The sequence below is a fragment of the Rhizobium sp. EC-SD404 genome (genome assembly GCF_902498825.1).
Taxonomy (GTDB): Bacteria; Pseudomonadota; Alphaproteobacteria; order Rhizobiales; family Rhizobiaceae; genus Georhizobium.
The window spans coordinates 750,001-807,671 of sequence record NZ_LR701459.1; the positions used below are offsets into that span (position 1 = coordinate 750,001).

Genomic DNA, 57,671 nt, shown 5'->3' on the forward strand with positions numbered 1-57,671 from the left:
CCTTATTGGATTGGATGGGCTGCTTAGCGGTTCCAGGAAATAGCTCCATCATTATAGACCGTACCCGAAACCGACACAGGTGGTCAGGTAGAGTATACCAAGGCGCTTGAGAGAACTGCGTTGAAGGAACTCGGCAAATTGCACGCGTAACTTCGGAAGAAGCGTGACCCTTTTTGACGCAAGTCAGATGGGGTGGCACAGACCAGGGGGTAGCGACTGTTTATCAAAAACACAGGGCTCTGCGAAGTCGCAAGACGACGTATAGGGTCTGACGCCTGCCCGGTGCTGGAAGGTTAAGAGGAGGGGTGCAAGCTCTGAATCGAAGCCCCAGTAAACGGCGGCCGTAACTATAACGGTCCTAAGGTAGCGAAATTCCTTGTCGGGTAAGTTCCGACCTGCACGAATGGCGTAACGACTTCCCCGCTGTCTCCAACGCAGACTCAGTGAAATTGAATTCCCCGTGAAGATGCGGGGTTCCTGCGGTCAGACGGAAAGACCCCGTGCACCTTTACTATAGCTTTACACTGGCATTCGTGTCGGCATGTGTAGGATAGGTGGTAGGCTTTGAAGCGTGGGCGCCAGCTCGCGTGGAGCCATCCTTGAAATACCACCCTTATCGTCATGGATGTCTAACCGCGGCCCGTCATCCGGGTCCGGGACAGTGTATGGTGGGTAGTTTGACTGGGGCGGTCGCCTCCTAAAGAGTAACGGAGGCGCGCGATGGTGGGCTCAGAACGGTCGGAAATCGTTCGTCGAGTGCAATGGCATAAGCCCGCCTGACTGCGAGACTGACAAGTCGAGCAGAGACGAAAGTCGGTCATAGTGATCCGGTGGTCCCGCGTGGAAGGGCCATCGCTCAACGGATAAAAGGTACGCCGGGGATAACAGGCTGATGACCCCCAAGAGTCCATATCGACGGGGTTGTTTGGCACCTCGATGTCGGCTCATCGCATCCTGGGGCTGGAGCAGGTCCCAAGGGTTTGGCTGTTCGCCAATTAAAGCGGTACGTGAGCTGGGTTCAGAACGTCGTGAGACAGTTCGGTCCCTATCTGCCGTGGGTGTAGGAATATTGAGAGGATCTGTCCCTAGTACGAGAGGACCGGGATGGACGTATCTCTGGTGGACCTGTTGTCGCGCCAGCGGCATAGCAGGGTAGCTATATACGGAAGGGATAACCGCTGAAGGCATCTAAGCGGGAAACCCACCTCGAAACGAGTGTTCCCTATCAGAGCCGTGGAAGACGACCACGTTGATAGGAGGCGTGTGGACGCGCAGCAATGCGTGAAGCTTAGCCTTACTAATAGCTCGATTGGCTTGATCGTTCTCATTGATCAATGATCATCATGTGCAGCAAAGCTGCACATGAAATTGTTCTGTCCTCACGCTGTCGCGTTCTTCGAACGCTTCGCTCCGGACGGGATGCGCCACAAGGCGCGACGGCCGCTTGGCCTTGCGGAAGCTTCGCTTCCGTCTGGTGCCAAACGGGTGTTCAAAGACGTGTTTTGAAAATTAAGAAGAGCCTCGGCTCGCCAGCTTCTCTGAACAACGCTTTTGCGCTTTGCCGACCTGGTGGTTCTGGCGGGGTGGCTGCACCCGGTCCCATTCCGAACCCGGCCGTGAAACGCCCCAGCGCCGATGGTACTTCGTCTTAAGACGCGGGAGAGTAGGTCGCCGCCAGGTCTGCAAATCGCAAAAGCTTCTTCTCATCACAAATATCGGCAAAAGCCGAAAACAAAGGCCGCAACACGCGGCCTTTTTTGCTTCCTAAAACCGGGAAACACCCCGGTAAACGCAAAAAAACAACCCGGGGTGGAGCAGCCCCCGCCGACCCGAACAAGGCATCCGCCTTCGAGGTACGACAAAAAACCGGCCAAGACCGGAAGGCTCAAAAATAACGCGGGGTGGAGCAGCCCGGTAGCTCGTCAGGCTCATAACCTGAAGGTCGTAGGTTCAAATCCTACCCCCGCAACCACTTTTACCGAACGCCCGATATCATCACTAAGCTCGCTCTCCTTCGACGGAAGAGCAATGAGCTTCAGGATGTCGCCGCTTAAGTCGGCCACGGGTTCTCCTCCTTCCCATCGCACATCGACACGCTCAATCAGGCTCCGCAGGATCTCGATCGCCTGCGGGCGTGCCTCGTCGTCATTGAGCGAGGTCTGCAAGGCGTCAACCTTCTGACGGTAAGCCTCTCCTAGGTTCGGATGAAACAGCGGCCGCGCGGCAGGTGCCGCAACGAGCTTTGCCTTCAGAGCCGCACGTTCTTCTTCCATGGCAACAAGCCGCGCCTTGAGGCCCTCGGTCCGCAGGCCGTCGGCGATTGCGTCGTAGAGCCCTTCGATCTTCTGCTCAATCTTGGTCAGCGCGCGGCGAACCTCGGCATCGATCGCGCCGCGGTCGCCTTCGATGCGGTTCATCTCTTGATGAAATGCACCGACAAACTCAGCCACCAGATCGGGCGCCATCAGTCGATCCTTGAGGCCGCTTAGGATAGCCGCTTCCAGCTTCTCTCGACGGATGCTTTGCTTGACGCTGCAGCCGGCCTCAAGCCGCGCGGAACGACAGGCGAGGTAGTCGCGGCCGACGGATGCCAGCGGACCGCCGCAGGCGTGGCAGAACGCAATGCCGGTCAGCAGATGGCGCGGGCGCCGTTGCTCCCAGAATGCATGTTTGCGGATGTTGACGGATAGCGGCGATTGCCGGACGCCTTCGAGACGGACCTGAACATCATTCCACAGATCCGGACCGACGATGCGCAGCTCGGGGACGTCCTGCCGGATCCACAAGGTCTCCGGGTTTGCCCGAGATACCCGATTGCCTGTTCGTGGGTCGCGGACATAGCGCTGCCGGTTCCAGACGAGAACACCCTGATAGAGGTCGTTGCGCAGGATCCCCGTACGCCGTGTGGCGTGGCCCCGGATGGTCGTGTCACGCCAAGCCTTCCCGTTCGGACCGGGGACGCCTTCCACATTCAAGGCCCGCGCGATCGCCTTTGGAGAATGGCCGCCCGTGAAGTCCCGGAAAATACGGCGCACGATTGCAGCCTCGCCTTCATTGATGGTGCGCAGACCGCGATCAGCTTCTCCGTCGTCCTTCAAAACGCGTTTGACGTCATAGCCATAGGCACGTCCACCACCTGAGCGCCCCTTGCGCACGCGACCTTCCAGGCCGCGATGCGTCTTGAGCGCAAGGTCCTTGAGGAAGAGCGCGTTCATCGTGCCCTTCAGCCCGACATGGATCTCGCTGACTTCCCCCTCGGCGCACGTGACGATCGCGATCCCCTGTCGCCAAGCTCAAGGACTGGCGGCGCATCGCAACCCGCTACGACCGATGTGCCCACACCTTCTTCTCGGCCATCTGCATCGCAGCCGCCGTCATCTTCTGGCTCTGATCAATGAGTCCTGAGCCTAGCTGCTTCTAACGGAAGCTCTTAACTTTGTTTCACCGGTTCGGTTGATGAGTGAGCGGACGAAACTAAGCTTGTTGAAGGCGAATCGCCTTGGAATCGCGAGGTCTTTGTTGCCTAGGGATTGAAAGGTTAAAAATGCGTTATACTAGACTAATCGTTGGCTTCGCTGTGATCTTGGGCGCGCTTTATATCATATTCGCGGAGCAACTGTCAGGAGCAAGCGCCGATGCCGTGGTCAATGCCCAGGTCACAACGGTGCGAGCGCCGATCGCAGGCACGTTGGAACTGCCCCAAAGAGCGCTTGGATCGGCAGTCGACGCTGGGGAAACTTTGGGATCCATCAGTGATCTGCTCGTCGACAATATCCGACTAAACGACCTTGTTCAGGAGCGGGCAGTTGTCGAAGCTCAAATTGCTCGACTAAACGATGCTATCGAGGCGAACAAAGCTTCGATCGAATTGTTGCGCGATCGCGCCGGTATCTATGGTGTCGAACGTGTCCGGCAGCTGGAAGCTCAGTTGCGCGCTGCCAACGCGCTGGTTGCCGTTGCAGAATCGCGTTTAGAAAGTTCCGAAACTGCGCTTGCCCGCTCCACTGAGCTGTCTACGCGTGGTTTGGAGTCGGCCGTCTCGTTCGAACGCGCCCAGTCGCTGGTTGAAACCTCTCGCGCAGAGATCGACAATGCACGTGAACAGGCAACGGCGATCGAAATCGCCCTTCAGTCTGCGCAGCGTGGCACCTTTCTGGGCGACGGCTACAATGATGCTCCTTATTCAGAGCAACGCATTTCGGAATTATCTCTGCGCGTCCAAGAACTCGATGCCGAGCTCGTCGCCCAGGAAAAATTGGGTGCTGCACTCGATCAGCGGATCGAAGCGGAGCGCCGTCGCGTCAATAGGCTGAACTCAAATGCCCTCGCAGCCAACGTCAACGGCCTGCTCTGGGATCGATCAGCCATCGATGGAGAGACGGTGCAACGGGGGGAAAGCGTGCTTCGCCTGGTCGATTGCGATAGTGCTTTCGTAACGCTGAGTGTCACTGAGAATGTTTATAACCGTCTCGCCGTCGGCACCCCGGCGCGGTTTGCGCTCGGCGGATCAAATATTGTGTTGGATGGCACCATCACCCGCCTTGCTGGATCGGGTGCACGAACTGTCTACGACAGTCTCGCAATAGCCCCCAGCGAGCGGCACCTAGAGCGGTTTGACGTCGCGCTCCTCGTTCCAGCTCTCCGATCTGATCCCGACCTACGCTGTTTGATCGGGCGCACGGGCAGGGCATATTTTGAGAGCAGGCCACTCGATTGGATACGTGGCTTCATGGGAGCCTAAGCCATGTTTCCTCCCGTCTACCTGTCGGAGCTGGCATCGAGCGTGGTGCAAATTGGGCTCGTCGCGGGGCTCTTAATGGTGCTGCCGCTTGTGATGAAAAGAGATCGTACGGTCGACCGGGTGATCCTATTCTCCGTCGCGATCGTCTTGTCGCTGCGCTACATTTGGTGGCGATTTTCAGAAACACTTGCACCCGTGGGCTTCAATTGGGACTTTCTGGCGAGCTGGTCCTTTTTTGCCATAGAAGCGGGAGCATTATTGTCGTCGCTTTCCGCCTTCACCATCCTGATGAGGCACAGGAACCGGTCACCTGAAGTCACGGCCGTCGGGGAGTGGTGGCAGCCGGATTGCGTGCCCAAGGTCGCGATGTTGATTGCCACGTACAACGAGGATCGTGAGGTGCTGGAACGAACCATCGTCGGCTGCCTGGGCATCGATCACTCAAGTGTGGAGACGGTGGTGCTCGATGACGGCCGGCGTGACTGGCTCAAGTTGTATTGTGACGACATGGGTGTGAGATACATCCGACGCGACGACAACAAGGGCTCAAAGGCTGGAAACATAAACAACGCCCTTGAGGTACTCGCCAATGATCCGGTTCCTCCCGGATTCATCGCCGTCTTGGATGCCGATTTTGTTCCGCATCGGAATTTCATCTCACGTACGCTGCCCCTGTTCCATGAGCCAGATGTTGGGCTTGTCCAGACGCCTCAACATTTCTTCAACACGGATCCTATCCAGCATAACCTCGGTCTTTCGCGTTCCTATCCGGACGAACAGCGCTTCTTCTTCGACCATCTGGAACCGGCTCGCGATGCATGGGGCATTGCATTCTGCTGTGGCACATCATCTGTGATCCGCTGGACGGCGGTGCGGGATATAGGCGGCTTTCCAACCGACAGCGTCACCGAAGATTTTATGCTGACTTTAGCTTTGCAGGATGCCGGCCACCGGACGGTGTACCTGAATGAGGCATTGACTGAAGGGCTGGCGCCTGAGGGATTGAAAGAATATGTCACCCAGCGCGCGCGATGGTGCCTTGGATTGATGCAGATTGCGCGGAGCAGGCTCCATCCCTTCGCTCGGTCGAACCTGCGGATCCGCGATCGCTGGAGCGTTCTAGATTCCGTGATCTTTTGGCTCACTGCATTCTCGTTCAAGCTCGCCACGATCGTCTATCCCTTGCTCTATTGGTATTTCGGGATCATCGTCGTCGATGCATCGATCGCTGATGTTGTCAGCTACTTCGGCGTTTATTTTTTATGGCTGCTTTTCGTGATGAACTTCATTTCACGCGGTCTCATCGTGCCGATCGTGAACGATGTGAGCCAGCTGCTCGGGGCGATCCCCATTACGCGCTCCGCACTAACCGGGCTGCTCAATCCGCACGGTCACGGATTCAAGGTGACGGCCAAAGGCGGAGACAGAAGCCGTATTGTGATCCAGTGGGCGATCATGCGTCCCTTCCTCATACTTTTCGCGTTAACTTGGATCGGTGTCACAATTGGCATAGTTTTTGATGGTCTTAATTATCGAGATGCGGGCGAAGGTAAGACCGTCATCTTGTTTTGGACGATCTACAATATGTTCGTTCTTGCGGTTACGATCATCGCATGTGTGGAGCTGCCACGCCGCGAACGCCATTTCGGAGACAAACCGGAACGAACGCTGATGCGATCTGAGGGTAAACTTTCACGCGTTTGGTTGACCAGCTTGACCCAGGAGGCCGCTAGGGTTCGTGGCATCTCTCTGACGAAAAGTGACGATGTTCTGATCTCAATCCGGGGCGTGGGCGACGTCACAGGTCGGGTAGAGAGTGTCACCGCTGATGGCGGGATGCTTTCTCTTTCGCCCGATTCACAAGCTCCAGGCGTTGCTAAGGCGGTTCTACGCCGATGGCGACGCGCCCAGCGTGTCATCGACGCGACTGTCCGCAATTATCGGAGATGCTGCTAGGCGCTTTTCCTTCTCGAACCGGCTGTAATCCGCAATGGTATCATGAGTTATGAGCGACCTTGGAGCCGTGCGAGAGCGGCGCTGAGGCGGGCTAGTTCCGCGGTTCGCCTGGACTCATAGGGATAAACATCTTCTCCATCAGCGACGCGGATGGCGTTCTTCGATATTTCGTCGAAGGGACGGATGAATATTTGAACGAAGAGCGCTGTCAGCAAAATGAGGAAAACACCAAACATCCCAGTCGAAAGCAAAACAGCTGTCGAAAATGCTTGGTTAGTAGTTTCGACAGCATCACCGTCGATCCGTGCGATCAGGCGCCACCCAAACGATGGCAGGTCTTCATATGCAACCTGCGGAACGACGTTTGTGAAATAGGTCTGCCCATCCGGCCATCGCTCAAGCCCGCCGCCTGCCATGCCTGCCGACGCCCGGCGAGTGCTCTGGAGGTTCAACGTTGCATAATCGCGGCCGTCGGTGGCGATAACGACGGACCCGTCCTGTGACATCAGGAAGGCATGAATGTCCAACGCGGCTGCCTGCTCGGTGATGAAATCCTGAGCCCAGGCAAAGTTAAGGTGAAAGCCAAGGACGCCGATCGCATCGCCATTTGCGTTTCGAACGGGAGTAGCCAGATCGAGGAATCGAAGCGGCTCGCCATCATTATCTGGCAACAATGATGCGAGCAGCACCGCCTCATGCACGTCGCCGGCAAAAGGGCCCTCCAGTCCGCGTTGAAACCATTCTCGTTGCCCTACATCGACGCCTTCGAGCAGGCCGTTTGACGCGGCGAGCACCGTGCCATCGATTGCAGCATAGCCAGCCCATGAAACTTTCTCACCGTCGCCGACCGCGAATGCGAGTTGAGATGGGAGATCTTCTCCACTGCCAGCGGCTAAAGTTTCGGCCAACTGACGAATGTTCTCCCACTCCTCATGCAAACCGCGAGCAAATGCGAGTTCCAAACCCGCAGCGCGTGTTGCAACCGCAGTTGCCAAGGCGTCTTCGTTAAAGGCTTCAACGCGATCGCGAACGAGCGTGGCGACCGCCAGCGTTGCGACAAACGCTCCGACAAGAACGAATCCGTAAATTGCGCGGGCGAGGGTAAGCGGAGTTCGCCCAGTCGTTTGATGGGGCTTGTTGACCATCTTTGGATTGCTAAATTTAGCCATCAGCCGAAGCTCCAGAATAAATGTTAACAAAGCTTTAGGGTGATGCTGAATGGCACTGGTTTTACAATCGCAGCGTAATGCCGCCGCGCGTCCGCTCTTCAGCACCGCTACATTGATACTAGGCGGTTAATATTTTCGAGCCCCATTCTGAGGGGAGCGTTCTGGCATCGTCATAAGGCGCGTCGTTTGATGGCGGTCGGTAACTTTATTTTGGGTCATGAATGTGAGATGCAACGGCGACGCAGCGGAAATTGGTTACGGAGCCGGGATATGAACGATAAAAGTACATCACGCAGCAGCGGGGTTGTTGTAGAAATAACAACCGATATCGTATCGGCCTATGTGAGTAACAATGTTGTTCCTGCAGCGGAATTGCCTGGTTTGATTGCAGCTGTTCATAGAGTTCTTGCAAACATGAATTCGGGCGGTTTCGAAGAAGATGTCGTCGCAGAAACGCAGCGACCAGCTGTGCCGATCAAGAAATCGGTGCAGGACGATGAAATTACCTGTCTTGAATGTGGTTTGAGCTTCAAGTCACTGAAGCGTCACTTGACGGCGAACCACAAGCTGAGCGCCAACGAATATCGCGAAAAATGGAAGCTAAACGCTGACTACCCAATTGTTGCACCGAAGTACGCAGAAGCGCGATCAAGGCTCGCGAAGTCAATGGGCCTTGGTCAAAAACGAAATCGTCGCACCAAAGCCGTATAGGCGGGTTTTTGAGGGCGTACTATATTTTTCGGACCCTTTAAAGATGCTGTTGTGTCCAGACAAGCTCGGAAACGAACCGTCTCATGCACGCACCGACGCAGGGCTACGATCTTGCGTGGTCCCTATTGCGCTGCCGCGATCTCAGCGTGAACGACAATACCGGGGCGATCTTCTACACCTAAATCGACAAACCCGAACAGGCTGGCTGACAGCAAGGTCAACACCATGATCTTGCTTGAAACGACCAGCAGGAACACAGGTTTCATGCGGCACGCTACGGCCGCTTCTTCTTTTTGGGTGTACATTGCAACTCTCCGGCAGTCCCTTGCATCTGGAACGGCTCGCAATCGCTCAGGTTCCGCAGCATTTTTGTGGGGCAAAGAAGCCTGTGTGCTCGTAGCCCACGATCGACCGCAAGCTAAGCGATCGAGCGTGGCGGCTAATAGTATCAAGAACTTCCAGCAAGCGGTTTTTAACGCCTTTCAGGCATCAATCAGACTGCAGCGGGGATTACAGTGATGCCAATTTCGGCCGACAAGGCGCGGGTAGCTACACGTTTTGTAGCCGTTCTCACGTTACTGAGCGTCAGTATCGTCGCTGGCTTGGTGGCGGGCCTTCTGATCTGGGCTGGCCAAGAAGCGGATGCGGTGTCTGCGGAGCGGCAACTCGCGCTTGCAACACTGACCATCAGCGATCTTCGCGAGAAGATCGCACACAATCAGGAAAGCGTCACTGTTTGGGACGATGCCGTCATTGCCGTTCGAAAATCGCAGAACGATGAATGGATTGATTACAATCTCGGAAGCTGGATGCATACCTACTTCGGCCATGACGGGGCCTACGTTCTCGATCCGACTGACCAGCCGATCTACCAGTTCTCGACGCACTCAAACGCGGAGCCCTATAACGACGTGGAAGGGGTGGCTGCCACCCTTGCAGCAGTTTTGCGTCAGCAAATGCGCGAGGGCGACGACAGCGATCTGACCGATCGTATTTTGAGCCAAGGCCAGGCTGACGTCGGTATCGTCGCCGGTCGTCCCGCCATTGTCAGTGTCAAACCAATCGTTTCCGACACGGGCGAGATCGAGCAGGAGCCCGGTAGAGAGTTTCTCCATGTAGCCGTGAGGTTTCTCGACACCGATTTTGTGGCATCGCTTTCTGAGGACTATCTCTTTGAAGACATGCACTTCAGTTGGACGAAGGCTTCCGGTGATACCAAAGCGAGCTTACCGCTCCTGGCGGCCTCCGGCGATCCGATCGGTTATCTTGTATGGGTACCGTATCAGCCTGGTACGCATGTGGTTCATCGTATCGCACCAATAGCGGTAGGGACGTTGTGTCTGCTCCTGGTCTTGGTTGCGGGTCTGCTCGCGCTCTTGGCTCGAAGGTCCCAAAAGCTGGCTGAGCGGGATGCGAAGATGAACCATCTCGCTCTTCACGACCCGCTCACCGACCTGCCCAACCGCGTTCTATTTCATAACCGCTTGGATATCGCTTTGTCTGATCGGGCAGAGGGAGCGTTCGTTGCAGTGCTTTATCTTGATCTAGACCACTTCAAACAAGTGAACGATACGTTGGGCCACCCCGCTGGCGATGCGGTCATTATCGAGTTCGCCAACCGGCTACGGACGCTTTTGCGATCGACCGACACCGTGGCGCGCATCGGTGGAGATGAGTTTACGATCGCTCTTCCAGGCTTGAGAAATGTCGGGGACGCGGAGCTGCTCTGCGATCGCATAATCGATACCGTTCGCAAGCCATTCGACATCGATGGTCATCAAGTATTTATCGGAGTGACTATTGGACTCGCTGTGTCGCCAAGTGACGGCGGTACCGGAACCGAGCTTTGTCGAAAGGCAGATATCGCACTCTACCATGCAAAGAGTTCGGGCCGCAGTCGCTATGCAATGTTCAGAACGGAAATGGACCGCATGCTGCAAACGCGCCGGGACATCGAACGGGATCTGCGCGTTGCACTGACCAAGCGTGACCAGCTCCAAGTCCATTACCAACCGCTGTTGAATGCACATACCGATGAAATCACGGGCGTCGAGGCTCTATTGCGATGGCACCATCCTACGAAAGGGTGGCTTTCGCCTGAGGTAATCATCCCGATTGCAGAAGAAACGGGATTAATCGAGGCAGTGGGCGAATATGTGCTGCGTGAGGCATGCGGCGCGGCCCTTCTGTGGCCTGCATTGTCAGTAGCTATCAATGTTTCGGCTATCGAGCTGCGCAATCCCGCGTTCTCCTCGAAGGTTGCCGCCTTGTTGCTGGAATTCGGCATTGAACCGCATAGGATCGAGCTTGAGTTAACAGAGTCCGCTCTAACCGATCCGAACGGCATTTGTGATCACAACGTGAAATCGCTGCGGCTCTTGGGCGTACGGATCGCTCTGGATGATTTCGGAACTGGATTTTCATCACTCGGCCGCCTTCAGAAACTGGCGGTTGATCGGATCAAGATCGACCGCAGCTTTGTAAGCGGGTTTGGTAGAGCGAATGGCGACGAGGCCATCGTTCAAGCGATCGTGGAATTGGCAAAAGCTCGGGGTCTTATGACGACAGCCGAGGGCGTCGAGACAGCTGAACAGCAATCACATTTAAAGCAGATGGGCTGCGACGACTTGCAAGGATTCCTGTTTTCGCGGCCGGTGACGGCACACGAAATCAGCCTCATCCTCACCGGCAGAAGCACGGCCAAGAGCGCCTGACTACTCCAGCCCAACAGGCCAATTTCTCACTCAACTACGGTTGAGACGATATTGGCTAATTTAGCGATTCTGACCTGCCACTGAGTTTTTCCTCCACTTGGAGTTAGAGTCCGGCCTCGATTGAAGGACGGACAGATGAAGCGGAAGCGGTTTACGGAAGAGCAGATCATCGGGGTTCTGCGCGAGCACGAAGCGGGTGCGAAGGCGGCTGATCTGGCCCGCAAGCACGGGGTGAGCGAGGCGACACTGTATAACTGGTGACCTGCCACTAAACCTTCATCCAGCGGCAATTAGAGCCTCGGCTGTTTGTGTTACGCCGTAGGGCGTGGGTTGAGCAACCGGCGGAGACGTGAAGCCCTTATCGTGCGCAGCGTCGGAGGCGGTTGCGGCGAGGGTTCCGGCGAAGGCCGCCGGGGTCTGGTAGCCGAGCGAGGAATGCGGCCTCGCGGTGTTGAAATCTTCCCTCCATTCGGCGATGGCGCTGCGCGCATGGTCGATGCCGAAGAACAGGCTTTCGTTTAGCAGCTCGTCACGCATGCGGCCGTTGAAGGATTCGACGTAGCCGTTTTGCATCGGCTTGCCCGGCGCGATGTAGTGCCAGTCGACGCGATGATCCTTCGACCAGGCGAGGATGGCGTTCGAGGTGAACTCCGTCCCGTGGTCGGAAACGATCATGTCTGGCTTGCCGCGACGCCTGATCAGATCAATCAGCTCACGAGCAACGCGGCGACCGGAGATCGATGTGTCCGGGATCGCGGCCAGGCATTCGCGCGTCACGTCATCGACAATATTGAGCACGCGGAAACGCCGACCGCAGGCGAACTGGTCGTGCACGAAGTCCAGTGACCAGCGTGCGTTCGGTCTCGCCTCGACAAGGATCGGCGCTCGTGTGCCCACCGCTCGTCGTCGCGCCCGGCGCTTGCGAACCGTCAGCCCTTCTTCCCGGTAGAGCCGGTATATGCGGTTGATGCCGGATGGCTCGCCTTCTCTCCGCAGCAGAATGAACAGGCGTCGATAGCCGAAACGCCGGCGCTCGTTGGCAAGATCGCGCAGCCGGCCGCGCAGTACGGTCTCCGGCGAACGGCACGACTGGTAGCGGATCATCTTGCGATCAGCACCGACAAAGGAACAGGCCCGACGCTCCGACAGGCCCATGGCGGCCTGCAGATGCGCGACGGCTTCGCGCTTGGCGGCGGGCCCTACCATTTTTTTGACAGAAGCTCGCGAAGGGCTGAGGCTTCCAGCATCTGGTCGGCGAGCAGCTTCTTCAGCTTCGCGTTCTCGTCCTCAAGAGCCTTCAGGCGCTTGGCGTCGGACACGTCCATGCCGCCATACTTCGCCTTCCAGTTATACAGTGTCGCCTCGCTCACCCCGTGCTTGCGGGCCAGATCAGCCGCCTTCGCACCCGCTTCGTGCTCGCGCAGAACCCCGATGATCTGCTCTTCCGTAAACCGCTTCCGCTTCATCTGTCCGTCCTTCAATCGAGGCCGGACTCTAACTCCAAGTGGAGGAAAAACTCAGTGGCAGGTCAATTCCCGATAGCTGTTGACCGTTCTGTTCAACTGTTGGGCAGGCAAGAGAGGCTCAACTCTCGGGGAAGACATCGATGCAAACTAAATTATGGGTCGCAGCCGCAATAGTCGCTATCTGTGCGACTTCTGCCGGTGCGCAAACTGCTGGGGATTGGATTTTGAGCAATTACCAGGGCGCCGGCTATTGGTTCCCTGGTGTCGTCGAGAGCGTCGGAAACGGCCAGGTCACGGTTCAGTATGACGATGGCGATCGAGAAACTGTCGCTCTCAACGCTGTTCGTCCTTATGATTGGATGATCGGAATGAGGGTCGAATGTAACTTTCAGGGTCAAGGGGAATGGTATCCAGGAACCATCTCCTCATTGGGTGGTGAAACGATCGGCATCGCGTATGACGATGGCGACACCGAGACGACAAGAAAAGGTCGTTGTCGTAGTCGGTAATCATGACGTTTCCGCTGTTCATCGCGCAGCGGCGTCTGCCAATCGTCCTTTGAGCCTTTGACCGTCGGGCCTGAACGAAGCTCACAGGTTCAGCCAGTGCGTTACCAAGCCTGCGATGTCCATCTGAAAAATTCACGCTGAAGCTGCGGCCGCAACAAGCAATGTCTAATGCGCTCACGAAAACTTTACCACATGTAACTTCAGCAGATAACAGCTCCTGAAGTTAAGCGATTGCACAGAATTTAAGCGCCAGAGTGCTGTTCTTATTCATGGGGGAACAGCAATGCTCAAGCAATTCCTGAACGATCAAAGCGGCAACTTTGCGATCTTTGCAGCATTTGCATTGCCAGTCACGCTCGCTGCCGCCGGTCTCGGCGTGGATGTTGTTCATCTGCGAACGGTGGTGTCAGAAGTCCAGCAGATCACGGATGCCGCGGTGTTAGCCGCGACACGCAAGGCCATGACCGATCGCGAGCGGCGAGAGGTTTTTGAAGATCACTTGCGGTCGCATGTGGCGAGTAGTGGCTATAAAGTGCTGAACGCCGAGTTGCGGACGGTGGAGGGCACCAACCACATCGAGGTGACGGGTGACGTCTGGCTCGATGTCGATACCTTCTTTCTGCACAACGCCAGGAAAGAGCCTGCACGCGTCGTCGCCGCGGCCTACCAGTCCACGAAGTCGGTCGAGATCGGGCTTGTCCTCGACAACACCGGGTCGATGGGACAGGAGGGCATCGACACGCTGAAGAGCGCAGCACTCGGGCTGCTGGATGTCGTGCAGAACGGAGCTTCCGCCGGCAAGGATATCGAGGTTGCCGTTGTCCCCTTCGTCACCGCCGTCAACATCAAGGGCGAGGGATTTGATCCCGCATGGATCGATGATGAAGGCGAAGCGCTCTACAATGGCTGGACGTTCCTCGACAACAACGAGCGCGAGCGCCGCGGTGAAGGACTTCCGACGCAATGGGACGAGGACGGCCGTGCCTGCAACAACCAGGGTCAGAGCGCGCAGGCACAGGCGCTTCGCGACGCGTGCAGTGGCTTGGCCGAAATTGAGTACCCTCACCAGAGCGTCCTGTTCAGTGCATCGGGAACGGAATGGAAAGGGTGCGTGGAAGCACGTCCCTATCCGCTCAATCTCGGGCTGGAGCCGCCGCGTGGCAGTGATCCTGACACGCTCTTCGTTCCTTACTTCGCACCCGACGAACCGGGTACGGCGACTCTGGGCGGGGGTAATAATTCCGGTGCGTTTAACAACTCTTGGCTGAACGATCTCGTCAGCGGCAGCCAGGCCGAGGTCCAGCGGTCGGTGTTGAAATACATCGACCCGGAGGTGCGGCGGGTTGAAGAAGCTAAGTCCCTTTCCCAAGGCCCGAACCGCGCTTGTCCAACCCCGATTGTGCCGCTCACGCAGGATCTGAGTAAGGCCCGTACCGGCATCAACGCCATGAAGTACTGGAATGGTTCCGGCACCAACATTGCTGAAGGTCTGGCTTGGGGCTGGCGCGTCATGACGCCGGAGGCGCCCTACACGGAAGCAGGCCCCGTTGATCCGACCACGACCTCCAAGTTCATCGTGTTGATGACGGATGGCCGCAATGTGTCCTTTGGCTCCAGCAACACGATGAACAAGTCCGACTACGGCTCCTACGGCTTCCTCTCAGACGGCCGGATCGCCGGCGCCAGCAGTCAGTCGAGTGCCGAGAAGCAGTTGAACGAATGGACACTGAAACTCTGCCAGGACATCAAGGCGCAGCACATCGAGATATTCACTGTGCTCTACAAGGAGACGGACAGCGGCGTTCAAAAGATGCTGCGCCAGTGCGCGAGCCAGCCGGCTAACTTTTACATGGCCGCCAACACTGAAGGGCTGAAAAGCGCGTTCTCCAACATCGGTCGCCAGATGTCACCGTTGCGGCTCATCAGGTAAAGCGGAGAGCAGGGTGGTGGGTAGTTGTACTGGCCTCTACGTGCCTTAGACGTCGAAACCGTTATCGAGGCTGGGAGGGCCGCCTCAGCCCGGCAAGAGTCTGGGTTGTAGGCTTCAAGATCCGGGGACCACATTTCAGGATGCTAGGATCAAAGTCGCGATTAAGAAAATTCGCTGGGTCACCAACCATCCGGCTGCTGCCTGGAACAATCCCCGATACCTAGTCTGCAAGGCGGTGTTGTCCCGTGTATGATAACCTGTTTCTGTGGGAATTACGCGTGAATTTCGATTAAGCCGTGCATCACCTTCTCGTTGCTGAACAGGCAAACGTCCGTTTGCCTCGTAGAGACGCTGAAGGGCGATGGCCCATTCACCGTGTTCGCTCCGACCGACGAAGCATTTGCTGCTTTGCCAGATGGCACGGTCGAAGATTTGCTTCTTGAAGAGAACCGCGATCAGCTGGTGTCCATTCTCACCTATCACGTCGTACCGGGGGCCGTTGCATCGTCTGATCTTACCGAAGGTTTGACCGCAGCCACAGTCGAAGGCAGTGAAGTGACGTTCACGCTCGAAGGCGGACCGAAGGTCAACGAAGCGAACATCACCCAGGCTGATATCACGGCAGACAATGGTGTGATCCACGTCATCGACGCCGTCATCATGCCTGGCATGTAATCATTTGCCCCCAGACAGATATGCGACCGAATCCGATTGTGGTTGGGTCCGGTAGCTTCTTTGAAATGTTGGTTTCGGAGTAACAGAGTACGTCGGCAGGAAACCGTTTCGGTTATCTCGCCGTTAAATCTCAGCCAAATGGTGTATTCAATCTCAACTGGTGGATTCTGGTAGGCGGTGATGCGAGCGTTCACTTTCCGAAGAGCCCGACGGTCGTTCGGTAAAGGTGGCTGCGAGCCCCCGCAACCAGCGTTATCGACAAGGCCTCAGTCGCAAGACTGGGGCCTTTTTGCATTCCAACAGCACCCAACGCCAGGATCGCAGCAAGCTCGCCGACCAACTCGATCTGCAACTGGCCGTCCTCCGGGATCAGCCGAATAGCAGACAGGAGAGAGCGCAGGCGCTCTGCAGCCTCTACCTTCAATGCGTCGTCGTTCAACGACGCTCTGAGATCAGAGACTTTGCGCCGGTAGAGTTCAGAAAGGCCAGGATGAAGACGAGGCGGCTCGGGCGCAGTCGGCTGCGTCTGCTTCAGCTGACGCTTGCGTTCTTCCAGGGAACGGAGCTCTTCTCCCATTGCTTCCGCATAGAGATCGTTCTTCACGGCCGTGACGATGTTGGCGATCTGGCGGTCGACCTTTTGAAGCTCTGCGTCCCGTCGCACCCGGATGGCATTCTCTTCGCCCCGGAGCCGGTTCCACTCGCGCTGATACTCGCCAACGAATTCCGCGACGAGGTCGGGATGCAGAAGGCTGTCGCGCAGGCCGTCGAGAACGGCATCATCGAGACGGTCCCGACGCATGGTCAGGCGGTTGTCGCAGGCGCCGCGGTTGCGGACATTGGCGCAGCCATATTGGTGTTTGTTGACGAGAATGAAGCCGCCGCCGCAGACCCCGCACCCAATGATCACTGGGGAAGGGTGCTGGCCCATGAAAGGCGCTTTGGTCCCTATCCCCGCTTGCGCCCGCCACAGAGAGAACGATCTTTAGTTCGGATGAGGCCGAGAACGATGTCGCTGGGATGCGGTTCTCGAAGACTGATCGAAGACCAGCGTATCGATTTCGAGATCGACAATCAGGCAGGATGATATCAGATGGCCGAAGCCGGCACGGGGAAGCCTTGGAAAGTTGGAGTTCTCTTTTCCTACACGGGCGTAACGTCGGTCATCGAACAGTCGCAGAGAAATGGCGCTTTGCTGGCGATCAGTGAGATCAACGCAGCCGGAGGCGTCGACGGCCGGATGATCGAGCCCGTCGTCTACGATCCCAAATCGGTCGTGTCGGAATATGGCCGGCTTGCCGAGCGCCTGATCGTTGAGGACAAGGCCAACGTGATTTTTGGTTGCTACATGTCGTCTGCTCGCAAGGAGGTTCTCCCTGTCATCGAGCGGCGCAATGCGCTCTTCTTTTATCCGACGCTGTACGAGGGGTTCGAGTACTCACCGAACGTGATTTATGGCGGAGCAACGCCGAACCAGAACAGTGTGCCTCTCGCGAGATACCTGATGGAAAATTACGGAGATCGGTTCTTCTTCGTCGGGTCGGACTACATCTATCCGCGCGAGTCCAATCGCGTCATGCGCAACGTCGTTCGCCAGGGCGGTGGAGATGTCATCGGCGAACGGTACGTGTCGCTCGATGCTTCAGAGGGCGACTTTGCCGAGATCATTGCCGAGATCAAAGCTGCCGAACCTGACGTCATCTTCTCGACCGTCGTCGGGCAGGGGACGGTGAACTTCTATCGCGCCTTTCATCAGGCGGGCTGCGATTCCAGCCGGATCCCGATCGGAAGCCTCACGACGAACGAAGCGGAGATTGCGGAAATGGGTGTCGACGCGGCCGTCGGGCACATCACGGCTGCTCCCTATTTTCGCAATATCGAAAGCGAGGCCAACACCGCCTTTTTGACGCGATACAAAGAGATGTTCGGATCGATCACGCATGTGACCAGCTGCTGCGAGGCGACCTATTTCCAAGTTCACCTTTTTGCACGCGCGCTTGCCAAGACCCGATCGGTCGACACCGATGCGCTTCGCGAAGCGCTCCTGGGTTCCGTGTTCGACGCACCTCAAGGGCAGGTGAAGATCGATCCCGACAATTCGCACACATATCTTCAGTCGCGGATCGGAAAAGTCGACGAACGCGGCGAATATGTCGTCGAACAGGAGGTGAAACGCTCGATCAAGCCGGATCCTTACCTGGTTAACCCCGGATTGGACGACTGGAGCTTGCGTTTGCATCGCCCAAAGCGCTCTTTACAGCGTTAGGTTTGTCTGAGGTGGGGGCGATTGGGCAATGACTGACCTCATCAACGAAGTGCGTGGCTTGAATGTCCTGGTCATTCATCCGCGGGACGGGGAGATCGAGGAACTTCTCAAGCAAATCAGCCGCATCGGATGCAATGTCGCCAATCTCTGGCCGATGCCGAATGAAGTCCCCGAGGGAACGGATGTCATCTTTCTGGAAATCACCGAGGCGGTCGCCGAGAAAACCGTCGCGCTTCTCGGCCGCGAGACGATCAATCGTCCGACGCTGATCGGCATCATTGGCTATGAAAACCCATCTGTGCTGCAAGGCCTCATTGATCTCAGCGTGCACACGGTGATTGCCAAGCCGCTGCGGCCGTTCGGTGTCATGAGCAACATCCTGATGGCGCGCCGCGTCTGGCACGTGAACAAGAGCTATGATGGCGAGATCCTCAAGCTCAAGGCAAAGATCGAGAATGTTCAGAAGATCGCGGACGCCAAATTTATCCTGATGCGGCACCACGGCGTCAACGAGAAAGAAGCCTACAAGATCATTCGAAATCAAGCGATGTCCAAGCGAACCTCGACGATCGAGATCGCCCAATCGATCATCAATGCAGATGGTATCCTGAACAGCTTGGTAGGCGAACGATAGGAGTGGTGGAGGGCAATCAGCGAAAGCTCCGTCGGCAAAGGCATTCTCAAGCACTTCGGCAATTCAGAAGCTGAGCTCGCTTGGGTGGCGCTCATGTCACTGAGCAAGAAGCCGGGTGCTGCGTCGGACACCGTGGTGATGGCTGGACGTACCATCGCAAATCTTGGGATGCTGTAGCGCGCGCTTGGATCAAACCCGCTCTAGGCTTCGTCGAATTCTCGGATGAAATCCATGTCCAGCTCAAGACCGTGGCCCGGGCCGGTCGGTATCTCGATGAAGCCTTTGTGCGGCAGCGGCGCGTTGCGCACGATCTTGTTTGAAACGTCTTCGAAGATCCGCAGGCGTTCCAGGAAGAGCGCGTTCGGCATCACGCTGACGATGTGCATGTGCATGTGCTCCATCGCGTGAGGCGCGAATTTCAGGTTCCATGCCTGCGTCAGCGCGCCGATCTTGAGCATTTCAGTCATGCCGCCAGCGCGCGCGCCATCAAGCTGGATGACGTCTGCCGCTTCGCCGAGGATGAGATCGCGCGCGCCGTATTTCGTGTATTCGTGCTCGCCGGTTGCGAGAGGAATGCTGGTGCCGCGCCGCACGCGGGCGAGGCCGGGAATGTCGTCTGCGAGAACCGGCTCCTCAAAGAGATAGATATCGAATTCCTTGGCGCGGTCGGCAAACTTGATCGCCGTTCCGGCGTCCCAGCAATTGTTGGCATCGATCAACAGCCGGATATCGGGTCCGACAGCCTCGCGGACTTTGCGCACGCGCGCGAGATCGCGGGTAAGGTTCTGGGCGTTGTCCACGCCCACCTTGAACTTGATGTGACTATAGCCTTCCTCGACCATGCCCACCATTTCGTCGACGAGCTGGTCGTCGTCGTATGACGTCCAGCCGCCACTGGCATAGACTGGCAGACGGGTCTTGCCGCCGCCGAGCAGCCGGTAGAGCGGCAGGCCGATGATCTTTCCCTTGAGGTCCCACAGCGCAAGGTCCACGGCGCTCAATGCGCAATAGGTGAGGCCCTTGCGGCCGACGCCTCTAAGATAGTGAAACAGCTCCTCCCACAGCACTTCCGTATCCAGCGGATCCCGGCCGACGATCCTTGGCGCGATGTTGTGCAGGATCAGGCTTCGCGTCGCTTCGCCGCCGACCTCGTGATAGGTGAGGCCGAAGCCCTCAAGCCCTTGATCGGTGGTGATCCTGACCACGGTAAAGCCGATCGTCTCGACAGTGCGCGTGGCATCGGCAAACCCTGCGGCGACGGGTGAGGACACCAGATGGACGTCGATCTTGGCGATGCGATGTTGGTGCGTGCTCATCCGGAGGCTCCGTCTCGAGTGGTGATGTCTATCAAGCCGAATAGGATATGTAAGCGGTTTAATCAATGGGCGAACGCTGCGCAAAGAAACCTTGCCCGAAAGACCTGAACGGGAGCAGAGTGCGCGCGGCGAGGCGGAGAATGGCGAATTCTCGGGGCCCTATATCGTCGATCGATTGCTGATAGAGCGGGTTTTTGGTGCGGTGCGTCGAAGGCTGTCGCATGCATCCCGACTTTTTTGACGGCGGACGAATTGACGGACCAGAAAAGCAGTGCAAATATGTAAGCGATTACACAGGTGCCGTAATCAGGGAGAGATGGTTGGGGGTTGTGCGGGCATTCCGCAAATTTGATGGCGCTGTCGCTGTCGACATCCCCGGCCGCATTGAAAAGGAGGAGTAAACGGTGAATTCGAAGCTTCTATTGACGACGGCAATCTCGCTCGTGCTGTCCGCAGGGCTTGCGGCTGCTGCTGATGTGACATTGCGCGTCGGAACGGTCTACCAGACGACCCATACGATCTCCCAGGGCAGCGCCGAGTTCGAGCGCCTCGTCGAAGAGAAGTCGGATGGCGCCATCGACGTTCAGGTCTTCTACGCGGAGGAACTCGGTTCCGAACGCGAGATGGCCGAGATGACGCGTGCCGGTGGTCTCGAGATGGTGCTGAGCGGTCTGCCGGGCACCGGTTCCTTCGTCCCCCAGCTTGAGGTGATGGAGGCCTTCTACACCTACACGGACGTAGAAGATCTCGCGAATGTCTTCAATGCGATCTCAGACGACCTGAACGCCTTCATGGAGCCGCAGGGCTTCCATCTCGTCGGCACCATGTACCAGGGCCCACGCAATCTTCTTTCGAAAACCCCGGTGCGCTCGCTTGAAGACATGGCCGGGCTGAAGCTGCGCATTCCGCAGACGCCTCTCTTCGTCGCGCTGGCCCAGACCTGGGGTGCGACGCCCACGGCCATCAGCCTTGGCGAAGTCTACACCTCGCTTGAATCGGGTGTAATCGACGCTGTCGACGGTACTTCGGAAACGATCGTGTCGAGCAAGTTCTTCGAACGGGCCGGCTATCTCACGCTGACCCGTCACAACTTCTATCCGCAGCCGATGGTGGCCAACAAGGCATGGTGGGATGGTCTCAGCGACGAGCACCGCCAGATCATCGAGGAAGCTGCGGCCGAAGCCGGCGAGTTCCAACTCGGACTTCACAAGGCGGCCGACGAAGCTGCCATGCAGGCCATGGTCGATGGCGGCGTCGAGATCATCGAAGTCGATATCGCACCGTTCCGCGAGCCTGTGCTGGCGGCGATGGACGAGTATGTGAAGAGCAAGGGTGACGACGTCTACGCCGTCTACCAGAAGATGCTCGAAGCATCGAGCGCCGAGTAATTTGAAGAGTGAGGCCGGGGATGACAAGCGCTTATATCAAAACTCTTGAAACGCTCATCATTCTCGGCCTTGTCGCCATGGTGAGCCTGACGCTGAGCTCGACGTTGATCCGGCTCATTCCGGGTCAGGGCGGCATTTATTGGGCTGAAGAAGTCAGCCGCTACATCAGCATCTGGGTCGTGTTCCTAGCCGGAGGTCTCGGCATCCGGTACTGGATCCACCTGAACGTCGATATCTTCGTGATCATGTTGCCGGGACGCGCTCAGAACTGGCTGATGATCTTCTGCCTCGGCTTGATGCTGCTGTTCGAAGGCGTTCTCCTTTGGTTCGGAGGAACGCTGACGATCTCGAACCACGCCCAGCAGTCCGCCTCTCTCCAGATGCCCATGAGCTATGCCTACGCCGCGATTCCGGTCGGCGCAGTCATCATGATCGGTGAGACGCTCCGCCTGATCTGGCGCGAGTACACGTCTCAGCCGCGAGAATTCTTCGAGGCGGACTGAGCGTTTCGTCTGCTGCTTGCCAAGGCTTGTCTCATGATTCCTGTTCTTTTCAGTTCGTTTCTCATTCTGCTTCTGATTGGCGTACCGATCGCTTTTTCCATCGGTCTTGCATCGCTGCTTCCCATTTATCTCGAAGGCAATCTGCCGCTGTCGCTCGTGATCAGCCGGATGTTCGGCGGGATCGATTCCTTCCCGCTGATGGCGATCCCGTTCTTCATCCTGACGGGCACCTTGGCGAACGCTTGCAAGATGACCGACAAGATCATGGATCTTGCCGCGTTCATGGTCGGTCGCATGCGCGCCGGCCTCGCGCACTGCGATATCATCGCGTCCATTCTATTCGGTGGCATCACAGGTTCCGCCGTTGCCGACGCTGCTTCGCAGGGTTCCGTTCTGATCCCGAGCATGAAGGCCCATGGCTATCCCGCCGGCTATGCGGCCGCGGTGACGAGCTCGTCATCGGTGATGGGGTCGATCATCCCGCCCAGCACGCTGATGATCATCTATGGCTATTTGACCGGCGTCTCGACCGGCAAGCTCTTTCTCGGCGGCGTCATTCCGGGGATCCTCGTCGGATTGACCCTGATGCTCGTCGCGCATCTCGAAGCGGTCCGTCTCGGCATCGGCGTCGACCATGACGCTCGCAAGCGCGACTGGGGCAATTTCCTGAAGGTGCTGCGCGGTTCGGGCCCCGCCATGCTGATTCCGATCATCATTCTCGGCGGCATCACGGGGGGCTTTTTCACGCCAACCGAAGCAGGCGTCATCGCCATCGGGACGATCCTTATCCTCGGTACGTTCGTCTATGGTGGTTTTACCTGGGAGAGACTGCGCAAGGCTTTGTTGAACGCCGGCTTCACCACCGCGATGGTGATGCTAATCCTGGCCACATCGACGGTCTTCGCGAACCTGATGACCCGGGCTCGCGTTCAGGCCGAGATGATCGAGTTCTTGCAAAGCGTCACGGTCGTTCCGGAACTGCAGATGGCGCTGGTGATCGTTGCGCTGCTCGGTCTCGGCCTGTTCATCGATGCGACTGCCGTTCTCATCATGTTTGCCGCACCTTTGGCGGCGGTCAGCGCTGGGCTTGGCTACGATCCGATCCACGCCGGCATCGTCTTCGTGATCGCATGCCTCATCGGCGGCCTCACGCCGCCCGTCGGGACGCTTCTCTTTATAGGCGCGGGGATAGCCAGGATCAGTATCGCGGAGGCGTCGAAGTCGATCCTGCCCTTCGTCGTCGCCCTGATCATCGCGACCTTCGTGTTCATGCTGGTTCCGCCGCTGGTCACCTGGCTGCCCAATCTCGCGTTCGACTGATACGCGATGGCGCGCCGCCCGAAGCGGCGCGCGTTTCGGATTGAAGTCTCGAAGGAATCCAAATGCTGAAATTCGGTGTGTGTGGCACGGCTTTCTGGGCCGACAATGTCCATGTTCCTGGCTTGCTTGCCAACGAGGATGTGGAACTGGTCGGGGTCTGGGGTCGCGATGCCGGCAAGCGGGATGATCTTGCGTCGAAACATGGGCTGCGCTCCTTCGCCAGCTTCGAGGCGCTGTGCGATGAGGTCGATGCGCTGTCCTTCGCCGTCCCGCCGACTGCCCAGGCAGAACTGGCGCCTCAGGCGATTGCGCGAGGTCTGCACGTCATTCTCGAAAAGCCGCTTGGCCCCAGCCTCGATGAGGCCAACGCGATCGTCGAAGGCATCCGCAGTCGCGGCACATCGGCTGTCTGTTTTCTGACACGCATGTTCGTCGACGAAGTGGTCGACTTCGTCTCCGAGGCCCGCAAACTGCAGCCCGTCAAAGGTGAGGCGAGCTTTCGCTCCAATGCCCTGCTGCAAGGACCATATGCGTCGTCCTCCTGGCGCCAGGAACGGCATGGTGCGTTGCTGGACGCGGCGCCCCACGGCATGTCGGTGCTCGTTGCTGCATTGGGTCCGATCACGGACGTGTCGGCGGAATGGGCGGGCGATGGCACCTACTCGCTGTTCTTCAAGCACGCCGGCGAGGTGACCTCGACGCTCGATCTGAATTTGCGCGATACCGAAGTTCAGTTCGCCGAGCGCTACGCGTTCGCCAATGACCGCAGCGTTTCACTGCCGAAGCTTGCCTATGATCGCAAAGCGACCTTCACCCGCGCCAGCGAAGTTCTGGTCGAGCAGGTCAAGCTTGGCAGCGAGCAAGCGCAGAGCCAGCTTGGCCTCGCTCTTCACCTCGTGGCGGTCGCAGCGGCGGCGCAGAAGAGTTTGGCGATCGGAGGCAACTTTCAGAAAGTCGCGCCAACCGACCATCGTCTTGAAGGAGCGGTGAATGGCTGAGGATCTCGCCTACGGCCGCTTGCTTGCCCAGTTCGCCACGCAGTGGCGCACGCGGGCCATGAGCGATGAGGTCGCTCTCAAGACGAGGCTCCACATCATCGACACGATCGCGGCGATCGTCTCCGGCTCTGCGCTGGAAGCTGGCCGGGCAGGGCGGCGATACGTGGAGTCTTTGGGTGGGCGGGAAGTCGCATCCGTGATCGGCACATCGATCAAGGCACCCATCATCGAGGCCGCGCTCGCCAACGGCATGGCTGCCCACGCGGACGAGTCCGACGACTCCCACGAGACGAGCCAGACCCATCCCGGCTGTGGTGTCTTGCCAGCCGTGCTCGCCGTTGCCGAAGAGGTCGGTTCGACGGGCCAGGAATTCATCGAGGCCGTCAATCTCGGCTATGAAATGACCATCCGGTTCGGCGAGGCGATGGCGCCGGCCATGAGCTTTGCGAAATCTTCGCTGTCCTGCCACGCATTCGGCCCGCTGTTCGGAGCGGGGTTTGCTGCTGGCTACCTGATGCGCTTCGATGAGGAGAAATACCTCATCCTGCTCAACTATCTTGCCCAGGAAGCATCCGGCCTGACGACATGGCGACTGGATGAAGCGCACACGCTGAAGAGTTACGTCTTCGCCGGCATGCCGGCCAGCAATGGCGTGAAGGCCGCGGCGTTCGTGCGGTCGGGCTTCACGGGCAGCGGCGATGTCCTCAACCCGGCAAACCGCAATTTCTTCGACGCTTTCTCCGACGCCATGAAGCCCGAGAAACTCTACGAAAATCTCGATGGCCCTTGCCGTATTCTGGAGACGGACTTCAAGAAATACAGCGTCGGGTTTCCAATCGCCGCGCCGATCTCGGCGCTCGAAAGCATCCTCGATCAGCATGCGGTCAAGCCTGGCGACATCCAGGCGATCCGGATTCGATATCTCGACGACTGGTACAAGGTGATCGGTGACGAGAACCGCATGCCGGATCTGAACCTGCGTTATTGCATGGCCGTCACGATCCTGGATGGCGCTTTGACATTTGCGGCCGCGCATGACGAACAGCGGATGCTGGACCCTGGCGTGCGCGCGCTTGGCGAAAGGATCAGTTTTCTGCCTGCGGAGCCCGGCCAGGATCGCTTCGAGGCACGTCTGGAAGTGGACGTTTCAACGGAAACACTGACCGCGTCCCAGGGCCTCTTCGTGCTCGGTCGGAAGGAAAATCCGATGAGCGTCGAGCAGGTGCACGAGAAGGCGCGCGAGCTGCTGGAAATGGTTCTGGACGCCGATGAGGCGCAATCCGTGATCGATCACGTCCATGCTCTGTCTGAGGCACCTGACATCTCCGCCCTCATCAGAACGATGACCGTCTGCCGTTAAGCGTTAGATGTCCGTCGTGCGGGGAGCCCCGGTCGAAGACCGGATGACCAATTGTGCGTTGACGCGGATCGGGAGCGCGATCTCTTCCCCGTCGAGCACGTTCATCACATAGTTCGCGATCACTTGCCCCATCTCACGGCTGGGAACGTCGACGGTGGTGAGCGGCGGATCCACATGGCGCGCAAGTTCGATATCGTCGAAACCGGATATCGAGATATCCGATGGCACCGACAGGCCCTGCGCCTTCGCCTCGATGACCGCGCCGGATGCGAGGTAGTCGTTGGTGCAGATCACGGCGGTCGGCCGCATCGGCTCTTCGATGATCGCGCGCATGCCTTCGCGACCGCAGCCGATCGTCCACTGCGGAACGATCTTGAAATGTTGCGGGCGAACGGCGATGCCTTCCTTGGCCAGCGTATCCTGAATGCCGTTGATGCGCAGACGGATGCGGTCGTTATGGGCGTAGTTGGCGGCGATCACGCCGAACGAGCGATGGCCGAGATCGATCAGATACCGCACCATGTTCGACATCTCGTCGTAATTGTCGATGCCGATGCAGTTCGTGCGTCCGAAAGCGCCGGTGGTGTAGACGATGACGTGCAGCACCTTGCGCTGTTCCAGCATCGTGAACAGTTCCTGGGGGTGGTCTTCGCCCATGATCACCAGGCACTCGACGCCGTTCTGGACCATCTTCGCCGCTTGATCGAGCGTTCTGGCCTCCGAAGCATCGGGACGGCCGAGCAGCAGCGTGTAGCCGCCTGAACCGAGCGCCTGCTGCAGGGATTCCAGCATCGTCGCGATGGTCTGGTGACCGAGCGTCGGGATGAGGGCGCCGATCGTGCGCGTCCGCTGGCTGGCGAGCGCCTGCGCCGCGCCATGGGGGATCCAGCCAAGCTCGGCGATGGCAGCTTCGACGCGGCGCCGCGTCTTCTCCGTCACGGTGCTTGGCGCGTTGATGACGCGAGAGGCTGTCGCGGTCGACACTTTCGCCAGGCGCGCCACATCCTCGAGCTTGACGCCGGCCTGCGTCGAGCGCCGCGAACGCGTCTTCCGGACTTGCTTGGCTTCTTCTGCCGTATCGCTCAAACGCTCGATCCCCTTTGCTCCGCCTGCGGCGGCACCGCCAAGTCGCGGTCATCTTTCACGTCGGCCTGTCGTTGCCCGATCAACAGCATTTTGCGCGCCGCAGCAGCGGCACCGAACCCGTTGTCTATATTGACCGTCACGATGCCTGGCGCACAAGATGCGAGCGCGGAAGTCAATGCGGCATGTCCGCCTGCCGACACGCCATAGCCGACGGAAGTGGGTACGGCGATGACCGGTGCTTGAACCAACCCGGCCAGAACGCTGAACAAGGCCCCCTCCATCCCAGCGACTGCAATGATCAGCCGGTACGATCGGATTTCATCGATGCGGTCGAGAAGCCGCCATAGGCCTGCGACGCCGACATCGGCAAAAAGCTTCGAGCGGTGGCCAAAAAACTCCAGCGATCGAAGCGCTTCCCACGCCACCGGCATGTCGGACGTCCCGGCTGCGACGACGGCGACGTCCAGGCTCTTGCTCAGCGTCGGTTCGCCGGAGCCGATCCGAGCGGTCGATGACGCGCGATCGTATCGCAGCCGGAGACCCAGCTTCGACAGTGCCTCGGCCTTGTCGGGGTCCAGCCGGGTGATCAGCGCGCTGTCGCGCCGCTCTTTGATCTCGCTCAGAATGTCCGCCAGTTGTTCGATGCTTTTGCCCGACGCGAAGATGGCTTCCGCAATGCCGGTTCTGGCCTCGCGATCGCGGTCGATCAGGTGTTCCGCCGGACGGTCGTTTGGCATCGGTTCGTTCGCGCGATTTTCCGTGATCGGCACTGCGGCTCCTTGCGGTTGACGATGGACAAGACGATTTCGATCCCCTATAGCAAACACAATTGTAAGCGCTTACGTTTCCGATGTCGACTGATCTCTTAATAGGGTGAGAACTGAAAAAGATGAGCAAAGCCAAGGGTATGCGCAAGGGGTTGGCCGGGTATGGCGATGCGGGCTTTTCCCTTTTCCTGCGAAAGGCTTTCATCAAGGCGATGGGCTATTCCGACGATGCCCTTGACCGTCCGATCATCGGTATCACCAACACCTATTCCGGCTTCAATGCGTGCCACCGCAATGTGCCCGACATGATCGAGGCGATCAAACGCGGCGTCATGCTGGCCGGCGGGCTCCCGGTCGATTTCCCCGTGATTTCGATGCACGAGGCGTTCACCAATCCGACCAGCATGTATGTGCGCAATCTCATGGCCATGGATGCCGAAGAGATGATCCGGGCGCAGCCGATGGATGCAGTCGTGCTGATCGGTGGGTGCGACAAGACCGTGCCGGCGCTGCTCATGGGCGCGGCGAGTGCGGATGTCCCCGCCATCATGACCGTGACCGGTCCGATGATCACCGGCAGCCACAAGGGCGAGCGGCTTGGCGCCTGCACCGACTGCAGGCGTCTTTGGGGCCAGCACCGCGCCGGCGAGATCGACGAGGCAGAGATCGAGGAAATCAGCGGCAAGCTGGCTCCCGGCGCCGGCACCTGCATGGTGATGGGCACGGCAAGCACGATGGCGCTGGTGACTGAAGCCATGGGCATGATGCTTCCCGGCGGTGCGTCGATCCCGGCGGTCCATGCCGATCGCATGCGCCATGCGGAAGCAACAGGCGCGCGCGCCGTGGAAATTGCAGCCGAGAACCTGCGTCCATCGGCGATCATGAACAAGGCGTCGATGCGCAATGCCATGCGCGTGCTCCAGGCGGTCGGCGGCTCGACCAACGGCGTGGTCCATCTCGCCGCCATCGCCGGTCGTCTTGGATTCGATTTCGATCTGGAAGACCTCGATCAACTGGGCGCCGAGACGCCGGTGCTGGTCGACCTCAAGCCTTCGGGTCAGCATTACATGGAGGATCTCTTCCGGGCGGGCGGGCTGACCACCGTTTTGCGCGAGATCCAGGATCTGCTCGATCAGGACTGCATGACCATTACCGGACGCACGCTTCGCGACAACATCGAAGCGCAGCCGCCGACCTGGAAGCAGGATGCCGTGCGTCCGATCTCGGACCCGATCCACCAGGGCGGCGGGATCCGCCTGCTGCGCGGAAATCTTGCGCCCAATGGCGCCATCATCAAGCAGGCGGCCGCGACGAAATCGCTCCTGAAGCACAAGGGCCGTGCGGTTGTCTTCACGTCGCTTGCAGACATGGCGGATCGCCTGGATTCACCGGATCTCGATGTTGCCGCCGACGATGTTCTCGTCTTACAAAATGCCGGCCCGAAAGGTGCGCCCGGCATGCCTGAAGCGGGCTATATCCCGATCCCGAAGAAGCTGGCAGCCCAAGGCGTCAAGGACATGGTGCGATTGTCCGATGCGCGCATGAGCGGCACTGCCTTCGGCGCAATCGTCTTGCACATCTCGCCTGAAGCAGCGGCAGGCGGCCCGCTTGCGCTGGTGCGGGATGGCGATGAAATCGAACTCGATGTGGAAGCCGGACGCCTGTCGCTGCACGTCACCGACGAAGAGCTTGAGCGCCGCAAGGCGGAATGGTCGCCGCCATCGCACGTGAAGGCCGAACGCGGCTACGCGAAACTCTACTACGACGAAGTGCTCCAGGCCGAGGACGGCTGCGACTTCAACTTCCTGCGCGCCAAGCCACGCAGTTTGCACGACTGAGGATACCGTCATGGCGAGCGCACAGTTTCCCGAGCTGAGGTTCAAGCATCTTGAGGACGTCGTCCTGCCGAAGGTTGCGCGCGTCCGTCTGCGTCATCCGGCCGGCGATCCGATAGCCGATGTGGCGGGTGCCGCAGCGAAGGCAATACGCTCCTCAGCTCGCCTGAACGCCATGCCGGCGGGAAGCGTGATCGCCGTCGCACTGGGCAGCCGTGGGATCAACAGCATCCCGACGGTCGCCCGCACTGTGATCGACACGCTGAAGGCGATGGGCCACGTACCTTTCGTCGTTCCGGCGATGGGGAGCCATGGGGGCGGCACGGCTGAAGGCCAGGTAAAGGTGCTCGCCAATCTCGGTTTGACGCCCGAAGCGCTTGGTTGCGAGATAAGGGCAACGATGGATGTCGTCGACTACGGCGAGACCGCAGACGGGGCGCGCTGCAAGTTCGACAAGAATGCAGCAGGCGCCGATGCGGTCGTGGTGATCAACCGCGTGAAATCCCATACGACCTTCGATCGGCCGATCGAAAGCGGGCTGGTCAAGATTACGGCCGTCGGCCTCGGTAAAGCGGACGGAGCGCGGGCCGTCCATCGCACCGGCCCGCCGGCCCTGAGTGAGACATTGCCGGCGCTCGCAAAGATCGCGCTGGAGCGCTCGCCCATCGCCTTCGGCATCGCGCTCGTCGAGAATGCGGCGAAGCAACTGGTCGTTCTGGAAGGCGTCGATCGGGACGATTTCTTCGAGGCGGACGAACGTCTTCTCAAGCTTGCAAAAACCCACACCGCGCGGCTGCCTTTCGACCACATCGATGCCTTGGTGGTCGAGCAGATCGGCAAGGATATTTCAGGCGCTGGCATGGACCATGCCGTGACGGGGAGGGCCGATCTTCGATCGATACCCAATCCGCCGCCTTTCGTTTCGCGGATCGCGGTGCTTGGCTTGTCCAAGGCGACCGGCGGCAACGGTCTCGGCATAGGTCTTGCGGATTTCACGACACTCGACGTCGCCGCCAAGGTCGACGTGCAGCAGATCTACATGAACTCGCTGACCTCCACGCTCGTCGAAAAGTCGCGCTTCCCCATCGTGCTTGCGGACGACCGCGATGCCTTGCGTGCGCTGGTCTCAACCTCCTGGTCGAAATCCGATCCGGAGACTGAGCTCTGCATCATCCGCTCCACGCTTCATCTCGACGAAGTCCTGCTGTCATCCGCCCTGCTGCCTGCAATGCGCGCCAGCGCCAACTATGTGGACGAGGGGCCCCTGGAAGATCTTCAGTTCGACGAGGCGGGCCGGCTCCTCACCCGCGCCTATGCAGCCGATATGGCGGCCTGACATGAGCGATCGGGACAGGAAGCGGCTCCGTGTCGCCATCATCGGCTGTGGATGGGTTGCCGGCAGCCAGATCGAGCGGGGCTTTGACGCCCTGAAGGATCGCTTCGACGTTGCGGCGTGCTGCGATCTCGACGACGCGAGGGCCAGGTCCTTTGCGGACAAACACGGCATCGAACGAGTCGCGGGTTACGAGGCCATTCTGGCGAGCGACGAGGTGGACGTCGTCAGCATCTGCACGCCGCCTTCCATGCATCATGCGATGGTGATGGCAGCGCTGGAGGCCGGCAAGGACGTCATATGCGAAAAGCCGTTCACCAGCTCGTTGCGGTTGATGGACGAGGTCATCGCAGCCGAAAAGCGATCCGGACGCCGGGTGATGCCGATTTTCCAGTACCGTTTTGCGCCGGGCATCGCGAAGATCAAGGCGCTGATCGCGTCGGGTCTGTGTGGTCGACCCTATGTGTCTGCCGTGGAAACGGCATGGCTGCGCGGGCCGGCCTACTACTCGGTGCCGTGGCGCGGAAAGTTCGCGACCGAACTGGGCGGCGTGCTGCTCACGCAGTCGATCCACATCCACGATCTTTTCGCCTGGTTGATGGGCCCGATCGCCGAGGTGCGCGGGTTCAAGACGACCAGGGTCAATCCGATCGAAGTGGAGGATTGCGCGGTGGCGAGCCTTCGCATGGCCGATGGTTCTCTCGCATCGCTGACCGCCACGCTCGGTTCGGTTCGCCGGAGCACCCGCATCCGGCTCTGCTTCGAGAATATGGTCATCGAGCGATACTGCCGTGACGAAAACGCGATCCGTCCCGGTTACGAGCCATGGGAAGTGACGGCCGCGACACCGGAACTCCAGCAACAGGCGGAAGCGATCCTGGCTGCTGCGCCGGTCGGGCGCGAGGGCTTCGCGGGCCAATTCGAGGATTTCGCGGACGCCCTCCACCAGTCTCGACCATTTGCAGTGACGCTGGAGGATGCGCGGCGATCGCTGGAACTCATCACGGCTCAGTTCCACGCGGCCGAAACGGGCGAAACGGTGGCCCTGCCAATCACGGAGGAACATCCGCGTTACGATGGTTGGGTGCATGTCTGAGAAGGCAACCGGCGAGATGGCCGACATTTACGACTTCATCATCGTCGGTGGCGGAAGCGCAGGATGCGTGCTCGCGAACCGGCTTTCGGCCGATCCATCGACGCGGGTGCTCCTGATCGAGGCAGGCGAGGACACGCCCCCCGGCCGCGTTCCCGCGCCGATCCTCGACAGCTTTGCCGGGCTCGCCTACCTCAACGCGCGCTTCCTCTGGAACGATTTGAAGGCGACGACCGAGGCCTCTTCCCCGGACAAGCGTGATGCATCGCGGCCTTTGCGCAAATACGAGCAGGCGAAGGTCCTGGGTGGCGGGTCTGCGGTCAATGGACAGCTCGCCAATCGCGGTGCGCCGCATGATTACGACGAGTGGGAAGCCAAGGGGGCATCCGGCTGGCGCTGGGAAACGGTGCTGCCGTATTTTCGCAAGCTCGAGCGCGACGTCGATTTCGATGGACCGCTGCATGGGCAGGATGGACCGATCGCGATCTCGCGCGTCGACGAAAGCCTTTGGCCCGAACATGCCCATGCCATGGCGCGCGCATTCAAAGGCGCCGGGTTCGACTATGTGCCGGATCAGAACGGCGAGTTCGTCGATGGCTACTACCCGGTGGCGATCAGCAACATCTATGACCGCCGCGTAACGACGGCGATCGGCTATCTCGGCTACCGTGTCCGCAGCCGCGATAACCTGACGCTGATGACAGACACGCAGGTTACGGGTCTGTCGTTTGAAGGCCTCACATGCACCGGTGTCTCGACAGTGACCGGCAGCGCGCCGGAACGGCAATACCGGGCGCGGGAAGTCATCCTGTCGGCGGGCGCACTCCATTCGCCAGCACTTCTCTTGCGCGCCGGGATCGGCCCGGCCGACGACCTCAAGCAACTGGGCATCGATGTCCTGGCGGATCGCCAAGGCGTCGGCCGCAGGCTCATGGACCATCCGTCGGTTGCCGTTGCGGCGTTCATCAAGCCGGACGCGCGGATCAACGGACGGACCCGACGCCACCTCATGCTCGGATTGCGCTTCTCGTCGGAACTTCATGGCGCGCCGCACGGCGATATGGCGGCATCGATCGCTTCGAAATCCGCCTGGCACGATGTGGGCAGCCAGCTTTCCACCGTAAACATGTGGGTCAACAAGACCTTCTCGGAGGATGGCTCGGTCACCCTGGTCAATCGTGATCGGCGCACCGAACCGAAGATCGACTTCAACCTCCTGTCGGACAGCCGCGATCTCGACCGTATGATGCTCGGCTACCGCAAGCTGGCGGCGATCGTGCTGAGCGACGAGCTTGCGGGCGTCGTCAGCGACGTGTTTCCCGCAAGCTACAGCGACAAGGTTCGCCAGGTCGGTGCACTCAATGCGCGAAACCGTCTGGCGACCGGCATGCTTGCGCGCCTGCTCGACGGTCCCGAAAAGCTGCGCAGCCTTCTGATCAACACCCTGATCGTCGAGGGCGACCCGATGTCGGTCCTGATGAAGGACGATCACGCGCTCGAAGCATTCATTCGTCGCGCTGCCGTCGGCGTGTGGCACGCGTCCTGTTCCTGCCGGATGGGCACGCATGACGACCCCAAGGCCGTGACCGACTTCGATGGGCGGGTACATGGCGTCAAAGGCCTGCGCGTCGTAGACGCCTCCATCTTTCCCGGAATTCCGAGCGGGAACACCAATTTGCCAACGATCATGGTCGCCGAGCGCATCTCGGACATCATCCTCGAGCAGAGGCGCCGCCAGGTAGCGGCCTGATCGACATCAGGAGAGAACCATTGCAGCATTCCACCGGACCCGGCCCGCTGAAACTTCCCGAAAAGCCACGCGACTATTCGGCCCTGATCGACGGACGCTTCGTGCCTGCAAGTCAGCGCGACGTCATTGAGCGGGAAAACCCTGCCCACGGCACGGTGGTCAGCCGATATCCCAAGGCGACGGCCGAGGATCTGCGCGAAGCCCTGAAGGCCGCCCGGCGCAGCTTCGATAGTGCGGTCTGGTCCGGACTGTCCGCCGCCGACCGCAGCCGTATCCTGCTCAAGGTCGCTGCGTTGATCGATCAGCATCGCGTCGAGCTCCGCGAGATCGAGTGTCTGGAGGTCGGCAAGCCGATCGGCCTGGTCGACCGGGAAATCGGCGGAACGATCGCCCATTGGGAATATGCCGCAACGCTCGCGCGCCACAGCTATGGCGACACCTATGACACGTTCGGAAACGGCGCACTCGGGCTGATCCTGCGCAATCCGGTCGGCGTGGTCAGCATGATCACGCCCTGGAACTATCCGTTGCTGATCAACAGCCAGAAGCTTCCCTTCGCGTTGGCCGTTGGCTGCTCCGCCGTTGTGAAGCCGAGCGAGCTGACCTCCGGCTCGGCGCTCCGCCTCGGCGAACTTCTGATGGAAGCCGGCATCCCGGCAGGCGTCGTCAACATCATCGCCGGCACGGGTCTCGATCTCGGTGAGGAGCTTTGCTGCGCCGAGGAGGTCGACATGATCTCGTTCACCGGTTCAACGGCTGTTGGTCGCAAGATCGGTGCGCTTGCCGGAGAGCGGCTGAAGCGCGTGTCACTCGAGCTGGGTGGAAAGAGCGCACATATCGTGTGTGCGGACGCCGATCTCGATCTTGCGGCCGAAAAGGTGGCGCTGGGAGCCACGCGCAATGCCGGCCAGGCATGCGTTGGCGGAACGCGGCTCGTCGTTGAACGATCCATCGCCGAAAAGTTCTGCGAGGCCGTCCAGGCCGAAATTTCCAAGTTGAAGGTCGGCGATCCGCTCGATCCGGAGACGACGCTCGGACCTCTCGTGAGCGGCCTTCAGAAGCAGCGTGTCGAGGGCTATATCGCCGACGGTGAGCGAGCGGGTGCGCAGCGCTGGTCGCTCGAAGCCGATCGTGCGATTGCGGCATTGCCTGGCCACTTCGTCCAGCCGACTGTCTTCACGGGCGTCGACCCTGCCATGAAGATCGCGCAGGAAGAAATCTTCGGCCCGGTCCTTTCCGTGCTGACATTTGACGATTTCGGCGAGGCGGTTTCCATCGCCAACAGCACGTCGTACGGACTGGCAGCGGGTGTCTGGACCAATGATCTGAACACCGCGATCCAGTTTTCGCGCAAGCTTGTCGCAGGATCGATCGAGGTGAACACGTTCCTCGCCGGCGTGCCGGAACTGCCGATCGTCGGCCATCGTGACAGTGGCGTCGGACATGAGCGCGGCCGCTTCGCCATTGACGAATTCACCGAGCTGAAGACCGTCCAGCTGCAGACGCGGCCCATCTGACGCATCGACGAAAGAGCCCCATGGTCCAGGAAACATCAACGAAGACCATGCTCAATCTGCATCTCGATGCGGTGGGCGGAATGGCGGGCGACATGTTCGTCGCTGCGGTGCTCGACGCATTTCCCGCGCTGCGACCGGTGATGCTGGCCGATGTGGGCGCGGTTCTTCCGGCTCACATCGGCAAACCGGTCCTCGAGGCCGGCCAGTCATCCGGCCTCCGCGCACTGCGTTTTCGGTTGGAATGGGCGGAAGCGGCGCATGAGAGCCATGATGACCATGGGCACAGCCATGGTCATCATTCACACGATCATCACAGCGTGCCGCAGGGGAAGGACGAAGTTGCCTCGGACTATCGATCGCTTCGCGCACGGCTCGAGACAGCGGCACTGTCTGAAGGGACGGCGGCCCATGCCGGCGCCATCCTGCGTATTCTTGCGGAAGCCGAGGCGTACATTCACGGGACGTCGCTCGACGACGTTCATTTCCATGAAATCGGCGATTGGGATTCGCTGATGGACGTCGTAGCCGCCGGGAGCCTTATCGCGGCGCTCTCGCCGGCGCAGTGGAGCGTCTCGGATCTACCGAGGGGCTCCGGGCTGGTTTCGACGCAGCATGGCCTGCTGCCGGTGCCTGCGCCCGCCACCGCTGCAATTCTCGAAGGCTTTCGCTGGCGCGACGACGGCGTGGCGGGAGAGCGGGTTACCCCCACGGGCGCGGCGATCCTCAACCATCTTTGCCCATCCGATCCGCCACGCCGAACCGCGCTCGGTCGACTGATTGCGACCGGCACAGGCGCGGGAACGCGCGAACTGAAGGCTCTTCCGAACATCGTTCGGCTCTCTGCATTCGATCCGGGCAGGGCATCCGAACAGGAAGAGATCGAGGTCATGTGCTTCGATATCGACGACATGACCGGCGAAGAGATCGCGATCTCGGCCGATCGCCTGCGCACCGCCGATGGCGTCATCGATTTGAGTCTTATGACTATTCAGGGAAAGAAAGGGCGTCCCGCCACGCAGTTTCAGCTCCTCGTTCGCCCCGACGCTTCGGAGCAGGTGAGCGATCTCGTTTTTCTGGAAACCTCGACGCTCGGCGTGCGGATCAGTCTCCAGCAGCGCCGCGTGTTGAAGCGTGCGAATGCGCTGCGTGGGGGCCGCCGCGTCAAGACGGCGGAGCGTCCCGGTGGCGGCGTCAGCACCAAGATTGAAGCGGACGAACTTGTCGATATTGCGGGGCTTGAGGCTCGCCGCGACCTGGCGCGTCGGACTGAGCGGGATGATGCCGATGACGATTGAGCGTCCGATCGACCGGCTCAGAAAAGTGCTCGGCAGATACGACGGCCTCACGGTTGCCGTCTCCGGTGGCGTCGACAGTATGACGCTCGCGCATGTCGCGCATGGCATCACGCAATTGACTGTCTTCCACGCCGTCTCGCCGGCAGTCCCGGTGGATGCGACAACAAGGGTGAAGCACCATGCGGCTGCGCAGGGCTGGCGGCTGACGGTGGCGGAAGCGGGGGAAATGGCGGATGCGCGTTATCTCGCCAACCCGCAGAACCGTTGCTACTTCTGCAAGACGAACCTTTACGACCGCATTCGCGCGAATATCGGCAACGCAATCGTCGCCTCAGGCTCCAATCTCGATGATCTCGGCGACTATCGCCCAGGTCTACTCGCCGCCAAGGAGCGCGACGTCGTCCACCCTCTGATCGAAGCGCAACTGACGAAGCGCGACGTGAGGGATGTCGCGGCGGAACTCGGTTTGACGGATCTTGCCGAGCTGCCGGCCCAACCCTGTCTGTCGAGCAGGATCGAGACGGGCATTTCGATCAATGCCGGTGATCTGGCATTCGTCGAGGAGATGGAGATGCGTGCGCGCGCGCTGCTTCCGGATTTCCAGCACGTGAGGTGCCGCATCCGCTCGGTCGGTGTGGTGCTGGAAGTCGACGATCCGGAGGATCCGCGCATGTCGGATCTTCGTGCGATGGCTGCTGCTGCTGCCGATGCGCACGGATCGCGGCTCGAAAGCATTCAGCAGTATCGAATGGGCTCAGCATTCCTGAAACGCTGAGCCCTTTGCGATTGTCTCAGCGGCCCTTAAAGACCGGCGGACGTTTTTCGGTGAAGGCCGTCATGCCTTCCTGCCGATCTTCCGTCATGCTGTTGCGCCAGATCGCGTCACGCTCGAAGGCGATGCCGTTCTCGAGCGTTGCCCCGACGGCCGTGCGAACGCAGGCCTTGGTGTTTCTGACCGCGACCGGCGCTCGTGAAGCGATGATGCTGCCGATTTCGACGGCGCGTTGAACGGTATTGGCAACCGGGCACACCTCGACCACGAAGCCGAGTTGGTAAGCCCGTTCGACAGCAAGCGGCTCGCCGCTGAACAGCATGTAGGACGCGACATTCGCGCCGAGTTTCCGCGGAAGACGTTGCGTGCCGCCATCGCCGGCCATGCCGCCGATCTTGACTTCGGGTTGCCCGAACTGCGCGTTATTGCCGGCAATGATGAAATCGCAGACCATCGCCAGTTCGCAACCGGCACCGAAGGCGATGCCGTTGACTGCCGCGATGAGCGGCTTCGAGAAAGCCTCGATGGCGCGCCAGGCGGCAACCCGGCGCGGACTGTTCGAGGTGGCCGGTGGGCCGAATGTCACCATCTCCTTGATGTCGGCGCCGGCGGCGAACGTCGCATCGGTGCCTGTCAGGACCACGCAGCGAATGTCGTCGTTCCGATCGAGCTCGACCAACAGGCGGCCGAGTTCGATGACCATCGAACTATGCAGCGCATTCTTCTTTTCCGGCCTGTTGATGCGGATGAGAGCGATGTGGCTCGCCGGGTACTCGATAGCGATCTTGTCGGAGTGGTTTTCTGTAGGGCTCATGACACTTCGTCGTTTGGGTTTTCGATGAGCGCGAACATCAGCGCCCGAGCGGAAGATAGGCCGGCGCGCCCAGTCCATGCTTTTCGAACAGCATATCCGCTTTCTGGCGATCGGCAGCGGTAATGGTGGTCTGGGGAGCGCGCGTCTTGTCGGTCGGGATGACGCCCTGGCGCATGAGCAGATACTTCATGCGTGCCCGGTAGTCGCGCAGCGGATTGGACCAGCAAAGCCGGGCCATCGGTCCGATCTCGTTCCAGATCTGGTAGGCCTCGGTCGCCTTGCCGGCAGCCGCCAGCTTCTGCATGTCGACGAGCTTTGCCGTGAAGGCGCCGGCAAGGCCGATCAATGCACCTTGGCAGCCCATCAGCATCGCTTCGAGAACGAACGTGTCGTTGCCGGTCAGCACGCTGATACGGCCGTTGGTCTCCTGCGCCTCCTCGACGATTTCCCAGGTCCGATCGATGTCGAAGGCGGCATCTTTGATCGCCACCACGTTCTTCAGCTCGGCGAGCTTCGCGATCGTCCCGACCGGATAGCCGGCGTTCGCCGTCTGGAATGCGATGAGGGGAACATCCACGGCTTCTTCGACGGCGGCGTGATAGTCGACGACGATCGAGGCGGGCAGGGGCTTGGAAAGAAATGTTGGCAGGGGCGGGAAGACCACCAGGCTTTCGGCGCCCGCGTCCACGAGGCGTTTCGCGTGGTCGACGGCACCTTGTGTATAAGGCGCAATCAGGCCCGAGACGATCGGAGTTTCACCGGCAGAGACTTGTCGGCTGCGCTTGACGGCCTCGACTTGCTCGGAATGTTCGAGAGCCGTTGCTTCCGCCGCAGCCATGTTCACGGCCAGTGCCGAAATCCCGGAGCCGATCAACTGGCCCATATAAGAGTCGAATGTTGTCCAATCGACCGCAGCATTCTCGAGAAACGGCATGATGGGCGCGGGGATGATGCCGCTCTGCAGTCGCTGACGCATGGAAACTCCGACGTTCGATGATCGATTGCCTTCTGATCTGCCACACCACAGAAGGCCTGGAAAGAAAAAAATGTAAGCCTTTACATGATAAATATCGGGTTGGTTTGCCGAGCCAGTAGTGGCCAAGAGCCAACGCACTGAAAATGTTATGTCAAGCCCGATGGGGCGGGGTCTCCGCAGGGTGTTGTCCGAGCTGCTCCGAAACTGAAACACGGCAATTGCCAATGATAGCGCTTTCAGTTAGCCTCCTTTTGAGCGTGTCGAGGGAGATGAGACTTGCGTGTGATTTCGGGCGACCAGGCGGCAGAGCTAGTTCCCTCAGGCGGGACATTGGCAATTTCGGGAGGCGGCTACCGCGTCGTTCCAGAAGCTTTGATCGAGGCCTTGGCTGAGAGGTTTTCGAAGACGCAGGCGCCGAGCAATCTCACTGTCGTCGCCATCGCAATGGTCGAGCGGGCGCGTGGCGGAAAGGGCGGGGCCGATAGCGGCCTCAATCGCTTGGCGGTGCCGGGACTGATGGCCAAGGTCATCACTTCGAGCTTCAGCCGTTCCTCCAACAACGCGCTGAATGTTCTGATCGATACCAATCAGACGGCTGCCTACAATCTGCCGATGGGAACGCTGGTGCAGTTGCTGCGTGCGACGGCGGCAGGACGCTCGGGTTTTGCGACACCGGTCGGTATTGGCACGTTCGTCGATCCGGAACTCGGTGGCGGCAAGGTCAACGCAGCTGCGGAAGCGGATCTGTGCCGTCGAACGACGCTCGAAGGTGAAGACCTCATCTATTATCCCCGGCTGCCGATCGATGTCGCCTTCATCAAGGCGAGCGCTGCCGACGAGCGCGGCAATCTCTTCTTCGACCAGGAGGCTTTCGACCACGGAACGATCGAACTCGCCATGGCCGCTCACCAGTCGGGTGGGACGGTGATCGCAGAGGTGAACCGGATTGTGGCAGTAGGCGAAATCCATCCCCGCATGGGGCGCATCCCGGGCAGGATCGTCAGCGCCGTGGTGGTTCAACCCGACGTTTGGGAAGACGAGCAGGCCCCGCATCTAACCGGCGCCGAACGGATCGAGTTGCCACCGACGAGCAACCGCAATCTGCCCCGCGATTTCGTTGCGCGGCTCGCTGTTAGCAAGTTGCCGCAAGGCGCGATGGTCAATCTCGGCGCTGGCGTCCCCATGTACGAAGTGCCTGAAATGGCGCGTGCTGCCGGGCGCGACGACCTCTATTTCACGGTCGAGCAAGGGCCGATGGGCGGCTGGCCGCAGGTGGGTGGCGTGTCGCGCAATCCCGAGATCATTCTCGACCAGAACGAAGTGTTCCAGTTCTATGAGGGCGGTGGCCCCGATGTCTCGATCCTTTCATTCGGCGAAGTGGATCGGCACGGCAACATCAATGTCAGCCGCTTCTCGGGCATGCTGCCGGGATGTGGTGGCTTCGTGAACATCGTTCATGGCGTTCGAAACCTGATTTTCTGCGGAACGCTCACCACGGGCGGGCTCGAAGAGACGCATGATGAAAACGGGCTGACGATCGCCAAGGAAGGTCGCATTCGCCGCTTCGTCGAGGCGGTCGAGCAGATCACGTTCAATGCGCGCCTCGGCCTCGAAAGCGGCAAGACCGCAACGATCATCACAGACCGCGGTGTCTTCTCCGTCACGCCTGAGGGCCTTGTGCTGACGGAGATCGTCCCAGGCATCGATCTGCAGAGAGACGTGCTTGCGCACATCCCGTTCGACGTCGCGGTCGCCCCTGACCTGAAGGAAGTCGAAAGTCACCTGCTGGTGCCGATCGGAACGGCCAAGCATCAACTGGAAGCGGCCTTGCGATGATCTCGGGGGAGGCGGCCTCGGCAGTCGATCGAACGTCGACAGGCAAGCTGCGGCGCTCGGGTTCGAGTGGCTGGTCGCTGACCGCGGCCTCCCTGTCGGTTGGATGTCTCGTTGTCTTCATCGGCGCGCCGGTTGCCGCCATCTTCCTGTCGAGCGTCTACCAGGATGGCTGGACGCTCGAAGCCTACCGCGATTTCCTGTCCAGTCCGCGGCTTCTCACGGCAACGTGGAACAGCCTCCTGGTTGCCATCGGCATCGCGGTCTTGAGTGTGGTCATCGGTGCGCCCCTCGCTTTCGGGGTGGCGCGGACGAACATGCGGTTAAAGCGCATCGTGCGCGCCACGATGATCCTCGCGCTGATCAGTCCCGAGTTTCTGCTCGCCATGGGTTATATTCTGATGGCCGGCCCGAACGCGGGGTACGCCAACGTGGCCTTGCGGGCCGTGTTCGGCATGCAGTCGACCGCCGGACCGATCGACATCTTCAGCCTCTGGGGCCTGGTGCTCACCGCCCTGCCGAACGGCGTGGCCTTCGTTTTCCTGGCGCTGACGCCGGCGCTCGCCAACATGGATCCTGCGCTTGAAGAGGCCGCACGTCTCAAGGGCGCATCCGCCCTTGAGGCCATTCGCGACGTGACTTTGCCGCTCATGCGTCCGGCCTTGCTCGCCGGCGCGCTTCTCGCCTTTGCGACATCGCTTGCGATGTACGGTCCGCCGGAAATGCTCGGCATCGACGTGTTGACGGTCTCGATCCGCAACGCGCTGCTTGGGCTCGACTTCGCCTCCGCGTCGGTCGCGGCTGTGGTCCTCGTTCTGCTGTCGGGCATTGCGCTCGGCGGACAGCGGCTGATGTTGCGCAACGAGGATCGATACCGCACGCTCGGCGGCAAGGCCTTTGCGCCAAGGCGCATCGATCTCGGTTGGGCAACGCCGCTTCTGACCGCGCTCGCCGTCTTCTATGTCCTGATCGCCTTCGTCCTCCCGTACGGAACGATGATCGCCGTCAGCCTGATGAAGAGCATCGGCAACGGCTTCAACATCGCGAACCTGACGCTGGACAATTATCGCGTCGTCCTCTCGGACGCATCCATCCGCAAGGCGGCACTGCTCAGCGTGTCGCTTGCCGCATCGGCGGCAACGATCGTCGTGGCCATCGGCGTCATCGTGTCCTACGTCATCCTGCGGACCCGGTTCTCCGGCCGCAGCGCACTCGACTATCTTTCCATTCTGCCGCTCGCCGTACCCGGCACAGCCATCGCCTTCGCGCTGATCGTCATCTATCTGAACTGGCCCGGCAACCTGACCGGAATTTACGGTACGCCGACGATCCTGCTTGTCGCCTATCTCGCGCGCTTCATTCCCATCGGCGTTCGCAATGGGCAGACGGCGCTGCTCCAGATCTCGCCTGAAATCGAGGAATCCTCCCGTGTCTTCGGCGCGACGGAGTTGCAGACGCTGCTTCGCATAACGCTGCCGCTCATCACGCCGGTGGTAATTTACACCTGGCTGCTGGTCTTCATTCTCGCGATCCCGGAACTCAGCGCTTCCATCATTCTTCGCGGCTTCAGCACGCAGACGATCTCCACCTCGCTCTTGAGCGTCTGGAACGGCAATGGCGGCCTCGCCGTCGCCTGCGCTTACGGCGTCTGCATTTTCGTCAGCGTATCGCTCTTGTTTCTCATCGCGGCTCTCGTCGGTCGCAGGTCCGCGCTCATGCGCGGTTTCACCATCGGCTAGGGAGGAGCCCATGCCGAAAACAGGGAGAATAACCATGAAATTGACCAGAACAGTCACAGCTCTTGCCTGCATTTTCGCGGCCGTGCCTGCTTTCGCGCAGGAAGGGCAGTTGCAGATTTATTCGGCCTACCCGGATGAGCACATGAAGGCGCTCATTGACGGTTTCGCGGAGCAGTATCCGGACGTGGAAGTGCAGGTCTCGGTCCAACCCGGTGAGCAGTTGATTTCCACGGTCGAATTGGAGCTTCGCGCAGGCAGCCCGCAGGCTGATGTCATCGGCCTCAACCAGGCCTCCATCGCTTCTCTGCAGGCTGCCCATTCGGCATTCGCTACCTATGAGCCCGCAGGGCTGGACGGTGTGCGCAGCGAAGTGCTCGATCAGAGCGGTACGTCGGTGCCGGCCTGCGTCAATCTCTATCTCATCCAGTACAACACCAACGCCATCAGCCAGGCCGATGCGCCGACAAGCTGGGCCGGGTTGCTCGATCCGCGCTGGAAGGACCAGCTTGCTCTCGCCGATCCGGCAAGCTCGCAGTCCGTCCATTCGTTCCTGTGGTTCATCACGGAGCATCTGGCCGCCGAAGGCGACGACTATGGCTGGGGCTATTTCGAACGTCTGGCTGAGAATGCACCGCGTCTGGAACGCTCGCACGGCACGATCCGCGACATGACGGCGAGCGGCGAACGCCCGATTGCCGTGCAGCTTCTCGCCAATGGGCAGACGTCGGCCAATCGCGGTGATCCGACCAGCTTGGTCTGGCCGAGCGAAGGTTCGCCGGGCGAAATTTCGTCATTCGCCATGTTCGAGCAGTCCGACAATAAGGAAGCTGCTGAGGCATGGCTCGACTACGTCGTATCGCCCGAGGCACAGGCCATCATGCCCGATGCGCTCGGCTGCGCCCCGGTTCGCAACGACGTGGATTACACCTTCCCCGATGGGACTCCAGTCAGCGACGTCACGATCGTTCCGGTTGATGCGACATTCATCGCCAATGAACGCGAAGCTCAGGTCGAGGCGTTCGATCAGGCCTTCGGTCGCTGATCAATGGCCGCTGCAATACCATCGCCGACCACCGACATCGTTCAGGCGCAGAGTTTGCGCCTGAACGATGTCTATAAATCCTACGGCAACTACGAAGCCGTCCGCGGCATCTCGATCGACGTCCCCAAGGGCTCCATGGTGTCGCTGATCGGGCCGAGCGGGTGCGGCAAGACGACGACGTTGCGCATGATTGCCGGTCTGGAGCCGCTTTCGGGCGGGTCGATTACAGCCGGATCGAAGCTCCTGTCCGACGCGACCGGCGCGGTGCCGCCGGAGCGGCGCGACATGGGCATGGTCTTCCAAAGCTACGCCCTCTGGCCGCACATGTCGGTTGCCGACAATGTCGGCTACGGGCTGAAGCGCAAGGGCCTGAACGGCGCAGAGATCGAGCGCCGCGTTTCCGACGTGCTGTCCATGGTCGGGATGGCCGAACATGTGAACCGCTACCCGAGCCAGTTGTCCGGCGGGCAACAGCAGCGCGTCGCGCTTGCGCGCGCCGTCGCATCGCGGCCGCAAATTCTGCTCTTCGATGAACCGCTCAGCAATCTCGATGCGGTGCTCAGGGAGCAGATGCGGTTCGAGATCCGGGACCTGCAGCAAAAACTCGGCATCACCAGCGTCTATGTCACGCACAGCCAGGAAGAGGCGCTCGCGCTTTCCGACAAGATCGTGGTGATGAACAAGGGCCTCGTCGTCCAGTCGGGCACGCCGTCGGAAATCTACGAGCGGCCGAAGACCGCGTTCGTTGCCGGCTTCATCGGCCTGACAAACACGCTGACACTGAACCGCCTTCTCGGCGACGACCAGACGGCGGTAGGCTCATTTGGCGAACATCGCATCAAGGCGACGGGTGCGGCGCTCCACGGTAAGTCACAGCAGTTTCTCGTTTCGTTGCGTCCATCTGAGATCACGCTGAGCCCTGCTTCGGCTGCGCCTACAGTCAGCATGAACCGCCTTGTCGGCACCATCCAGACCGTCGTTTTTACCGGCGGGATCGTCGATTATTTCATCGCCTGCGATGGAGCTGCGCAAACGATGTTGCGCGTTCAGACCACGCCGCCCGCACGTTTCGAGCCGGGCGTGCAGGTTGCCATGGACTTCGATCCCGCACGGACCGTCGTCCTCGAAGATCAAGTGAACGGAACCTCTCAATGACGATCAAATCGGCACATAGCTGGATGCTGCGCTTTCCCTCCAACCGTCTCGCGGCGGAGCGGAGTGACGAGTATTTCGAACTGATCGGCGTCACCGTGGTGGACAGTTCGGGCGAAGAAGGTACCGGCTGGACGTTCACCTCCGACTACGGTGGCGGCGAAGCCGTGCGCGCGCTTCTCGATGTGGTACTGCTGCCGCAACTGCCTGGCCGTGAGGCTGCCGAAGTCGAAGTCATCAACGATGAGCTTTTCCATAGGACGCACCGCCTTGGTCACGGCATTGCCAGCATGGCGATTGCTGCGATCGACGTCGCGCTGTGGGACCTGGTCGCGCGGATGCGCGGCGTGTCGCTGTCTAAAGCCCTCGGTCAGAGGCGCGATCGCATCCCGAGCTACGGCAGCGGGAAGGCAAGCCCGTCCCTGCCGCTGGATGACCTCGTGTCGAGCTCCGTCGAATATATCGAGGAAGGCTTCGATGCGGTGAAGATCCGTGTTGGCCGCCAGCCCGACAAGGACATCGAGCGTGTCCGCGCGGTCCGCGAGGCGATCGGTCCGGAGCCCCGCATTCTCTGCGATGCCAACGAACGTCTGAGCCTGCCTGCTGCCCTCTGGCTCGGTAAGCAGTTGGGCGACCTCGACATTTACTGGTTCGAGGAACCCATCCTTTCCCAGGACATCGAAGGCTACAAAAGGCTGAGGTCGCAATTGCCGATGGCGATCGCGTCCGGCGAGCATTTTCATTCGCGCCGCGATTTCGCGCCCTTCGTGTCGGCCGGCGCACTCGATGTGCTGCAACCAGACCTTTGTTTCGTCGGCGGCTTCACCGAGGCGCTGAAGATTGGCGAGATGGCCGACACGTTCGGCCTCGCCGTGGCGCCGCATTTTATGACCGTGCTGCACGTTCACCTCGCCGCGGCACTGCCACGGCCGACCTATGTCGAGTTCTATCCGTTCATGGACGATCTCCTGGAGCATGGTCTCCAGGTTTCTGACGGCCATGTCATCGTGCCTGATCGACCGGGCCACGGTGTGACCTTCACCAGCGCCGCACGCGACAAATATCTCGTCCGCTGAAGCCTTCTCCAGATCGAGTTCAATCCGATGGCAAATCGCAATCCGGTACTATTGGTGCCGCTGATCACCCCGCTTCTCGACGATGGCTCCATCGACGGGACGCAGCTCTCCGCAATCGCCCGAGAGGTGATGGAGCAAGGTGCGCGCGGCGTCGTGCTGTTCGGCACGTTGGGGGAGGGTCAGTCATTCTCCGTCACGGAACGAAAAGCGGCCCTTGAAGCGCTCGTTGCCTCAGGCTGCGCGCCGCAGGCCATCATGGTCGGCATCGGCGCCGCGGCATTGCCGGATGTCGTGGAGCTCGCAAAGCATGCCCTCGGCCTAGGGTGCTTCCGACAGCTGCTGCTTCCCCCGTTCTTCTTCAAGGGCATTTCGACCGAAGGACTCGAAGACTTCATCGTTCAGGCCATCGACAGCATCGATAACGACCAGCTTCGCCTCACCCTTTACGACATCCCGAGTGTCGTTTCCGTGTCGATCGAAAGACGCGTCATACGCTCGCTGATCGATCGGTATGGTCCGATCATCGCGGGGATAAAGGACAGTGTCCCGGACGCCGCTCATGTCCGCGACAGCGTGACGGACTTTCCGGAACTCGACGTCTTCGTCGGCAACGAGATCTTTCTTCCCGAAGCCATCGCGCTCGGTGCTGCCGGTGCGATATCCGGTCTCGGCAACATCGCGCCCGCACAGATGGCGCGCATCGCCAGCAGCGAAACGAAGGCCGACGATCCGGTCTTCCAGCAGATGTGTACGCTCTATGCGGCGATCGCTCGCTATCCCGTCGTGCCGGCCGTCAAGGCACTGGCTGGCTGGCGCATGAAATCTGACAAGCTCGCCGTTGTCCGGCCACCGCTGAGGACATTCGATCTGGCAGCCGCGCCGGACCTTATCGAGGTCTTGCAGGAGCTTCATCGCCGGCAATTGCCTGCCGTTCTGCGCGCCGAGGAAGCTCGCACCGGTCGTTAGGAGGAGGAATTCGATATGCATAGCGAAGTGATCTTGATCGCGAGCGGCGATCTGCGTGAAAGCGCCAATCTGAAATGCTGGCCTGCCCAGAGCGACATGGAAAAACGGCTGGCAACAGCGTTCGCTCGCCATGGCGCATCGATCAAGCGTGGTCACCCTGTCAAGGGAGACGCCGGGCATGGCTTCATCGCCACCCAGAAGGAAGGCATCGACGTCTTTAAGGACATCGATCCCGATGCTCCGCTCGTCGTTGCGGAAGCCGTTTGGCAGTACTCCCAGAATGTCCTCGCCGGGCTGATCCGCCATCGCGGCCCGATCCTCACTGTGGCGAACTGGTCAGGCACCTGGCCGGGACTGGTGGGGCTATTGAACCTCAACGGTTCGCTCACCAAGGCCGGCGTGACCTATTCCAGCCTCTGGAGCATCGACTTCGAGGATGACTGGTTCGACGCCAAGCTGAAAGAATGGTTGACCACCGGCCATGTGGAGCAGGACGCCTCCCACGTCCGGGCTTTCGAGCCTGGATCCGTCCCCGCCGAGGCCGATGCGCTGGCCGAGAAAATCGCCGCTGATCTGCAGGCCAATCGCTCGATCATGGGCGTTTTCGATGAGGGATGCATGGGCATGTACAACGCCATCATCCCCGACGAGATGCTTTTCCCGCTGGGCATCTTCAAGGAACGGTTGTCGCAGTCGTCGCTCTACTACGAAGCGAAGCAGGTGCCCGAAGCTGAAGCGCGGGCTATCTATGACTGGCTGGTCGAACGCGGCATGACGTTCCACCTGGGCACGGATGAAGCGACCGAGCTGACCGAACCGCAGGTGATCGACCAATGCCGGATGTATATCGCTGCCGTGCGGATGGCCGAGACATTCGGCTGCGAGACGATCGGCATTCAGTACCAGCAGGGTCTCAAGGATTTGTTGCCGGCGTCCGACTTGGTCGAGGGCCTGCTGAACAACGACGACCGGCCTCCCGTCGAGGATGCGGCCGGGCGTATCATCAGGGATGGTAAGGCCATCGTTCACTTCAACGAGGTCGATGAATGCGCGGCCGTCGATGGCCTGCTGACCAACCGCATCCATCGGGCGATGGGCCAGCCGGTCGAGACGACGCTCCACGACTTGCGGTGGGGCGACCTGGACCAGAGCGGAAGCGTCGCCGACTATGTCTGGGTGTTGGAGATTTCGGGAGCCGCGCCGCCGGCCCATCATGAAGGTGGCTATCGCGGGTCGCAGTCGATGCGCCAGCCGCCCATGTTCTTCCGCAAGGGTGGCGGGACGTTGCGCGGCGTTGCGCGACCCGGCGAACTCGTGTGGTCCCGCATCTTCATTGCCGATGGGCGCCTCTGCATGGACATCGGCCGGGGCAGGGCGGTGTCATTGCCGCAGGAGGAAACCGAGCGGCGTTGGTCGCTGACCAACCAGGAATGGCCGATCATGCACGCCGTCTTCGATGGCGTGAGCCGCGACCAGATGATGGCGCGCCACAAGGCCAATCATATCCAGGTCGTCTACGCAAACGATGCGGCCGCTGCCGATGCGTCGATGGCTGCCAAGGCGGCGCTCGCCAGCAAACTCGGCCTTGAGGTGAAGTTGTGCGGGGTATCGCTCGAGAAAGCGCAGAACGCGTGATGGCGGGTCCATGCTTCATCGGCGTCGATGTCGGGACAGGCAGCGTGCGCGCAGGCGTGTTCGATGAGGACGGTGGCCTGCTCGGACACGCCTCGCGGACTCTCAAGCTTTGGAAGAACGGCGACCATGTGGAGCAGTCCTCCGCCGACATATGGGAGAAAACCTGCGAGGCTGTTCGTGAGGCGCGCACTGCGGCTGATATTGCCAAGGAGCGTGTAGTCGGTATCGGCTTCGACGCGACCTGCTCCATGGTCGTCGTCGACAAGGATGGCGAGCCATTGCCTGTCGGCCTTTCGGACGAGCCCGCGCGCAACGTGATCGTCTGGATGGATCATCGCGCGCTGAAGGAGACCGACGACATCAATGCGACGTCCCATCCAGTGCTGTCGTTCGTCGGCGGCCAGATCTCCCCTGAGATGGAGACGCCGAAACTTCTCTGGCTGAGCCGACATGCGCCTGAGACGTTCGCCAAGGCTGGCCACTTCTTCGACCTGCCAGACTATCTCAGTTTCCGGGCGACCGGCGACAGCGCGCGATCGAATTGCACGGTCGTTTGCAAATGGACCTATCTTGGCCACGAGAAGCGATGGGACCGGTCCTATTTCGAGGAGATCGGGCTTGGCCAGTTGGCTGGCGAAGAATTCGACCGCATCGGCCCACGCGTGATCGACGTCGCGACGCCGATCGCGTCCGGCTTGACGGAAAAAGCGGCGAGCGAGCTCGATCTTCTGGCGGGGATCGCCGTCGGCGCTTCGTTGATCGACGCGCATAGCGGTGGCCTGGGCACGCTCGGGGCCGGCGGCAGGGATCCAGCGACGGAAATGGCCGTGATTGCCGGCACGTCTGCGTGCACCATGACGCTGTCGCGCCAGCCTAGATTTGTCGAGGGCGTGTGGGGACCTTATTTCGGGGCGCTTCTGCCGGGCTTCTGGCTGAACGAAGGCGGCCAGTCCGCTTTCGGAGCAGCGCTCGATCATGCCGTGTCTCTCCATCCGGCTTTCGCAGCCGCCAGGGATGCCGCCGAAGCTGCCGGACAACCATTGTTGGCTTTCCTCGAGGAAAGGGCGGTCCAGCGCGCCGGAACGTCGGAGGCCGCATCGCTGATCGGCGCCGGGCTCGATGTGGTGCCGGAATTTCTCGGCAACCGCTCGCCTGATCCGGACCCGCATGCCAGCGCCATCATTTCCGGCCTGCGGCTTGGGGCCGACCTGGACGACCTCGTCGACCTTTACGTGGCGACGCTGCGCGGGCTAGCCTACGGCACCGTCGACATCGTCGAGCGGCTGCGTGCGAACGGCCAGACGATCGACCGTCTGATCCTGTCCGGCGGCTTTGCCAAGAGCGCCCTCATGCGGCGTATCCTGTCGGATGCGACCGGCTCCGACGTCGAACTCGCAGGTTCCAAGGAGCCAGTTCTCTTGGGTGCCGCAATGCTCGGAGCGGTGGCGGCGAGAGTTTATCAGGATGTCGCTGCGGCTGCGTCCCGCATGGTTCATCGTGGTGACAATCTCCAGGCGGATCCGGAAAAGGCTGCGGTTCATGGCAAGGCACATGCGCGCTACAGGCTGCTGAAGCAGGTCCAACGCGAGCTCCGCGCCTTGGTGTAGGTCCGGCCGATGCCAAGAACGCGCGAACTTCAGGTCTCTGGACGGAAGCCGAGACGAAGCGAGATCGTGTTCGCGTGGTGCGTCACGAGATCGGCAAATGCCGGGATCCGGTCGCCGGAGACTTTTTCGGTGTCTCCGCTGACGCTGATCGCTGCGAAGACCGAGCCTTGCGAGTTTCGGATCGGGGCCGCAACGCAGGATGTTCCCGGCGTCAGTTCCTCGTCGTCGAGCGCATATCCGGTCCGTCGGATTTTCGTCAGTTCGGCTTTGAGAAGGTCCGGATCGCAGATCGTGTTGGGTGCCAGCCGTACGAGCTTGCGCGCGAGAAATCGGTCGATCGCCGCGGCCGGTTGGAAGGCCAGGGCGACCTTGCCGGACGCCGTCGCGTGGGCCGGCGAAGACTCTAGGACGATCAGCGTGTTCACGCGCCGGCCATCGGGATCGGTCCGGTTGATGACCGTCGAGCTTTTGCCGTCGAAGACGGAAAGATGCACCGTCTGGCCGCTTGCACGCGTCAGGGCCTCGACGCTGTCCTTGGCCTCGCGATGCAGATCCATGCTCGCCAGAACCGTCGTGCCCAGTTCGAACAGCTTCATGCCGAGCCGGTACTGGTCCCGTTCCCGCTCCTGCTCGACCATTCCGAGGTCGCGCATCGTGCGCATAATGCGGTGGACTGTCGGCCGCGGCAGATCGAGACGTTTTGCGATCTCCGACACGGACAGTTTGCGGTCGTATTCGGAGAAGCAATCTAGGATCGCGACGACCTTTGCCAGGCTTTTCAGATTTTCGGAGCTCATGGGTTCAGCAAGGTCCTCGATATGCCCGGCAGCGAGAGAGCGCGAACGATGGGGCCGCCCCATGCGGCAAACCGCAACTCCGATCGCGGGTCAATGGATCATCGACCACGAACCACAATCTTGCAAAGGAAATCCGTATTGCGGTCTACTTGACCGGAATGCGAACATATGGAAGATGGCGCCAACTGATGCACAGAGGAGTTGCCCATGCCCCGCGTCCTGACCAAAGAAGATGTCGTTGGAATTTTCCCGCCGGTCGTCTCGCCCTTCACGAAGGACGAAGAACTGGATCTCGCCGCCCTTCGTCGCGAAATCGACTACAACATCTCGCTGGGTGTGACGGGCGTCTGCGTCGGCGGCTCGACCGGTGAAGGGCACGCGCTCGACGCCGACGATCTCGGTCGGCTGGTGAAGACCGCCCAGGAGACGGCGGCAGGACGCGTGCCGGTCATGGCCGGGATCATCACCACATCGACGCGCGAGGCCGTGAAGAAGGCGAAGGTCGCCCGTGACGCGGGTGCGCAGTGCGTCATGGTCACGCCGCCGATCTACCAGATCTGCTCGGATGACGGGATCTACGACTTCTATTCGACGATCCACAAGGAATCCGGCCTGCCGACGATGGTCTACAACGTCCTGACCTTCGCGCCCGTGACGCCGGCCCTGATGCGCCGCATGGCGGGCAACCAGCATGAGACAGGACTGATCGCCACCAAGGAAAGCATCGGCGGCTCGCTCGAAACCTTGACGGAACTGCTCGACACCATCGGCGACAAGATTTCGGTCACATGGGCGCATGACTGGCTGCTTTATCCGGGCCTCGCGATCGGTGCCACCGGCTCGGTGTCCGGTGCAGCTGCACTTCTGCCGCGGCATTGTCTGGCGCTGTGGGATGCGGTTCAGTCCGGCAACATCGCCTATGCGCAGCGGCTCCATTTCGCGATCACCGATGTCTGCAGCCAGATCAGCCGCTACAACTGGCCGGCGGGGGTCAAGGCCTGCATCAACATGCAGGGACGCGATGTCGGACCGTGCCGTGCGCCGTTCAATCGCGTGCCGGACGAGCAACTCGAGCGGATCGCTGCAGCACTCAAGCGTGCCGACGCCATGGATCTGTCAGCCGCAGCCTGAAAGGCCGCCCATAAAGCCATTCCGGGCATCGCGAGCTTGATGCCCAGCGTGAGCGGCTTGTGACTAAGGCCGGAGGGTGCGACGGGCCGGCAAGGTGGACATCGCCCATCCGGCCTTTCGCCGCTTCGTAGAGGCAGATGCAGCATCAACGCATCGGCCGCACACGCTGCTCTGGTCACGCGACCACGATGCGCGGCCTGATGCGATCAACGGTTTTTTGAGGAGAATTCAGCATGGCAGTGAATGTAGGTTCGGTCGCTGGCAAGGTCAGGGCATTGATCTTCGATACCGGCGGAACGGTTTTCGACTGGCACAGCGGCGTTACCGAGGCCTTCTCCAGGATCGGCGCCGAATTCGGCATTGATACGGACTGGCCGGCCCTGACCAAGGAGTGGCGGCGGACGTCGACCGATATGGTCAAGGAGGGACTGCCGACAGACGGCGGCCGTGCATCGATCGACATGGACGGTGTCCTCAGAATGACGCTGGACAAGATGCTCGAAGAGCGCGGGATCGAAGGGTTTTCGCCGGAGGCGAGGGCGCGTCTGGTTCACGCCTGGCACGATCTCGATGCTTGGAGCGATGTCGTCGAGGCTTTGCCCCGCCTGCGCCGGAAGTTCATCGTTTCGCCGTTCACCATTCTCAATACGCGCCTGGTGATTGATGCGTCGCGGCGGGCAGGACTAAGCTGGGACTGCGTCATTTCCTGCGAAATGATCGGTATCTATAAGACATTGCCCGGTTCGTACGAAACCGCGGCGCGGTGGCTCGGACACCCTCACGACGAGATACTGCTCGTGACCACCCACAACAACGATCTTCAAGCCGCTCATGAGAATGGCTTCCCGACCGCGTTTGTCTACCGCCCGGACGAGTGGGGCGATATTCCCTCGCTTGATCCCGAGCCGGATCCACGTGCCGATCTGATCTGCCAGGATTTCAACGACCTCGCGGCGCAGCTGGGTTGCGAACGCTAGCGCTCATCGCTTCAGGCTCGGTGGCCTCTTTGCGGTTACGATGACGAAGTCCGCCATCGACGGCGTCGATCTCCATCGTCATCAAAAGCCGTTCGGGCGCGGCGCCCCCTCACACGGAAGCAGCGAAAGGGGTGGGAAGGGCCGCCCCTGATGCCGCGCATCCACAGGGAACATGACGACTGATTGCCGGTTCGGTGAGCCCCAGGCCACGCCCGACCGGTGTCGGATAGCCGACTACGATCAGTTGAAGGACCCGATCTTGAACATTGCAATTGATGGCGCCTCACCCGCCAAACCAGAGCAAGCGGTCAATACGCCAATCTGTTGCTTTTCCCACCTGCGCTGGGACTTCGTCTTCCAGCGGCCCCAGCACATCATGACGCGGCTCGCCAAAGAGCATCCGGTTTATTTCTTTGAAGAACCGATTGACTGCAAAGAGGGCGGCGACTTCCTGGAGTACCACCCGACGCGTTTCGACGGTGTCACGGTGATCCGTCCGCGCATCGCCGAAACACTGTCCGAAGACGAGCGCGACGAGCGGCTACAGGCGTTGATCACGCGCTTCTGCAACGCGAGCGCCATTCGGAACCCGATCGTGTGGTTCTATACGCCGATGATGTTGCCATGGGTAAACGGCGTGAGCCCCAAGGCCATCGTCTACGATTGCATGGACGAGCTCTCGCAATTTCGCTTCGCGCCACCGCGGCTCATCGAGCGCGAGCGCGAACTGCTCGAAAGAGCGGACCTGGTCTTCACCGGCGGCCACAGCCTTTACGAGGCAAAGCGCCATCTGCATGACGACATCCATCCCTTTCCATCCGGCGTCGACGCGGAGCATTTCGGGCAGGCACGACTGAGCCAGCGCCGAGCGCAAAAAGCGCCCGCCTTCGGCTTTTATGGTGTGTTGGACGAGCGGGTCGATCTGGACCTTATCGCAGAGATCGCGCGGTTGCGCCCCGCCTATCGTTTCGAAATGGTCGGCCCCGTCGCGAAGATCGATCCCGCGTCTCTTCCGCAAGCCTCCAACATTTCTTACCCGGGCGCGGTGTCTTACCGCGACCTGCCCAGTTGCCTGGCTCGCTGGGACGTCGCGCTCATGCCTTTCGCGCTGAACGATGCGACGCGCTTCATCAGTCCCACGAAGACGCCGGAATATCTCAGCGGCGGAAGGCCCGTCGTGTCGACGCGCATTCGTGACGTCGAGAGACATTATGGTGATCTCGAAGGCGTTTGGATCGCGGACAGCGCTGCCGACTTCGCCAAAGCCTGCGATGAGGCGCTTGAGCTCGCAAGCCGAACCGAATGGCTGGGGCCCGTCGACCGACTGATTGCCGAAGGGTCGTGGGACCGCATCGTGTCGGAGATGACCGAGCATCTGGCGCGCATCTCCGAGCGTCCCACAGTCCATTCGGAGCCGTCATTCCCCACCCCGCACCGAAGCCGCGCTCCAGCCTTCGACTATCAGATCATTGGAGCCGGTTTCGCCGGCGCCGTATTGGCCGAACGGCTTGCGAGAGGCTCCGGCAAGAAGGTGCTGATCTGCGAAAAGCGGGAGCATATCGGCGGCAACGCCTACGATATGCATGATGCCGCCGGCGTTCTCATTCACCGCTACGGGCCGCATATCTTCCACACCAACAGCGCGGATATTTTCGACTATCTGTCCCGCTTTACCGAGTGGCGTCCCTACGAGCACCGCGTGCTGGCATCGGTCGACGACAATCTCCTGCCAATGCCGATCAACCGGCAGACGCTGAATGCGCTCTACGGCCTGAGGCTCGCCGGCGACGCGGAAACCGCGGAATTCCTGTCGAAAATCGCCGAACCGGTGGATGTGATCCGGACGTCACGCGATGTCGTCATTTCGCAGGTCGGGCAGGATCTCTATCGCAAGTTCTTCGAAGGCTACACGCGCAAGCAGTGGGGGCTCGATCCGAGTGAACTCGACAAGTCGGTCACGTCCCGCGTTCCGACGCGCACATCCACGGATGATCGCTATTTTCTCGATCGCTATCAGGCAATGCCGCTCAAGGGCTACACCCACATGTTCGGCAACATGCTGGACCACCCGAATATCACGATCGAACTTGGCGTCTCCTACGACGACCTTAGCAGCGAGAAGCTGGCAGCGCACACGGTCTATACCGGGCCGATCGATCAGTTCTTCGATTTTCGCTATGGCGCGCTGCCTTATCGCAGTCTCGAATTCCGGCACGAAACGATCGACAGGATGCAGTTTCAGCCGGTGGCCGTCGTCAATTATCCATCGGAAGACATTCCGCACACCCGCATCACCGAGTACAAGCATCTGACCGGCCAGAGCCACGCGAAGACGAGCATCTCCTACGAATATCCCTGCAGCGAAGGCGACCCTTATTATCCGATCCCGCGCCCGGCCAACCAGGCGCTATACAAGAGATATGAAGCGCTCGCGGCCACCCGCCACGATGTGAGCTTCATCGGTCGTCTCGGCACCTATCGCTACTACAACATGGATCAGGTCGTCGGCCAGGCACTTGCGACCTACCGCAAGCTCGAAGCCGTACGGGAGATGGCCGTTGCGTGAGGCCGCCGCCCCTAGTCTTGACCGGGAGAGGGTGTTTTCGAGCTTCTTCCAGGCCGGCTTCGAATGCTCGACGCATCGTCGCGCCGATGGCAATCGGCTCGATCTCCTGCAGGCGACCGGCCATGCCGCGCATTGTCTTGCTGATTACAGGCAGGTGAAGTCGCTGGGCATGAAGACGGTGCGCGATGGCGCGCGGTGGCACCTCATCGAACCGGCCGGCAGCACCAGCCGCACATGGGACAGTTTCCTGCCGATGCTGCGGGCATCGCGGGAAACCGGTGTGGAGGTCATCTGGGACCTGATGCACTATGGTTGGCCGGACGATGTGGACATATGGAGACCTGACTTCGTCCGTCGGTTTGCGGCGTTTGCGGCCGCGACTGCGCGGCTTGTGAGAAGCGAGACCGATCGGGTCCCGTTCTATTGTCCTATCAACGAGATCTCGTTTTTCTCCTGGGCCGGTGGCGATCGGGCCTTCATGAACCCGATGGCGGAGGGCCGCAGCTTCGAGCTGAAGGTGCAGCTCGTGCGTGCCGCCCTGGAGGCGACGGACGCGATCCGCGCGGTCGATCCCCGTGCGCGGTTTCTCTACTGCGATCCGGTCGTGCGGATATTTCCCAAGCCCGGCCATCCGGACGATGTCCAACATGCGATCGGCTACGAGAACGCCCAGTATCAAGCTTGGGATATGCTGTCCGGTGCGCTCTGGCCGCAGCTTGGCGGAGATCCCTCCATTCTGGATATCGTCGGCGTCAACTATTACCCGAACAACCAGTGGTACTACGAAGGCGAAGCACTGCATCAGGACCATCCCTTGCGTGTGCCGTTCAGCACCATCTTGGCCGACGTCGCTTCGCGCTACGGCAGACCTGTCGTCGTTTCCGAAACGGGCGCCGAGGCAGACCAGCGTGCCGGGTGGTTCAAGATGATCGCGGACGAGGTCGAACGCGCGCTATTGGACGGCATCGATGTCCAGGGCATCTGTCTTTACCCCATCATCGATCATGTGGGCTGGGACGACGAACGCGCTTGCGAGAGCGGATTGCTGTCGATCGAGATGTTGGACGGGGCTCGCCGGACCCATGCACCGCTCGAGCAGGTCCTGAATGCGCAACGCCGGCAAATGCCACCCTGGTAAGATGGAACATGGCGGTATGCGGCTGGTTGGGACGGGACACCTTCAACCAGGAGTTCGACCCATGAGCTACCGATCAGACACTGCCCTCGGCGACAATCTCGCGACACAGACGACACCGCGTGGCGCCCATAGAAGTGGACCGATTTTCGAGAGCCAGGACATTGCCGGCGCTGCGATGGCAACGTTGATGATGCTCGGCCCGCTGTTTGCATATTCCTTCGGCTTTTGATGCCTGAGCCGTTTCCATCGCGACGACGGTATTCGAACTTTCCATGGTACAAGGTGAAGGTCGAAGGCGCCGTCGGCAGTGCAAGCGGTCGCTTCGGTCGAAAGGATATCGGGACCGATGGGTAGACCGCTTGGCTCGTTCGACTCATCCTCCCAGCATTTGAAGCCTGTCATCGCCATTCCTGCGCGAAACGAAGAAGTCCGTCTGCCGCGCGTGCTTGATGCGCTGGATAAACAATCTCTGCCGACGGGTGAGCGTCTTTCGGTGCTTCTCCTGATCAACAATTCGACCGACGGTTCCGCTGAACTGGCGACAGAGCTAGCTGCCGGATTGGAGCAGGTCGATCTGACCGTGCGAGTGGTGACCTTTGCGCCTCACGTCGCAACTGTTGGGATGGCGCGCAGGACTGCCATGGAACATGCGCTGACCCTCGCGCCCTCGGGCTCACCCGTACTGCTGATGACCACGGATGCAGACGCCGAACCGCATCCCGACTGGGTCGCCGCCAATCTGAAAGCTGCACACGCCGGCGCTGATCTGGTGACGGGATTGATCGTTGCCGATCCATCGGAAGAGGCGCTTCTTGGCATTGGCCTGATCAAGCGAAGCCGTTCCTTCGACGCCTATTGTCGTGCGCGCAGCCTTCTGGAATCGATCCTCGATCCGATCGACCACGACCCCTGGCCCAGGCATCTTTTCGAGATGGCGGGAAGCATCGCTGTTCGCGGTGATGTCTACGCCGCAGTCGGCGGGCTCGATCCGCTCGCCTATCGCGAAGATTTGGCGTTCGTCTCGAAGGTGAGGGCGGCCGGATATCGGGTGCGGCACAGCATCGAGGCGGTGGTGACGGTGTCTGCGCGCACATGCGGCCGCGCTCCTCAGGGCATGT

Annotated in this window: 45 protein-coding genes, 1 tRNA gene, 2 rRNA genes and 4 pseudogenes (2 of these 52 only partly in view); 41 read left to right on the top strand and 11 right to left on the bottom strand. The window is 60.3% G+C overall.

All coding sequences use genetic code 11. The features are described from left to right. The 4 genes from GC125_RS04560 to GC125_RS20205 all read left to right on the top strand — a co-directional run. Positions 1 to 1,322 (top strand): 23S ribosomal RNA (locus tag GC125_RS04560); it begins 1,479 nt to the left of the window's first position. A 243-nt stretch (positions 1,323 to 1,565) separates the two neighbouring features. After that, positions 1,566 to 1,680, top strand: a 5S ribosomal RNA gene (gene rrf / locus GC125_RS04565). Between the two features lie 215 nt (positions 1,681 to 1,895). After that, a tRNA-Met gene (locus tag GC125_RS04570) sits at positions 1,896 to 1,972 on the top strand. 232 nt (positions 1,973 to 2,204) lie between these two features. Beyond that, positions 2,205 to 2,489 (top strand): hypothetical protein, encoded by a 285-nt coding sequence (locus GC125_RS20205; protein WP_286165367.1) that lies wholly within the window; start codon positions 2,205 to 2,207, stop codon positions 2,487 to 2,489. Between the two features lie 48 nt (positions 2,490 to 2,537). Here GC125_RS20205 and GC125_RS20335 read toward each other — a convergent pair. Then, positions 2,538 to 3,215: pseudogene (locus GC125_RS20335) on the bottom strand (recombinase family protein); the annotation flags it as partial. 74 nt (positions 3,216 to 3,289) lie between these two features. Here GC125_RS20335 and GC125_RS04580 point away from each other — a divergent pair. The 3 genes and pseudogenes from GC125_RS04580 to GC125_RS04590 form a co-directional block, all read left to right on the top strand. Beyond that, positions 3,290 to 3,391 (top strand): annotated as a pseudogene (locus tag GC125_RS04580) (IS5/IS1182 family transposase); the annotation flags it as partial. A gap of 153 nt (positions 3,392 to 3,544) precedes the next feature. After that, positions 3,545 to 4,741 carry an HlyD family secretion protein gene (locus tag GC125_RS04585; protein ID WP_151984239.1) on the top strand — a complete coding sequence of 399 codons (1,197 nt, stop codon included), beginning with the start codon at positions 3,545 to 3,547 and terminating at the stop codon, positions 4,739 to 4,741. 3 nt (positions 4,742 to 4,744) lie between these two features. Continuing rightward, positions 4,745 to 6,697 carry a glycosyltransferase family 2 protein gene (locus GC125_RS04590; protein ID WP_199864443.1) on the top strand — a complete coding sequence of 651 codons (1,953 nt, stop codon included), beginning with the start codon at positions 4,745 to 4,747 and terminating at the stop codon, positions 6,695 to 6,697. Between the two features lie 47 nt (positions 6,698 to 6,744). On the opposite strand, the gene GC125_RS04595 is transcribed toward GC125_RS04590, so the two are convergent. Continuing rightward, positions 6,745 to 7,971 carry a cache domain-containing protein gene (locus GC125_RS04595; RefSeq protein WP_151984240.1) on the bottom strand — a complete coding sequence of 409 codons (1,227 nt, stop codon included), beginning with the start codon at positions 7,969 to 7,971 and terminating at the stop codon, positions 6,745 to 6,747. 165 nt (positions 7,972 to 8,136) lie between these two features. Between GC125_RS04595 and GC125_RS04600 the strand changes: the two genes are divergently transcribed. After that, positions 8,137 to 8,577: a Ros/MucR family transcriptional regulator gene (locus tag GC125_RS04600; RefSeq protein WP_151984241.1), complete on the top strand. Its 441-nt coding sequence runs from the start codon at positions 8,137 to 8,139 to the stop codon at positions 8,575 to 8,577. A 122-nt stretch (positions 8,578 to 8,699) separates the two neighbouring features. Here the strand turns inward: GC125_RS04600 and GC125_RS04605 are convergent, their stop codons facing one another. Then, complete coding sequence (locus GC125_RS04605; protein WP_151984242.1) at positions 8,700 to 8,882, bottom strand: hypothetical protein; 183 nt, start codon at positions 8,880 to 8,882, stop codon at positions 8,700 to 8,702. Positions 8,883 to 9,095: 213 nt separating this feature from the next. Between GC125_RS04605 and GC125_RS04610 the strand changes: the two genes are divergently transcribed. After that, positions 9,096 to 11,291: a putative bifunctional diguanylate cyclase/phosphodiesterase gene (locus GC125_RS04610; protein ID WP_151984243.1), complete on the top strand. Its 2,196-nt coding sequence runs from the start codon at positions 9,096 to 9,098 to the stop codon at positions 11,289 to 11,291. A gap of 135 nt (positions 11,292 to 11,426) precedes the next feature. Beyond that, positions 11,427 to 11,549 (top strand): annotated as a pseudogene (locus GC125_RS04615) (transposase); the annotation flags it as partial. 18 nt (positions 11,550 to 11,567) lie between these two features. Here the strand turns inward: GC125_RS04615 and GC125_RS04620 are convergent. Beyond that, a protein-coding gene (locus GC125_RS04620) for an IS3 family transposase (protein WP_151984244.1) occupies positions 11,568 to 12,757 on the bottom strand; the annotation gives its coding sequence in 2 pieces (ribosomal slippage) (positions 11,568 to 12,505 and positions 12,505 to 12,757; 1,191 coding nt in all). 140 nt (positions 12,758 to 12,897) lie between these two features. On the opposite strand from GC125_RS04620, the gene GC125_RS04625 reads away from it, so the two are divergent. The 3 genes and pseudogenes from GC125_RS04625 to GC125_RS04635 form a co-directional block, all read left to right on the top strand. After that, entirely contained in the window at positions 12,898 to 13,266 is a 369-nt protein-coding gene (locus GC125_RS04625) for a tudor domain-containing protein (RefSeq protein ID WP_151984245.1), read from the top strand. 283 nt (positions 13,267 to 13,549) lie between these two features. Next, positions 13,550 to 15,196, top strand: a complete 1,647-nt coding sequence (locus tag GC125_RS04630) for a pilus assembly protein (protein ID WP_151984246.1) — start codon at positions 13,550 to 13,552, stop codon at positions 15,194 to 15,196. A gap of 339 nt (positions 15,197 to 15,535) precedes the next feature. Next, a pseudogene (locus GC125_RS04635) lies at positions 15,536 to 15,871 on the top strand (fasciclin domain-containing protein); the annotation flags it as partial. 190 nt (positions 15,872 to 16,061) lie between these two features. Here the strand turns inward: GC125_RS04635 and GC125_RS04640 are convergent. Continuing rightward, positions 16,062 to 16,802 carry a recombinase zinc beta ribbon domain-containing protein gene (locus tag GC125_RS04640; protein ID WP_151984248.1) on the bottom strand — a complete coding sequence of 247 codons (741 nt, stop codon included), beginning with the start codon at positions 16,800 to 16,802 and terminating at the stop codon, positions 16,062 to 16,064. A gap of 162 nt (positions 16,803 to 16,964) precedes the next feature. On the opposite strand from GC125_RS04640, the gene GC125_RS04645 reads away from it, so the two are divergent. Together GC125_RS04645 and GC125_RS04650 are read left to right on the top strand one after the other, a co-directional pair. Next, entirely contained in the window at positions 16,965 to 18,137 is a 1,173-nt protein-coding gene (locus GC125_RS04645; protein WP_151984249.1) for a transporter substrate-binding domain-containing protein, read from the top strand. 28 nt (positions 18,138 to 18,165) lie between these two features. After that, a complete protein-coding gene (locus GC125_RS04650) occupies positions 18,166 to 18,771 on the top strand; it encodes an ANTAR domain-containing response regulator (protein ID WP_126007863.1) in 606 nt (201 codons plus the stop codon). Positions 18,772 to 18,971: 200 nt separating this feature from the next. Here the strand turns inward: GC125_RS04650 and GC125_RS04655 are convergent, their stop codons facing one another. Then, positions 18,972 to 20,087: a mandelate racemase/muconate lactonizing enzyme family protein gene (locus GC125_RS04655; protein WP_151984250.1), complete on the bottom strand. Its 1,116-nt coding sequence runs from the start codon at positions 20,085 to 20,087 to the stop codon at positions 18,972 to 18,974. 404 nt (positions 20,088 to 20,491) lie between these two features. Between GC125_RS04655 and GC125_RS04660 the strand changes: the two genes are divergently transcribed. The 5 genes from GC125_RS04660 (at position 20,492) to GC125_RS04680 (ending at position 25,656) form a co-directional block, all read left to right on the top strand. Continuing rightward, positions 20,492 to 21,475, top strand: a complete 984-nt coding sequence (locus GC125_RS04660; RefSeq protein WP_151984251.1) for a TRAP transporter substrate-binding protein — start codon at positions 20,492 to 20,494, stop codon at positions 21,473 to 21,475. Positions 21,476 to 21,495: 20 nt separating this feature from the next. Further along, on the top strand, positions 21,496 to 21,978 hold the full coding sequence (locus GC125_RS04665; protein WP_151984252.1) for a TRAP transporter small permease: 483 nt from the start codon (positions 21,496 to 21,498) through the stop codon (positions 21,976 to 21,978). A gap of 33 nt (positions 21,979 to 22,011) precedes the next feature. Further along, the gene (locus tag GC125_RS04670) at positions 22,012 to 23,298 is read left to right on the top strand and encodes a TRAP transporter large permease (RefSeq protein ID WP_151984253.1); all 1,287 of its coding nucleotides are present in this window, start codon (positions 22,012 to 22,014) and stop codon (positions 23,296 to 23,298) included. Positions 23,299 to 23,360: 62 nt separating this feature from the next. Continuing rightward, positions 23,361 to 24,296, top strand: coding sequence for a Gfo/Idh/MocA family protein (locus GC125_RS04675; protein WP_151984254.1), 936 nt, complete (start codon positions 23,361 to 23,363; stop codon positions 24,294 to 24,296). Then, positions 24,289 to 25,656, top strand: coding sequence for an MmgE/PrpD family protein (locus GC125_RS04680; RefSeq protein WP_151984255.1), 1,368 nt, complete (start codon positions 24,289 to 24,291; stop codon positions 25,654 to 25,656). Before GC125_RS04675 ends, GC125_RS04680 begins: the two co-directional genes overlap by 8 nt. A 3-nt stretch (positions 25,657 to 25,659) precedes the next feature. On the opposite strand, the gene GC125_RS04685 is transcribed toward GC125_RS04680, so the two are convergent. Together GC125_RS04685 and larB are read right to left on the bottom strand one after the other, a co-directional pair. Beyond that, entirely contained in the window at positions 25,660 to 26,742 is a 1,083-nt protein-coding gene (locus GC125_RS04685) for a LacI family DNA-binding transcriptional regulator (RefSeq protein WP_151984256.1), read from the bottom strand. After that, a complete protein-coding gene (gene larB / locus GC125_RS04690) occupies positions 26,739 to 27,512 on the bottom strand; it encodes a nickel pincer cofactor biosynthesis protein LarB (protein ID WP_353617040.1) in 774 nt (257 codons plus the stop codon). The genes GC125_RS04685 and larB overlap by 4 nt, the downstream gene beginning before the upstream one ends. A gap of 119 nt (positions 27,513 to 27,631) precedes the next feature. On the opposite strand from larB, the gene GC125_RS04695 reads away from it, so the two are divergent. From GC125_RS04695 to larE, 7 genes are read left to right on the top strand one after another with little or no spacing between them, the layout of a single operon-like run. Beyond that, positions 27,632 to 29,347, top strand: a complete 1,716-nt coding sequence (locus GC125_RS04695) for an IlvD/Edd family dehydratase (protein WP_151984257.1) — start codon at positions 27,632 to 27,634, stop codon at positions 29,345 to 29,347. A 10-nt stretch (positions 29,348 to 29,357) separates the two neighbouring features. Continuing rightward, positions 29,358 to 30,680 carry a nickel pincer cofactor-dependent isomerase, group 22 gene (locus GC125_RS04700; protein WP_151984258.1) on the top strand — a complete coding sequence of 441 codons (1,323 nt, stop codon included), beginning with the start codon at positions 29,358 to 29,360 and terminating at the stop codon, positions 30,678 to 30,680. A 1-nt stretch (position 30,681) separates the two neighbouring features. Next, positions 30,682 to 31,773 (top strand): Gfo/Idh/MocA family protein, encoded by a 1,092-nt coding sequence (locus tag GC125_RS04705; protein ID WP_151984259.1) that lies wholly within the window; start codon positions 30,682 to 30,684, stop codon positions 31,771 to 31,773. 25 nt (positions 31,774 to 31,798) lie between these two features. Beyond that, positions 31,799 to 33,520, top strand: a complete 1,722-nt coding sequence (locus tag GC125_RS04710) for a GMC oxidoreductase (protein ID WP_151987566.1) — start codon at positions 31,799 to 31,801, stop codon at positions 33,518 to 33,520. A gap of 20 nt (positions 33,521 to 33,540) precedes the next feature. Next, positions 33,541 to 35,037, top strand: a complete 1,497-nt coding sequence (locus GC125_RS04715) for an aldehyde dehydrogenase family protein (RefSeq protein WP_199864444.1) — start codon at positions 33,541 to 33,543, stop codon at positions 35,035 to 35,037. Between the two features lie 20 nt (positions 35,038 to 35,057). Next, complete coding sequence (gene larC / locus GC125_RS04720; RefSeq protein WP_286165370.1) at positions 35,058 to 36,332, top strand: nickel pincer cofactor biosynthesis protein LarC; 1,275 nt, start codon at positions 35,058 to 35,060, stop codon at positions 36,330 to 36,332. Then, complete coding sequence (gene larE, locus GC125_RS04725) at positions 36,322 to 37,107, top strand: ATP-dependent sacrificial sulfur transferase LarE (protein ID WP_151984261.1); 786 nt, start codon at positions 36,322 to 36,324, stop codon at positions 37,105 to 37,107. The genes larC and larE overlap by 11 nt, the downstream gene beginning before the upstream one ends. Positions 37,108 to 37,123: 16 nt before the next feature. On the opposite strand, the gene GC125_RS04730 is transcribed toward larE, so the two are convergent. Continuing rightward, positions 37,124 to 37,918 carry an enoyl-CoA hydratase/isomerase family protein gene (locus tag GC125_RS04730; RefSeq protein WP_199864445.1) on the bottom strand — a complete coding sequence of 265 codons (795 nt, stop codon included), beginning with the start codon at positions 37,916 to 37,918 and terminating at the stop codon, positions 37,124 to 37,126. 37 nt (positions 37,919 to 37,955) lie between these two features. Next, entirely contained in the window at positions 37,956 to 38,894 is a 939-nt protein-coding gene (locus GC125_RS04735) for a dihydrodipicolinate synthase family protein (RefSeq protein WP_151984263.1), read from the bottom strand. 282 nt (positions 38,895 to 39,176) lie between these two features. On the opposite strand from GC125_RS04735, the gene GC125_RS04740 reads away from it, so the two are divergent. Genes GC125_RS04740 through GC125_RS04775 form a run of 8 tightly spaced genes read left to right on the top strand, consistent with a single transcriptional unit; the run spans position 39,177 to position 49,944 of the window. Next, positions 39,177 to 40,730, top strand: coding sequence for a CoA-transferase (locus GC125_RS04740; RefSeq protein ID WP_286165599.1), 1,554 nt, complete (start codon positions 39,177 to 39,179; stop codon positions 40,728 to 40,730). Next, positions 40,727 to 42,466 (top strand): ABC transporter permease, encoded by a 1,740-nt coding sequence (locus GC125_RS04745; RefSeq protein ID WP_151984265.1) that lies wholly within the window; start codon positions 40,727 to 40,729, stop codon positions 42,464 to 42,466. Before GC125_RS04740 ends, GC125_RS04745 begins: the two co-directional genes overlap by 4 nt. A gap of 34 nt (positions 42,467 to 42,500) precedes the next feature. After that, positions 42,501 to 43,508, top strand: a complete 1,008-nt coding sequence (locus GC125_RS04750) for an ABC transporter substrate-binding protein (protein WP_199864446.1) — start codon at positions 42,501 to 42,503, stop codon at positions 43,506 to 43,508. 3 nt (positions 43,509 to 43,511) lie between these two features. Next, the gene (locus GC125_RS04755) at positions 43,512 to 44,663 is read left to right on the top strand and encodes an ABC transporter ATP-binding protein (RefSeq protein ID WP_151984267.1); all 1,152 of its coding nucleotides are present in this window, start codon (positions 43,512 to 43,514) and stop codon (positions 44,661 to 44,663) included. Further along, complete coding sequence (locus GC125_RS04760; protein ID WP_151984268.1) at positions 44,660 to 45,736, top strand: mandelate racemase/muconate lactonizing enzyme family protein; 1,077 nt, start codon at positions 44,660 to 44,662, stop codon at positions 45,734 to 45,736. Before GC125_RS04755 ends, GC125_RS04760 begins: the two co-directional genes overlap by 4 nt. A gap of 27 nt (positions 45,737 to 45,763) precedes the next feature. Beyond that, positions 45,764 to 46,702, top strand: a complete 939-nt coding sequence (locus GC125_RS04765; RefSeq protein WP_151984269.1) for a dihydrodipicolinate synthase family protein — start codon at positions 45,764 to 45,766, stop codon at positions 46,700 to 46,702. 15 nt (positions 46,703 to 46,717) lie between these two features. After that, positions 46,718 to 48,337: a fucose isomerase gene (locus GC125_RS04770; protein ID WP_151984270.1), complete on the top strand. Its 1,620-nt coding sequence runs from the start codon at positions 46,718 to 46,720 to the stop codon at positions 48,335 to 48,337. Beyond that, positions 48,337 to 49,944 (top strand): FGGY-family carbohydrate kinase, encoded by a 1,608-nt coding sequence (locus tag GC125_RS04775; protein ID WP_151984271.1) that lies wholly within the window; start codon positions 48,337 to 48,339, stop codon positions 49,942 to 49,944. The genes GC125_RS04770 and GC125_RS04775 overlap by 1 nt, the downstream gene beginning before the upstream one ends. A gap of 29 nt (positions 49,945 to 49,973) precedes the next feature. Here GC125_RS04775 and GC125_RS04780 read toward each other — a convergent pair whose 3' ends face one another. Continuing rightward, complete coding sequence (locus GC125_RS04780; protein ID WP_199864447.1) at positions 49,974 to 50,741, bottom strand: IclR family transcriptional regulator; 768 nt, start codon at positions 50,739 to 50,741, stop codon at positions 49,974 to 49,976. A gap of 207 nt (positions 50,742 to 50,948) precedes the next feature. On the opposite strand from GC125_RS04780, the gene GC125_RS04785 reads away from it, so the two are divergent. The 6 genes from GC125_RS04785 to GC125_RS04805 form a co-directional block, all read left to right on the top strand. Continuing rightward, the gene (locus tag GC125_RS04785; protein WP_151984273.1) at positions 50,949 to 51,872 is read left to right on the top strand and encodes a dihydrodipicolinate synthase family protein; all 924 of its coding nucleotides are present in this window, start codon (positions 50,949 to 50,951) and stop codon (positions 51,870 to 51,872) included. A gap of 233 nt (positions 51,873 to 52,105) precedes the next feature. Then, a complete protein-coding gene (locus tag GC125_RS04790) occupies positions 52,106 to 52,849 on the top strand; it encodes an HAD family hydrolase (RefSeq protein ID WP_151984274.1) in 744 nt (247 codons plus the stop codon). A 376-nt stretch (positions 52,850 to 53,225) separates the two neighbouring features. Continuing rightward, positions 53,226 to 55,415: a UDP-galactopyranose mutase gene (glf, locus tag GC125_RS04795; RefSeq protein ID WP_151987570.1), complete on the top strand. Its 2,190-nt coding sequence runs from the start codon at positions 53,226 to 53,228 to the stop codon at positions 55,413 to 55,415. Continuing rightward, on the top strand, positions 55,408 to 56,553 hold the full coding sequence (locus GC125_RS04800) for a glycoside hydrolase family 1 protein (protein ID WP_151984275.1): 1,146 nt from the start codon (positions 55,408 to 55,410) through the stop codon (positions 56,551 to 56,553). Before glf ends, GC125_RS04800 begins: the two co-directional genes overlap by 8 nt. Positions 56,554 to 56,614: 61 nt before the next feature. Continuing rightward, complete coding sequence (locus GC125_RS19935; protein WP_199864448.1) at positions 56,615 to 56,782, top strand: hypothetical protein; 168 nt, start codon at positions 56,615 to 56,617, stop codon at positions 56,780 to 56,782. Positions 56,783 to 56,899: 117 nt separating this feature from the next. Continuing rightward, on the top strand, positions 56,900 to 57,671 hold the 5' portion of the coding sequence (locus GC125_RS04805; RefSeq protein WP_151984276.1) for a glycosyltransferase family 2 protein. The gene runs 335 nt beyond the window's last position; only the first 772 of its 1,107 coding nucleotides appear in the window; it begins with the start codon at positions 56,900 to 56,902; its stop codon lies off the right edge, out of view.

Bases quoted from the DNA above. Each gene is read 5' to 3' on its own strand.
- GC125_RS20205 (WP_286165367.1), top strand. From the start codon at position 2,205: ATGAAACAGCGGCCGCGCGGCAGGTGCCGCAACGAGCTTTGCCTTCAG.
- GC125_RS04585 (WP_151984239.1), top strand. From the start codon at position 3,545: ATGCGTTATACTAGACTAATCGTTGGCTTCGCTGTGATCTTGGGCGCG.
- GC125_RS04590 (WP_199864443.1), top strand. From the start codon at position 4,745: ATGTTTCCTCCCGTCTACCTGTCGGAGCTGGCATCGAGCGTGGTGCAA.
- GC125_RS04600 (WP_151984241.1), top strand. From the start codon at position 8,137: ATGAACGATAAAAGTACATCACGCAGCAGCGGGGTTGTTGTAGAAATA.
- GC125_RS04605 (WP_151984242.1), bottom strand. From the start codon at position 8,882: ATGTACACCCAAAAAGAAGAAGCGGCCGTAGCGTGCCGCATGAAACCT.
- GC125_RS04610 (WP_151984243.1), top strand. From the start codon at position 9,096: ATGCCAATTTCGGCCGACAAGGCGCGGGTAGCTACACGTTTTGTAGCC.
- GC125_RS04625 (WP_151984245.1), top strand. From the start codon at position 12,898: ATGCAAACTAAATTATGGGTCGCAGCCGCAATAGTCGCTATCTGTGCG.
- GC125_RS04630 (WP_151984246.1), top strand. From the start codon at position 13,550: ATGCTCAAGCAATTCCTGAACGATCAAAGCGGCAACTTTGCGATCTTT.
- GC125_RS04640 (WP_151984248.1), bottom strand. From the start codon at position 16,802: ATGGGCCAGCACCCTTCCCCAGTGATCATTGGGTGCGGGGTCTGCGGC.
- GC125_RS04645 (WP_151984249.1), top strand. From the start codon at position 16,965: ATGGCCGAAGCCGGCACGGGGAAGCCTTGGAAAGTTGGAGTTCTCTTT.
- GC125_RS04650 (WP_126007863.1), top strand. From the start codon at position 18,166: ATGACTGACCTCATCAACGAAGTGCGTGGCTTGAATGTCCTGGTCATT.
- GC125_RS04655 (WP_151984250.1), bottom strand. From the start codon at position 20,087: ATGAGCACGCACCAACATCGCATCGCCAAGATCGACGTCCATCTGGTG.
- GC125_RS04665 (WP_151984252.1), top strand. From the start codon at position 21,496: ATGACAAGCGCTTATATCAAAACTCTTGAAACGCTCATCATTCTCGGC.
- GC125_RS04670 (WP_151984253.1), top strand. From the start codon at position 22,012: ATGATTCCTGTTCTTTTCAGTTCGTTTCTCATTCTGCTTCTGATTGGC.
- GC125_RS04675 (WP_151984254.1), top strand. From the start codon at position 23,361: ATGCTGAAATTCGGTGTGTGTGGCACGGCTTTCTGGGCCGACAATGTC.
- GC125_RS04680 (WP_151984255.1), top strand. From the start codon at position 24,289: ATGGCTGAGGATCTCGCCTACGGCCGCTTGCTTGCCCAGTTCGCCACG.
- GC125_RS04695 (WP_151984257.1), top strand. From the start codon at position 27,632: ATGAGCAAAGCCAAGGGTATGCGCAAGGGGTTGGCCGGGTATGGCGAT.
- GC125_RS04700 (WP_151984258.1), top strand. From the start codon at position 29,358: ATGGCGAGCGCACAGTTTCCCGAGCTGAGGTTCAAGCATCTTGAGGAC.
- GC125_RS04705 (WP_151984259.1), top strand. From the start codon at position 30,682: ATGAGCGATCGGGACAGGAAGCGGCTCCGTGTCGCCATCATCGGCTGT.
- larC (WP_286165370.1), top strand. From the start codon at position 35,058: ATGGTCCAGGAAACATCAACGAAGACCATGCTCAATCTGCATCTCGAT.
- larE (WP_151984261.1), top strand. From the start codon at position 36,322: ATGACGATTGAGCGTCCGATCGACCGGCTCAGAAAAGTGCTCGGCAGA.
- GC125_RS04730 (WP_199864445.1), bottom strand. From the start codon at position 37,918: ATGAGCCCTACAGAAAACCACTCCGACAAGATCGCTATCGAGTACCCG.
- GC125_RS04735 (WP_151984263.1), bottom strand. From the start codon at position 38,894: ATGCGTCAGCGACTGCAGAGCGGCATCATCCCCGCGCCCATCATGCCG.
- GC125_RS04745 (WP_151984265.1), top strand. From the start codon at position 40,727: ATGATCTCGGGGGAGGCGGCCTCGGCAGTCGATCGAACGTCGACAGGC.
- GC125_RS04750 (WP_199864446.1), top strand. From the start codon at position 42,501: ATGAAATTGACCAGAACAGTCACAGCTCTTGCCTGCATTTTCGCGGCC.
- GC125_RS04755 (WP_151984267.1), top strand. From the start codon at position 43,512: ATGGCCGCTGCAATACCATCGCCGACCACCGACATCGTTCAGGCGCAG.
- GC125_RS04760 (WP_151984268.1), top strand. From the start codon at position 44,660: ATGACGATCAAATCGGCACATAGCTGGATGCTGCGCTTTCCCTCCAAC.
- GC125_RS04765 (WP_151984269.1), top strand. From the start codon at position 45,764: ATGGCAAATCGCAATCCGGTACTATTGGTGCCGCTGATCACCCCGCTT.
- GC125_RS04770 (WP_151984270.1), top strand. From the start codon at position 46,718: ATGCATAGCGAAGTGATCTTGATCGCGAGCGGCGATCTGCGTGAAAGC.
- GC125_RS04775 (WP_151984271.1), top strand. From the start codon at position 48,337: ATGGCGGGTCCATGCTTCATCGGCGTCGATGTCGGGACAGGCAGCGTG.
- GC125_RS04780 (WP_199864447.1), bottom strand. From the start codon at position 50,741: ATGAGCTCCGAAAATCTGAAAAGCCTGGCAAAGGTCGTCGCGATCCTA.
- GC125_RS04785 (WP_151984273.1), top strand. From the start codon at position 50,949: ATGCCCCGCGTCCTGACCAAAGAAGATGTCGTTGGAATTTTCCCGCCG.
- GC125_RS04790 (WP_151984274.1), top strand. From the start codon at position 52,106: ATGGCAGTGAATGTAGGTTCGGTCGCTGGCAAGGTCAGGGCATTGATC.
- glf (WP_151987570.1), top strand. From the start codon at position 53,226: ATGACGCGGCTCGCCAAAGAGCATCCGGTTTATTTCTTTGAAGAACCG.
- GC125_RS19935 (WP_199864448.1), top strand. From the start codon at position 56,615: ATGAGCTACCGATCAGACACTGCCCTCGGCGACAATCTCGCGACACAG.